This is a genomic window from Chromobacterium sp. LK1, assembly GCF_001043555.1.
GTDB classification, from domain to species: domain Bacteria; phylum Pseudomonadota; class Gammaproteobacteria; order Burkholderiales; family Chromobacteriaceae; genus Chromobacterium; species Chromobacterium aquaticum.
The window spans coordinates 53,287-100,351 of the sequence record NZ_LDUI01000041.1; the positions used below are offsets into that span (position 1 = coordinate 53,287).

The following is a 47,065-nucleotide window of genomic DNA, read 5'->3' on the forward strand; positions in this document are numbered from 1 at the left end:
CACAGGTAAATCAGCGCCGGGCTCCAGATGACGCCGTTGACGGCATTGACCAAATCTTCCATGACATTCTCCTTTGAGCGAAGCCAAGCTCACCGCGCTGACGCTGGGCGGCCCGGATAATTTTTATGTTCTTGCTCCGGAGCGGAGTTCCGGAGCCTCACCAAGATAAGGCCGAACATTGGAACCCTCCAGATAATTCATTTTAAAAAAACGCTCATTACAACAGGTTACCTAAAAACATTTGACCACAAGTGCAAACTGTGTAATTAAAAAAACGGCAAGCGCGCACGCTTGCCGTTTTTGCTCCGACGACCGAGATCGCCGCTTGGTCCTGCTTTAGCCGAAGAAGTCCTTCAGCTTGTCCATGAAGGACTTGGAGCGCGGATTGTGGGTGGCGACATCACCCTGGCTGATGGCGTCGAATTCGCGCAGCAGCTCTTTCTGACGCTCGGTCAGCTTGACCGGGGTTTCCACCACCACATGGCAATGCAGATCACCGTACTCGGTGCCGCGCACCGCCTTCACGCCCTTGCCGCGCAAACGATAAACACGACCGCTCTGGGTTTCAGCCGAAATCTTGACCTTGGCCATGCCATCCAGCGTCGGGATTTCCACCTCGCCGCCCAGCGCCGCGGTGGAGAAGGAGATCGGCATCTCGCAATGCAGATCCATGCCGTCGCGCTGGAATACCGTGTGCGGCTTGATGTGGGTGACCACGTACAGATCGCCGGACGGGCCGCCGTTCTGGCCCGGCTCGCCTTCGCCGGACAGGCGGATGCGGTCGCCTTCGTCCACGCCGGGCGGGATTTTCACGTTCAGCGTCTTGTTGGTCTTCTTCTGGCCCGCGCCGTGGCAGCTGGTGCAGGGATCGGAAATCTGCTTGCCGGTGCCGTGGCAGGTCGGGCAGGTCTGCTGGATGGAGAAGAAGCCCTGGCTCATGCGCACTTGGCCATGGCCGCCGCAGGTGGTGCAGGTCTTGGGCTGGGTGCCGGGCTTGGCGCCGCTGCCGTGGCAGACTTCGCATTCCTCGTGCGAGGGAATGCGGATTTGCTTCTCGCAGCCGCGCGCGGCCTCTTCCAGCGAGATTTCCATGTTGTAGCGCAGGTCCGCGCCGCGGTAGACGTTGGAACGCCCGCCGCCGCCACCGCCGCCGGAGCGGCCGCCGCCGAAGATGTCGCTGAAGATGTCGGCGAAATCGCCGAAGCCGCCAAAGCCCGCGCCGCCGCCGGCGCCGGCCTGCGGATCCACGCCGGCGTGGCCGAACTGGTCGTAAGCGCCGCGCTTCTGGCTATCGGACAGAATCTCGTAGGCTTCCTTGACCTCTTTGAACTTCTCTTCCGCTTCCTTGCTGTCCGGATTGCGGTCCGGGTGATACTTCATCGCCAGCTTGCGGTAAGCCTTTTTGATGTCGTCGTCGGAGGCGTCGCGATTGACGCCCAACACATCGTAGTAATCTTTCTTGGACATGTTCCTGTCTCTCTCAAAATTCAGTCGGCTCGGGGAGCAAGCCCCCTAGCGCGGCCGGCCACCATACGCCAATGACCGGTCCGGGCCGCGGAACACTCCGGCGGGCCCGGCCCGGTCATCAGGCGTCAAGACATCGGCTGGCGATTAAGCCTTGTCTTTCTTCACTTCTTCGAACTCGGCGTCGACGACATTGCCGTCTTCCTGCTTGCCGGCCTGAGCGTCCGCGCCGCCCTGCTGGGCGCCGGCTTCAGCCTGCTGAGCCTGGGCGTACATGATTTCGCCCAGTTTCTGGCTGGCCTTGGCCAGTTCTTCGGTCTTGGCTTCGATCGCGGCCTTGTCTTCGCTCTTGGCCACTTCCTCGGCCGCCTTCACCGCGTCTTCGATCTTGGCCTTTTCAGCGGCGTCGATCTTGTCGCCGTGCTCGGCCAGCGATTTCTTCACGCTGTGGATCAGGCCTTCCGCCTGATTGCGGGCGGTCACCAGCTCGTGCAGCTTCTTGTCTTCCTCGGCATTGGCCTCGGCGTCCTTCACCATTTGCTGGATCTCGGCTTCGGACAAGCCCGAGGAAGCCTGGATGGTGATATTGGCCTGCTTGCCGGAAGCCTTGTCCTTGGCCGACACGTGCAGAATGCCGTTGGCGTCGATATTGAATTCCACTTCGATCTGCGGAATGCCGCGCGGCGCAGGCGGGATGTCGCCCAGATTGAACTGGCCCAGGCTCTTGTTGGCGGAAGCCTTCTCGCGCTCACCCTGCAGCACGTGAATGGTCACCGCGGTCTGGTTATCGTCGGCGGTGGAGAACACCTGCGACGCCTTGGTCGGGATGGTGGTGTTCTTCTGGATCAGCTTGGTCATCACGCCGCCCAGGGTTTCAATGCCCAGCGACAGCGGGGTCACGTCCAAGAGCAGCACGTCCTTGCGGTCGCCGGACAGCACCGAACCCTGGATCGCGGCGCCAACGGCCACGGCTTCGTCCGGGTTCACGTCCTTGCGCGGCTCCTTGCCGAAGAACTCCTTAACTTTTTCCTGCACTTTCGGCATGCGGGTCTGGCCGCCGACCAGGATCACGTCGGAGATCTCGTTGACCGACAGGCCGGCATCCTTCAGCGCCACGCGGCACGGCTCGATGGAGCGCTCGACCAGATCTTCCACCAGGCTTTCGAACTTGGCGCGGGTAATCTTCATCGCCAAGTGTTTCGGGCCGGTCGCGTCCATGGTGATGTAAGGCAGGTTCACTTCGGTCTGGGTCGCGCTGGACAGCTCGATCTTGGCCTTTTCCGCCGCTTCCTTCAGACGCTGCAGCGCCATCACGTCGTTCTTCAGATCCACGCCCTGTTCGCGCTTGAACTCGGTCACGATGTAATCGATCACGCGCTGGTCGAAGTCTTCGCCGCCCAGGAAGGTGTCGCCGTTGGTCGACAGCACTTCGAACTGGTGCTCGCCGTCCACGTCGGCGATTTCAATGATGGACACGTCGAAGGTGCCGCCGCCCAGGTCGTATACCGCGATCTTGCGGTCGCCTTCCTGCTTGGACAGGCCGAAGGCCAGCGCCGCGGCGGTCGGCTCATTGATGATGCGCTTCACTTCCAGGCCGGCGATGCGGCCGGCGTCCTTGGTGGCCTGACGCTGGCTGTCGTTGAAGTAGGCCGGCACGGTGATCACCGCCTCGGTCACTTCTTCGCCCAGATAGTCTTCCGCGGCCTTCTTCATCTTGCGCAGCACTTCGGCGGACAGTTGCGGCGGAGCCAGTTCCTGGTCGCGTACCTTGACCCAGGCGTCGCCGTTCTTGGCCTTCAGGATTTCGAAAGGCATCAGGTCGATGTCCTTCTGCACTTCCTTGTCTTCGAAGCGTCGGCCGATCAGGCGCTTGGCGGCATAAATGGTGTTGCGCGGGTTGGTCACCGCCTGGCGTTTGGCCGGCGCGCCGACCAGGATCTCGCCATCATCCATGTAGGCGATGATGGACGGAGTGGTGCGAGCGCCTTCGGCGTTCTCGATCACTTTCGGGGTGCCACCCTCCACTACCGATACGCAGGAGTTGGTGGTGCCCAAGTCGATACCAATGATTTTACCCATGTCGAAGTTCCTTTATCTCAATTCGTTTCGGCGGCCATTTGCTTGATAGCAACCGCCTGTTGTCTCAATAGGTATTGGCTATGCCCATTATTTCAAGAGGAGCATGCCAGCCTTTTTTATGCTTTTGCCTTGGCAACCACGACCATCGCCGGACGCAGCACGCGGTCGGCGATCTGATAGCCCTTTTGCATCACGCGCACGATGGTATTGGGCTCGGCGTCGGATTCTTCCGCGCTCATCGCCTGATGCTGGTGCGGGTCCAGCTTGTCGCCTGCCTTGGGCGCGATGTCCTTGATCTGCGCCTTTTCGAAGGCGGACACCAACTGCTTCAGCGTCATGTCCACGCCCATCTTCAGGGTGTCGATCTGGCCGCTCTGGTCCAGCAGCGCCATTTCCAGATAGTCCTTCACCGACACCAACTCGCCGGCGAACTTGGTGATCGCGTATTTATGGGCGGAGGCCAGTTCCTCCTGCGCGCGGCGGCGCTGGTTTTCCTGGTCGGCGCGGGCGCGCAGCAGCGCGTCCTTCAGTTCCGCCACTTCCGCGTTCAGCGCGGCAAGCTGCTGCTCCGGGCTCAGTTCTTGCTCCACAGCCTGTTCCGCCACCGTCGCGTCGATATTGTCATTGTCCACGGCGTCAGCCGCGATGTTTTGGTTTTCCTGCATGGCGATTCCTCGGATTTGGATTCAGCGGTACGAATAGTCCCGACTCAAGGTAGGGGCTTCGTCGTGGAATTCAAGTCCTGAAAACGACTGAACGGCTTCAGAACGCCGCAAGCGGGCGCCAACACGCCAATGTGCGTTTGCGGACTTTTATTTTCAAAAAGCAAACGCTTGAGCGAGTCGCAATATTCGTTTTAGGAAAGTTGCTGTTAGCTTTTGAAAATCAACAATTTTCTTTGTGCTGCACTGCACACAAGCGTTTTTTTTTGTGCTAATAATTGAGCCACACCCGCAAGTGCTCCGCCCGAACAGCCCCTATCCGCAAGGCTGGCACGGCGGACATGCCGAGCCGGCCCCATGAGGGCCGACCGCAAGAAAATCCGGAAAACCGGATAGCCAGATCGCTTAATGAGGACGCCGGCGCCTGCCGGCGCGCACAGAAACGTATCGAGAAGGGTTTTAGCATGACGACTCGCGAACAACGCATTGCAGCCATCCAGAAAGACTGGAACGAGAATCCCCGCTGGAAAGGCATCAAGCGCGGCTACAGCGCCGCCGATGTGGAGCGCCTGCGCGGCTCGCTGCAGATTGAGTACTCGTTGGCGCGCAACGGCGCGGACAAGCTGTGGGGCCTGCTCCACAGCGAGCCGTACATCAACTGTCTGGGCGCGCTGACCGGCGGTCAGGCCATGCAGCAGGTCAAGGCCGGCGTCAAGGCCATCTATCTGTCCGGCTGGCAAGTGGCCGCCGACAACAATGAATACTCGGCGATGTATCCGGACCAGTCGCTGTACCCGGTGGACTCGGTGCCCAAGGTGGTAGAGCGCATCAACAACGCCTTCACCCGCGCCGACGAGATTCAGCATTCCAAGGGCGTGGCCCAGGGCGACGCCGGCTTCATCGACTACTTCGCCCCCATCGTGGCGGATGCCGAGGCCGGTTTCGGCGGCGTGCTGAACGCTTATGAGCTGATGAAGGCGATGATACGCGCCGGCGCCGGCGGCGTTCACTTCGAGGACCAGTTGGCCTCGGTGAAAAAATGCGGCCACATGGGCGGCAAGGTGCTGGTACCGACCCAGGAAGCAGTCCAGAAGCTGATCGCCGCGCGCCTGGCCGCCGACGTCTATGGCGTGCCTACCCTGGTGATCGCCCGCACCGATGCCGAAGCCGCCGATCTCTTGACCAGCGACTGCGACGAGCGCGACCGCCCCTTCCTGACCGGCGAGCGCACCGCCGAAGGCTTCTACAAGACCAAGAAGGGCCTGGAGCAGGCTATCAGCCGCGCCATCGCCTACGCCGACTACGCCGACCTGGTCTGGTGCGAAACCGGCACCCCGGATCTGGAGTTCGCGCGCAAGTTCGCCGATGCGGTGCATGCCAAGCATCCGGGCAAGCTGCTGGCCTACAACTGCTCGCCGTCCTTCAACTGGAAGAAGAACCTGGACGACGCCACCATCGCCAAATTCCAGCGCGAGCTGGGCGCGATGGGCTATAAGTACCAGTTCATCACCTTGGCCGGTATCCACAATATGTGGTACAACATGTACGACTTGGCACAAGATTATGTTGCCCGCGGCATGTCTGCCTATGTCGAGAAAGTACAGGAGCCGGAATTCGCCGCTCGCGAGCGCGGTTACACCTTCGTGTCCCACCAGCAGGAAGTGGGTACCGGCTACTTCGACGATGTCACCACCGTGATCCAGGGCGGGCAGTCCAGCGTCACCGCGCTGACCGGCTCCACCGAGGAAGAGCAATTCCATTGAGCCGCCGCTGATACAGGCGCGGACGCCCACGGTTTCGTGGGCGTCTTTCATTGCGCTGTCGGTGTCGATTATTTAATTCCGCTAAACAATCAATTCAGCTTACGGTGCTTTTTTCAATGCGGAAATTCATCAATACTACTATGCAGAAGCCCGCCAATCGCGGGCTTCGTTTATTTCACGCATTCGCGGAAGGCATCCCACCATGGCAAAAGTCGTCGTTGTTTATCACTCCGGTTACGGTCACACCCAGCAAGTGGCCCAGCATGTCGCCGCAGGCGCCGGCGCGCAGCTGCTGGCCATCGACGCCGAGGGCAACCTGCCCGCCGGCGCCTGGGATCTGCTGAACGACGCCGACGCCATCATCTTCGGCTCGCCCACCTATATGGGCAGCCCGAGCTGGCAATTCAAGAAATTCGCCGACGCCAGCTCCAAGGTCTGGTTCACCCGCGGCTGGCAGGACAAGGTGTTCGGCGGCTTCACCAATAGCGCCAGCCTGAACGGCGACAAGCAGGTTTCGCTGATCTACCTGCAAACCCTGGCTTCCCAGCACGGCGGCCTGTGGGTCAGCCTGGGCCTGCTGCCCAGCAACGCCAAGAACGCCAGCCGCGAGGACATCAACAATCTGGGCGGTTCGGTTGGCCTGCTGGTGCAATCGCCGTCCGACGCCAGCGTCGACGAAATCCCGCAAGGCGATCTGGACACCGCCAAGGCCTATGGCCAGCGTGTCGCCGGCATCGCCAGCAAGTTGCACGGCTAAAAGCTAATTTAGACAAGACAAAGGGGGCCATATGGCCCCCTTTTTCCTTGCCCGCGCGCGCGCTCAGCCGCGTGCGGCCAATTGATCCAGCAACTTCTGGTGAATGCCGCAGAAGCCGCCGTTGCTCATCACCAGCACATGGTCTCCGGGCCGGGCCGCGGCGGCCACAGCTTGCAGCAGCGCGTCGAAATCGTCGAAAGTCTGCGCGCGCTCGCCCAGCTCGGCCAAGGCCTCGCCGGGATCCCAGCCCAGATTGGCGGCGGAGCAGAACACCAGGTCGGCATCGGCCAGCGAGGCCGGCAGCGCCGCCTTCATCGTGCCCAGCTTCATGGTGTTGGAACGCGGCTCCAGCACCGCCAGGATGCGCTCGCCGCCCACCTTGTGCCGCAGGCCGGCCAGAGTGGTGGCGATGGCGGTGGGATGATGGGCGAAGTCGTCGTACACGGTGATGCCGGCCGCTACGCCGCGTACCTCCATCCGCCGCTTGACGTTCTGGAAGCGCGACAGCGCGTCGATGGCGCTGCTCACCGCCACGCCGACATGGCGGGCGGCGGCGATCGCCGCCAACGCGTTCAAGCGGTTGTGTTCGCCCATCAGCTCCCAGCACACCCGGCCCTGGATCTGGCCGTCGAGCAGCACGTCGAAATGGCCGTTGGCCTCCGCCGCGCCCAGTTGCCAGCCGGCATCCGCGCCGAAGCGCTCCACCGGCGTCCAGCAGCCGCGTTCCAATACCCGATCCAGGCTGGCCTCGCGGCCGTTGCTGACGATCAGGCCCTGGCCCGGCACCGTGCGCACCAGATGATGGAACTGGGTTTCTATCGCCGCCAGGTCGGCGAAGATGTCGGCGTGGTCGAACTCCAGATTGTTCAGCACTGCGGTGCGCGGGCGGTAATGGACGAACTTGGAGCGCTTGTCGAAGAAGGCGGTATCGTATTCGTCAGCCTCGATCACGAAGAAGGGGCTGACGCTGGCCGCGTCCTGGCGCGGCGCGCCCGGCAGCCGCGCCGACACGCCGAAGTTCTGCGGAATGCCACCGATCAGGAAACCCGGCGCCAGGCCGGCATCCTCCAGAATCCAGGCCAGCATCGAACTGGTGGTGGTCTTGCCGTGGGTGCCGGCCACCGCCAGTACCCACAGGTCCTGGAGCACGTTTTCCGCCAGCCACTGCGGGCCGGAGATATAAGGCAGCCCGCGATTGAGGATTTCCTCCATCAGCGGCTTGCCGCGCGTCACCACATTGCCCACCACGAAGATGTCCGCGCCGATGTCGGCCTGCTCCGCGCCGAAGCCCTGGATCAGCTCGATGCCCATGGCTTCCAACTGGGTGCTCATCGGCGGGTATACATTGGCGTCGCAGCCGGTGACCTTGTGACCGGCCTGTTTGGCGATAGCGGCGATGCCTCCCATGAAGGTGCCGCAGATGCCCAGGATATGGATGTGCATAATTCGGTTCAGCGTATTGAAAACGGCAAAACGGCAAGCATACCGGAAAGCGGCCGCCGCCGACATCCGGGCTCGCAAGCCGCTGCGCGGCCGGCCATGCCTGTCCTTCGGATCAGGATGCGCTGACAAAACATGACATTCGGCTTAACCGTCGAATGGATGGAACTAGGCTGAATTGGCCGACCCGCAACTATCCGTGGGCAAACCCGGCCATTCGGAGACCAAAATGACAATGCTCAACGCTCGCCTCGCTCCGCTGGGCCTCGCCGCGCTAGTGCTGGCGGCACCCGGCCACGGCGAAGATATTCCGCAGATAGACAACCCGCCGCGGCTCTTGGCGGCTCCAGCCGACCAGGCCGCCAAGACCAGGCTCGGCGCGCTCAACACCGCCGCCCTGCTCAACGCGCCGCTGGAGCTTGGCCAGCCCCAGGCTGCGCCGCGCGAAGTCACCTTCGATCTGGACATCCGCTATCGCTATGGCTGGATCCGCAACCCCTCGCTGGAACGACCCGGGCAGATCCATTACGACAAGGTCGTGCTACGCAGCTACCTGCCCGGCGTGCTCAGCTCGGCCGCGCCGCCAAGCTCCTCCCTTCCCAGCGCCACGCCCTTCATCGCCCCGCTGATCGAGGTCTATCCTGGGCAAACCGTGCGCATCGGCCTGAACAACAAGCTGGACCGCGACGTCGATGGCAAGCCCATCCGCGACCCCAGTTGCACCGACCAGGGCGGCAGCGCCAACCAGCCGCACTGTTTCAACGGCACCAATCTGCATACCCACGGGCTCTGGATCAATCCGGCCGGCAATAGCGACAATGTGCTGCTCTCCATCAATCCCGGCGTCAGCTTCCAGTACGAGTACAACATTCCGCCAGACCACCCCGCCGGCACGTTCTGGTATCACACCCACCGCCATGGCTCCACCGCGCTGCAGGTGTCCAGCGGCATGGCCGGCGCGCTGATCGTGCGCGGCACGCGGCAACCCACCCTGCAGCAGAACGGCGACATCGACACCCTGTTACAGCCCTATTCCGCGGCCGGCTTCCGCGAGCGGGTGCTGGTGTTTCAGCAGATCCAGTACGCCTGCCGCTTCAAGGCCGGACAATACAAGGACATGATCAAGACTTACGGCAATACCGCCACTCCGCCCAATGAGGAGGATCAGCGCTACCGCTGCGACGACGGCGACGTGGGCGGCATCGAAGGTACGACCAGTTCGGACCCAAGACCTGGCAAGAATCCGGCCGCTACACCAGCATCAACGGCGTGGTCTTGGGCAAGATGGTCCAAGCGCGGGCCGGCGACGTGGAACGCTGGAGAATGGTGCACGCCGGCGTGCGCGACACCATCAATCTGAAACTGCGCCGCCTCAGCGACAACGCGCCGCCGCTGGCCGGCCTGTTCGCCAGGCAGATGGACGATTACGTCACCCGCTATTGCCGCAGCGACACGGAGCTGGACCTGCCCTTGATCGCCGCCGACGGCCTGACCATGGGCAAGGTGCAAACCCGCAAGAGCGTGGTGTTCCAGCCCGGCTATCGCTGGGACGCGCTGGTGTCCTTCCCCAGCGCCGGCAAATACTGCCTGATCAACGACGTCAAGGTCAGCAGCACCATAGACCGCTCGGCGCCGTCGGCGCGCTTGCTGGGCGTGGTCGACGTTGCGCCCGGCCAAGCCTCGCGTCCGTTGCAAGAGGTGCTGATCGGCGCCGCCCGCGCGCACTTTCCGCCCGCTGTCGCCAACAAGGTCAGCGCGGAACTACGCAGCGGGATGAAGCTGAGCAGCTTTGTGCCACATCCGGACATAGACCCCAAGGAAGTGACCGGCACCCAGGCGCTGACGTTCAACATCGATGTGTCACAGCCCAAGTCGGCCTTCTTCCAGGTGGACGGCAAACCTTATGCCGGCGATCGCATAGACCGCACCCTGAAGCTGGGCGGCGTGGACGAGTGGACGCTGCGCTCCGACTTCGTCAGCCATCCCTACCATATCCACGTCAACCCGTTCCAGATCGTCAAGATAGTAGACCCCAAGGGCCGCGACATCAGCGCGGAAGGCGCGCCGGATTCAATGGACCCCGGCGACACCCAATACAGCGGCCTGAAAAACATCTGGAAAGATACTTTATGGGTGAAAAACATCGAAGCCAGCAATGACCCGAAGATTGCCGCGGCCGGCCGTTACACCATCACCATCCGCACCCGCTATGAGCGCTATATCGGCGACTTCGTGCTGCATTGCCATATCCTGGATCACGAAGATCAGGGCATGATGCAGAATATCCGCATCGCGCTGCCGGACGGCAGGGGCGGCACCGCCTTTGGCCATCACTGAACGGCCCGCCATGAAAAAAGCCCGCGACAGCGGGCTTTTTCACAGCGGACGAGCGGCTCAGAAGAAGATCAGCGTCATCAGCACGAACAAGGGCAGCAGGATGGCGCAGGACCAGCCCAGATAGCCGAAGAAGCTCGGCATCTTCACATGGCGGTGCTCGGCGATGGCCTTGACCATGAAGTTGGGCGCGTTACCGATATAGGTATTGGCGCCCATGAACACCGCGCCCATGGAGATCGCCAGCAAGGTGTCCGCCATCGGGCCCATCAGCACCTGGGCGTCGCCGTGAGCCAGGTTGAAGAACACCAGATAGGTGGGCGCATTGTCCAGGAAGCTGGACAGGATGCCGGTCATCCAGAAATACATCGTGTTGACCGGCTGGCCATTGGCGTCGGACACCATGTGCACCAGGTTGGCCAGATGGCCGTCGGCGCCGGCGCGCAGGATGGCGATCACCGGACCGATGGTGATGAAGATGCCGGCGAACAACTTGCCCACTTCCAGGATGGGATCCCAGTTGAACTCATTGCCAGCGCGCACCTGCTTGGGGGTGATCCACAGCGAGGCGAAGGCCAAGGCCAGCAGCGCCAGGTCGCGCACGATATTCTGCAGCTCCACATGGGTGCCCATGATGTCGAACACCACGCCCGGTTTCCAGATGCCGGACATCAGCACCGCGGCGATGATGCCGGCCAGCAGGAACAGATTGCGCTTACCGTGCAGCTTGATCGGCTTGTCCTTGGAACGGTCGATTTCCGGCAGCGTACCCGTCTGCGCTTCCTTCTTGAAGAAATAGCTGTCCAGCGCGTAGAAGATGGCCAGCAGCGCCAGCGACAGCACCAGCACCGGCAGCACCATATGCTGCACCGTCCAGCCGAAGCTGACGCCCTTGAGGAAGCCGAGGAACAACGGCGGATCGCCCAACGGGGTCAGGCCGCCGCCGATATTGGCCACCAGGAAGATGAAGAACACCACCACGTGCACATTGTGCTTGCGCTTTTCATTGGCGCGCAGCAGGGGGCGGATCAGCAGCATCGCCGCGCCGGTGGTGCCCATGATGGAGGCCAGCGCAGTGCCTATCGCCAGAATGGCGGTGTTGAGCTTGGGCGAGCCGTGCAAGGAGCCCCATACCAGAATGCCGCCGGACACGGTGTACAAGGAGAACAGCAGCACGATGAAGGGTATGTATTCGGCGAACAGCGCGTGGACGATCAGCGCCGTCGAAGTGCCCAGGCCGTAAGCCACGGCGAAGGGCGCCAGGAACAGCACGGTCCACACCGCGGTGATCTTGCCGAAATGATGGTGCCAGATGCCCGGCGCGAAAATCGGAAACAAGGCAATGGACAGCAGAATGCCGGCGAACGGCAAGCCCCAGGCCAAGCTCAGCGTGGCGCCGTCCAGCTCGGCGGCTTGCGCCAATGCCGGCAGCAAGGCCAGGGCTGCGGCGCTAAAGAGTGTTTTGGTCATCTATCTTCCCGAGGGCATGACGCCCATTGATAAAAGCGCCATCGCCTGTGCCAAGACAGCCTTGGACAGGCTCTATGCAAAGAATGGATTCCGGCGATATTGTTGAAGCGCAACGGCGGCCGGATGCCGTTGCGCTGACGCTCCGCATCCCGCCAAGGCCGGATCACGGCACTGACAGCGCCAGCGCGCCCGTATGGGCCTGGTTCGATCAGAACAGTTACAAAGCGTTACATCGTCCCATAACTCGGGCTGCCCGGACAAGGAAAACCGGTATCGAAAGCAGGCGTTTTTGCGCGATTGCCACGCTAATTAAGCGTTTAATGAAACAAGGCCGGCGGCGTGACGCCACCGGCCTTGTCAGCAGAGCCGAACGCCTCAGCGCTGGATGAACTCGATCTTGTAGCCATCCGGGTCTTCGACGAAGGCGATCACCGTGGTGCCGTGCTTCATCGGGCCGGCTTCGCGGCTGACCTTGCCGCCCTTGGCGCGCACCATGTCACAGGCGGCGTAGGCGTCCGGCACCTCGATGGCGATATGGCCGTAGCCGTTGCCCAGCTCATAGGACTCGGTGTCCCAGTTGTGGGTCAACTCCAGCACCGTCTGTTCTTCTTCGGCGCCATAGCCGACGAAGGCCAGGGTGAAGCGGCCGTCCGGGTAATCCTGGCGGCGCAGCAACTTCATATCGAGCACTTCCTGGTAAAACGCCAGCGAGCGCTCCAGATTGCCCACTCGCAGCATGGTGTGCAGTAAACGCATCATCACTCTCCTTAATTCATCAATCAAAATGGAACAGCTCGGCGCCGTGCTGCTTCAGCCAGCGCCGCGCCGTCTGCCAATCCGGGTACAGGCGCGCGGTTTCCGCCCAGAACGCCGGCGAATGGTTCATGTGTTCCAGGTGAGCCAGCTCGTGGGCGATCACGTAGTCCAGCACCGCCGGCGGCGCTTGCAGCAAGCGCCAATTCAGGCGAATCACCCCGGCCGCGGTGCAACTGCCCCAGCGCGTGCGCGCCGACGATAGCTGCAGCCCGCTGGGCTGGCGGCGGCAAGCGCGCGCCAGTTCCGCCAGCCGCGATGGAAAGCGCAAGGTGGCTTCGCGCTGGAAAAATCGGCATACCGCCTGTTTCAGTCCCGCCGCGTCGCCCTCGGCGATACCGGTAACAAGCAACCCCTCCGGCAACAGCCGGGCGCTGCGGCGCGCGCCGGCCGTCAGCACGATGGGCATGGCCTCGCCCTGCCAGCGCAGCTGACTGAGATCGGCCGCCTGCTGCCGCGCCAGCTTTTGCCGCGCCACATGGCCGGCGATCCAGTCGCGGCGTTCGAACAAGACCTCGCGCAGCCGGGCGGCGCTGACCGCCGGATGCGCGACCAGCTCCACCCTGCCCGCGCTGACCCGTATGCCCACGCTCTTGCGCGGACGCCGGGTCAGCACCACGTCCACCTCGCCGTCAGGCAGCGGCAGACGCAGCCAGACGCTTGCGCTTTTCATCCGCGTCCGCGAACGGGCCGACGCCGCCGATCTCGCGCTGACGCGCCTCGATCCACTGCTCGGCATCCTTCATCATCGCCTCCGGCCCCAGCGCCTCATCTGGCACGATGGGCTTGCCCACCACCACGGTGATCTCGCCGGGGTATTTCAGGAAGGCGTTGCGCGGCCAGAACTCGCCGGCGTTGTGCGCCACCGGCACCAGCGGCATGTCGAACTGCTTGGCCATGCGCGCCGCGCCCAGCTTGTACTTGCCCACCACGCCCGGCTTGGTGCGGGTGCCTTCCGGGAAGACCGTGATCCAGAAACGGTGGCGCTTGCGCTCCAGCCCCTGCTCCAGCAGGCGCTGGTTAGCGTTGGCGCGGTCGGAACGGTTGATGATGATGGGGTTCATCAGCACCAGGCCCCAGCCGAACACCGGAATCCAGGTCAGCTCGCGCTTGGCCACATACACCTGCCACGGAAATATCTTCTGCAAGGCCAGCGTTTCCCAGCCGGACTGGTGCTTGGAGCAGATCACCGAGGGCTGATCCGGAATATTCTCCGCGCCCAGCACCTTGTATTTCAGGCCGATCACATGCTCCAGCATCCACAGCAGGCTCTGCGCCCAACTGACGCCGAACACATGGCGCGCGCGGCGCGGCAGCGGCGCGGACAGCAGCAGCAGGAAGAAGAACAGCGGCGTGATCACGATCAGCACCAGCCAGTACAACAGGTTACGAAGCCATAAACTCAGCATGCTTGGGACAATATCCTTATCAAAAATCAGCGCTCGCGCGAATCGATCAAATATTCCGCGGCATCGTACAAATCGTTGAACACCAGGGTGCCGGCCGGCAGCTCGCCGTCGGCCAGCGTCTTGGCGCCCTTGCCGGTCTTGACCAGGATGGGCAGGCCACCCACCGCCGCCACCGATTCCAGATCGCGGCGGCTGTCGCCGATCAGCGGCAAGCCATCCAGCTTCACATTGAAGCGCTCGGCGATCTCCAGCACCATGCCCGGCAGCGGCTTGCGGCAATCGCAGCCGGCGCTGGGGCCGTGCGGACAGAACAGCACCGCGTCGATGCGCCCGCCGGCCTGCCCCACCAGCCGGTGCATCTTCTCGTGCATGGCGTTGAGCGCCTGCACATCGAACAGGCCGCGGCCGATGCCGGATTGATTGGTGGCCACCACCACGCGCCAGCCGGACTGGGTCAGATTGGCGATCGCCTCCAGGCTATGCTCGATCGGCACCCATTCCGCCGGCGATTTGACGAAATCGTCGCGGTCCTGATTGATCACGCCATCGCGGTCGAGAATGACTAGTTTCACGGTTTTTCCCCGTCTGGAACATGCCGGGGCGGCCTGAGCCGCCCCGTGGGATTACTCCGCCAGCAGCGAAATGTCGGCCACGCGGTTGAACAAGCCGGCCAGCCGCGCCAGCAGGGCGATGCGGTTGTTGCGCACCGCGGCGTCGTCCGCCATCACCATCACACCGTCGAAGAAAGCGTCCACCGGCGCGCGCAGCGAGGCCAGCTGGGTCAACGCGGCGGCGAAATCGCGGGCGGCGAACTTATCGTCCACCTGCGGCGCCAACTGCTCGACGGCGGCGAACAGCGCCTGCTCGGCCGCTTCGCTCAGCAGCGCCGGATTCACCGCGCCCACTTCGCCTTCGGCCTTTTTCAGGATGTTCTTCACCCGCTTGTTGGCGGCGGCCAGCGCGGCCGCTTCCGGCAGCGCCTTGAAAGCGGCGACGGCGGACAACACCGCGCGTACTTCCGCCAGCCGGCTGGGCGAGAGCGCCAGCACCGCGTCGATCTCGTCGCCCTTGTAATCGGCGGCGAGGAAGTTCTTCAGGCGGTCCATCATGAAGCCGAACACCTCGTCGGCCACGGCGGCGGACAGCTTGCCGGCCGGGAAGGCGGCGGCGACGATGTTCAGCAGCGCCTTCAGGTCCAGGTCCGCGTCCAGCGCCATGCGCACCACGCCCAGCGCGGCGCGGCGCAAGGCGAACGGATCCTTGTCGCCGGTGGGGATCAGGCCGATGCCCCAGATGCCGACGATGGTTTCCAGCTTGTCCGCCAACGCCACCGCGGTGGCGATCTTGCCTTCCGGCAGCGTGTCGCCGGCGAAGCGCGGGTGGTAATGGCCTTCGATGGCGGCGGCCACTTCGGCGTGCTCGCCGTCGAGCTGGGCGTAGTACATGCCCATCACGCCCTGCAGCTCGGGGAATTCGCCCACCATGTCGGACACCAGATCGGCCTTGGCCAGGTAGGCGGCGCGGGCGGCCAGCGCGGCGTCGGCGCCCAGCTCATGGGCGATGGCGCCGGCGATGCTCTGCAGGCGCTCGACGCGCTCCAGCTGCGAACCGATCTTATTGTGGTAGACCACATTGGCCAGACGCGGCAAGCGGCTGTCCAGCCGCGCCTTCTGGTCTTGCTCGAAGAAGAACTTGGCGTCGGACAGGCGCGCGCGCAGCACGCGCTCATTGCCGCCGACGATGAAGGACGGGTCCGCGGTTTCCAGGTTGGACACCAGCAGGAAGCGGTTCATCAGCTTGCCGGACGCGTCCAGCAGCGGGAAATACTTCTGGTTCTGCTGCATGGTCAGGATCAGACACTCCTGCGGCACGCGCAGGAACTCGGCCTCGAAGCCGGCCTCCAGCACCACCGGCCATTCCACCAGGCCGGTCACCTCGTCGAACAAGGCCTCCGGCGCGGCGATGGTGGCGTTCAGGCGGGCGGCGGCCTCGGCCAGCTTGTGGCGGATCAGTTCGCGGCGAGCGTCGAAACTGGCCACCACCTTGCCGGATTCATGCAGGGTGCGGGCATAGGCGTCGGCATTGGCCACCGTCACCTCGCCATGGGACAGGAAACGATGACCGCGGGTGCTCTGGCCGCTGTGCAGGCCCAGCACCTCGCCCGGCACCACCGCGTCGCCGTGCAACATGATCAGGCCGTGCACCGGGCGTACGAACTGCACATCCAGGCTGCCCCAGCGCATCAGCTTGGGCGCCGGCAGCTTTTTCAGCGCCAGCGCTACCACGTCGGCCAGCACCGCGGCCAGCGGCTGGCCCTGCTTGACGCTCTCGTAGGCGTACACGTCCTGCTTGCCGTCGCTCATGGTGGACAGCGCGGACACGTCCACGCCGCAGGAGCGGGCGAAACCGGCCAGCGCCGGCGTCGGCTGGCCATCCTTCATGCCGGCGGCCACCGCCGGGCCCTTGCGGGTGACCTTTTGGTCCGGCTGCAAGGCGACCACATTGGCCAGCTGCACCGCCAGGCGGCGCGGCGAGGCGTAGACCGTTGCTTCGGCGTCGGCCGGCGCGAACTGCATTTTCTTCAATTCGTCGCCTATGGTCTGGGCAAAACTGGCGGCCAGCTTTTCCAGCGCTTTGGGCGGCAGCTCCTCGGTGAGCAGCTCAATCAGCAATGTCTGGTTCATATTCACTCTAAAACTTAACGCTTGGCGGCCCCGGCGGCTTCGCAGATCACCTTCATCATGGCGTCGGCGACCGATCCCTGATACACGGGCTGCCATTTCCAGGCGTGGCGCGGCACTGGAAACATGGTTGAGAACAGGTGCTTGTTGTTGCGATCAAAGTAGTCGGAACTGACAAACACATACTGGTACTTGCCGCAGTCGGCGTAACCTACGCTGCGGCGGATATTGAATTTCAGCTTATAGCTTTTCTCGTACTGGACCTTGTCGAACCGTTCCTGGTTGACGAAGTGCACCAGCCCGTCCTGCCCCAGCCACAGCGAATTGCCGTCTATCGCCAGCTGCAGCGCCTTGCCGTCCTGATACGCCACCCAGTCGGCGGCGGGCTCGGCCAGCGCCGGCAGCGCCAGCGCGGCGCAAAAGCAGGCGAAACAGGCTTTCATGCGCATTCCTTCAGCGAAAGACGACAAGGGGGCGGCGGCCACGATCAGGCCTGCCGGCACATCGGGAAGCCCAGCGCTTCGCGGGCGTCGTAATACGCCTGCGCCACGCCGCGGGACAAGGTGCGGATGCGGCCGATATAGGTGGCGCGCTCGGTCACCGAGATCGCGCCGCGCGCGTCCAGCAGGTTGAAAGTGTGACCGGCCTTGAGAATCATCTCGTAGGCCGGCAGCGGCAAGCTGGCTTCCAGCAACGACTTGGCCTCGGCCTCGTAGTCGTTGAACTGGCGGAACAGCAGCTCGACATTGCTGTGCTCGAACGCGTACTTGGACTGTTCCACTTCATTCTGGAAGAACACATTGCCGTAAGTGACCGGCTGGCCGTCCGGCAGATGGGTCCAGATCAAATCGTAGACGTTTTCCACGCCCTGCAGATACATCGCCAGCCGTTCCAGGCCGTAAGTGATCTCGCCCAGCACCGGCTTGCAGTCCAGACCGCCCACTTGCTGGAAATAGGTGAACTGGGTCACTTCCATGCCGTTCAGCCACACTTCCCAGCCCAGGCCCCAGGCGCCCAGCGTCGGGTTTTCCCAGTCGTCCTCGACAAAGCGGATGTCCTGCACCGTCGGGTCCAGGCCCAGCTCCTGCAGCGAGCCCAGGTACAGCTCCTGGATGTTGGACGGAGACGGCTTCAACACCACCTGGAATTGATGATGCTGGAACAGACGATTGGGGTTTTCGCCGTAACGGCCGTCCTTGGGACGACGCGACGGCTGCACATAGGCCGCGTTCCACGGCTCCGGCCCCAACGCCCGCAGGAAGGTGGCGGTGTGCGAGGTCCCCGCGCCCACTTCGGTGTCGTAAGGCTGCAGCAAGGCGCAGCCCTGGCGGTTCCAATAGTGCTGGAGCGTGAGGATGATTTCCTGGAAGGTAAGCATAGACGTGGTGAGCAAAGTGAAAAGTCAAAGGCCGATTCTACCGCCTAGCGCCCCCCGCGCAAAGCCAAGCCGTTGGCGGCAAATCAAAAAGGCCGGCGAAACCGGCCTGTATCTCCCCTTCCCGCCCGCGGCCCATCGCCGCCGCGACGTCAGCCGACGGATGCGCCGCGCGCCAAGGCCTGCTCCGCCAGCCTATCCGCCAACGCCCGCCCCTTGGCCAGGCAGTCCGGCAGCGACACCCCGTCCAGCCAGTTGGCGCAGGCGTGCAGACCACGCGCGCTCGCGGCGGCGGCCAGCGGCCGCAAGGCCGCCATCGCCGCCGTGCCCTGCGGCAAGGCCTGTGGCCAGCGCACGACGCGCTGGCTCAGCGGCGCGCCCCGCAGGCCGAACAGCCGCGCCAGTTCCAGGTTCAAGCGCTGCAACAGCGCCGGGTCCGGCAAGGCGGCCAGTTCCGCCTGGCGGCTGCCGCCGATGAAGCTGGTCACCAGCCGCGCGCCCGGCGCCGCCGTGTGTGGATACGTCCGGCTGGACATCAGATGTCCCAGGGCCAAAGCGCCTTCCGCCGCGGGATGCAGCGCGCCGAAGCCCGCCAGCGGTCGATGCAAATCCTCGTCCGCCGCCATGGTCGCCACCACGGTCAGCGGCGCGTAGCGCACCGCCGCGCAAGCGCGCGCCCATTCCGGCTCGCAGACGCTCAGCAAGGACGCCGCCTGCGGCGCCGGCAGCGCCAGTACCACCGCGCGGGCCGGCAGCGGCCCTTGCGGCGTCAGCACCCGCCAGCCGTCATCGACGCGCTCCAGGCCCTGCGCCGGACACTCCAGCCTCACGTCCAGATCGCGCGCCAGCCGCTGGGCCAGGCTGGACAGCCCCCCCGGCAAGGTGCACATCCGCTTGCACCGCGCGTCGCCGCGCCGCCAGCGCCGCCACATGCCCAACGCCATCGAACCGGCCTCGCGCTCCGCCGCCGCCAGTCCGGGCAGGCATTCCGCCATCAGCAATGTCTCCGGATCGCCGGCGAACACGCCGCCGACAAAGGGATCCACCGCCTTGGCCAGCACCTCCTCGCCCAGCCGGCGCCGGAAAAAATCCGCCACTGTTTCCGCCTCCGCCGCTGTGGAACGGCGCCAGGGCTCGCTCAGCAAGCGCCACTTGGCGCCCCAACTGAAGTAGGAACCGGCCAGCAGCGCGGCCGGGTTGGCGGGCAAGGCCCGGTATTGGCCGTGCAGCAACACATAGCGGCGTTGCGGGCCAGGCGCCGGCGTCAACGGCGTCAGGCCCAGCTCCAGCAGCCACTGCCATAGCGCCTCGTCCGCCAGCAAGGTGTTCGGCCCCGCCTCCATCAGCCCCGGTTCCAGATCCAGGCTCAGCACCTTGCCGCCGACGCGCGCGGACGCCTCCAACACCACCGCCTCCACGCCGCGCCGCCGCAGCTGCCAGGCACAGGACAGGCCGGACACCCCGGCGCCGATCACCACAATCATTTCATCACTCCCGCTTGAATAGGCCAGGGCCGCCCGTGGCGGCCCTGGATGGCGGCCAGTATGCCAAGCGCGGCTTTCCCCTCTGTTGACCAGGCGCAAGCCGGTCCGCTCCCGCCAAAAATTAATATATTACATAACAATTGACCACAATCTGTATAGACATTTAGAGTCGAGGTCCCACCGCCCGCGCCGGAAACTGCCCCGGTTTAGCCGGCACACAGGAGAACGCTGATGAATTCCCCGCCTCAAGCCAGCCTGATCGAAACCCGGGCAATAGACTTCATCCCGGAGAACGAACGCCACGGCCGCCTGCTCAGTCAATTCACCTTATGGTTCAGCGCCAATATGCAGATCACCGCCATCATCACCGGCGCGCTGGCGGTGGTGCTGGGCGGCGATATGTTCTGGTCCTTGATCGGCCTGCTGCTGGGCCAGGTGCTGGGCGGCGCGGTGATGGCGCTGCATGGCGCGCAGGGGCCACGGCTGGGACTGCCGCAGATGATTTCCAGCCGCGTGCAGTTCGGCGTGCTGGGCGCCACCCTGCCGCTGGCGCTGGTCTGTGTGCTCTATATCGGTTTCAACACCACCGGCACCATTCTGTCCGGCCAGGCCATCGCCCAGCTGACCGGCCTCAGCCCAAGCGCCGGCATCCTGATCTTTTCCGCCGTGATCGCGCTGTTCGCGGCATGCGGCTACCGGATGATCCACCTGCTGGGCCGCGCCGCCACCGTGCTCGGCCTGATCGCCTTCGCCTATCTGTTCGCGCGCCTGCTCAGCGTCAACGACATCACGCCGCTGCTGCGCAATCACCGCTTCGCCTGGGACAGCTTCCTGCTGGCGGTGTCGCTGTCCGCCTCCTGGCAGATCGCCTTCGGTCCCTACGTCGCCGACTACTCGCGCTACCTGCCCAGCGGCGTATCGCCGCTGCGCACCTTTCTATGCGTGGGCGGCGGCTCGGTATTGGGCGCGCAGATCGCGATGACGCTGGGCGTGTTCGCCGCCGCGCTGGCCGGCCCGCGCTTCGTCGGCCAGGAAGTGGCCTACATCGTCGGCTTGGGCGCCAGCGGCGCAATGGCCAGCTTCCTGTTCTTCAGCATCGCCTTTGGCAAGATCACCGTGTCCACGCTGAACGCCTACGGCAGCTTCATGTGCCTGGCCACCATGCTCAGCGGCTTCCAGCGCGAAGCGAAGATAGGCCGCCGCCAGCGCCTGGTGTTCGTGCTGGCCATCGTCGGCTTGTCCGCCGCGATCGCGCTGGCGGCGCAGCACGATTTCCTGCTGCATTTCAAATCCTTCATCCTGTTCCTGCTGACCTTCTTCACCCCGTGGAGCGCCATCAATCTGGTGGACTACTACTGGGTCAACCAGGAACAGTACGACCTTGCCGCCCTGAGCGATCCCGACGGCCGTTATGGACGCTGGAACCGGGTCGGCATCGCCAGCTATCTGTTTGGCCTGCTGGCGCAGCTGCCCTTCATCTCCACCCGTTTTTACAGCGGTCCGCTGCTGCCCTATCTGGGGCAGGTGGACATTTCCTGGCTGGTGGGACTGATCGCGCCCGGCGCGCTGTATTTCTGCCTAGCGCGCCGGCGCGTTCAACGCCCGCCCACGCGGGTCTCGCCGGCCAAGGGTTGACCGTCGTCGTCCAGCAGCAGGAAGCGCGCTGTCGCCGCGCCGTCCTCGCAATGGAAAGACGCTGGCAAGGGCAGGCTCAGGGCCGCCAGCGGCGGCGCCATGTCCGCCGCCAACGCCAGCGCGGGCAAGCCGGCGCAGCGCAGTTCCAAGGCACGGAAGCTGGCGAAATAAGGGCTGGGATTGTCTATGCGCAACTGCGCGCCGCTGGGCTCCCGCGTGACGGCGAAGCGCAGCCACCGCGGCAAGTCCTCGAGCGCAGCACGGAGTCCGGCTGGCCGCATCAGAACCTTCATCTGGGTACGCAGCGTGACTGTCAGCGTCCGGGCCGCCGCCGGCAAATCCATGCGCGCCGGCGGGATTTCATACAGATTCAGCCAGAACAGCGACTCTCGGTCCACGGGCAATGGGGTGCCGGTCGCGATCAAGCGCAGACTGATCTGCCCATCCGGGTTCAGACGAAAGATGGGCGGCATCGGCATCACCGCCGCCTCCGCGCCCAGCGTATCCGGTCCGGAGTCCAGCCGCCCATCATCCACCCAAGCCTGCACCAGCACCGGATAGCGATTCAGATTGATCAATTGCAGCGACTGCTCGGCGCTGCCGCCGGCGAACACCACCCGCGTGGACTCCGCCATCAGGCCAGCCCAACTGCTGCCGCACAGCAGGCACAGCAAACCGCGCAAGCCCCAGCGCCAGGCCTTATTGCACACGGATCACCACCTGCGCCGTCGCGTTCAAGCCTCCGGCCTTGACCCTCTTGCCCGGCAAACGGGTCAGCACCGCCTGCATCCGCGCCTGATAGCGGGTCCAGCCATCCTGGCTGCCCAGTTCGGCGGTGTCTTGCAGTACCGGATACCAGCCGGCATCGCCGCCCCCCCCGGTGAGCAGCACGTCGCTAAGCAGATTCAGCACTTGGCCGCCTGGCCTCCGCAACGCCACGCCCACCCCTGTCGCCACCGCCGGGTTGACGCCGTAACCGTCGGACAGCAGGTGGCTGACCCCGCCGCCACTCGTGCCCAGGCCTTCTGTCAACGCCGCCTGGTAATTTGCCGGCTGCACCAGCAGCCCCATCGCCGTCTGCCCCTGTGCCGTGCCGCTTTGAAAACCGCTCAGGCCGGCATTGGCCGGCGCGCCGGTCTGGCACTGCAGGCGGATGTCCACCGGCAGCGTGCGTTGCCCGCCCTGCTCCAACTCGGCCACCGAGATCGCCGGAAACGCCACCACTGGCGTCACCGTCTCCACGCGGCAGCTGGCGCTGCGGCGCACCTTCACCACCTGATACGGATTGATCGCGCCGGGCCAATCCCAAAACCAGCCGCTGAAGTTTTGATTATGGTCGGCGCCCTCGCTCAACCACGGCGAGCCGCCGCCGCCCTGAAACGCGCTATAGGCGATGGGTTGGGCATACATCCAGTTCTGGCCGGCCGGCCCGTCCTGCCAGCCTATGTCTCCCGACCCCTTGGACTGGCTGTATTTGAAAAACTCCACCTTGTAGTTGCTGAAGTGCTTGGCCTTGATCAGATACCAGCCGCGCTCATCGCGATCATTGGCCATATCCAGCACCAGCGGCCGCCGTTTCCAATAGCGCGACGCGTACTCGCCGGTATTCAGATTGGTCACCCGCACCATCAGGCCGCGCTGTACCGTGCGATACGCCTGCGGCAGACCGATGGCGCTGCCCTCCTCGTCCTTGCCGGCCCAATCGTTGTCGCCATTGGTCGAATAGTATTCATAAAAAGTCTCCGGCTTTTCTTCCGGCGAGCAGCGAAACAGCACCTGCTCCGGCGCATAGCCGCCGGTATGGCCGGAACCCAAGTCATAGATGCTCAGCACCTTGCTGGCCAATAAAGTGCCGTCCGGCTGGAACGCCTCGTTATTGATATTGATGGTCATCGCCAGCGCCCCCTGGCCGGCAGTATCCGTCGCACCGTCCCAAATCCTGACCTCGCCCCTGCCGGGTTCGACATAGTCCACCGCATTGATATCGGTCGTCGGCGAAGAGCGCGACACGCGATAACAGGCGCCCTGCGCCGACATGCTGGACAAGGCCCCCACCAGCAGCATCGCAGCGCCCAAGGCATCGGATTGATATTTCATCTTGCTCCTCATGGATTGGGCAGCGGCGCGCACGCCGCCTCCAGACGGACGATGGACCGGCTACCCGTCTCGTCCGCCAGCGTGTACGGCAATACGCATTGACTATCCGCGTCATCGCCCCATTTCACTCGCAAGCTGGCCTTGCGCGCGCCGACCCGCGCATAAGCCTGCCCCCCCTGGCCCACCATGCCGATATTGGCGCCGTCTTCCGCGTACACCATTGCGCCCATCGGCAAGGCCGAGCCATCGGCCAGCCATCCCTTGATCAACACTGCCTGGCCGCTGCGGGTGGCGAACTTCAGCCGCACCGCCGCTCCGGCGTACGGCGCGGTGCGCTGTTGGTCTCCCAGTAGCTCCACGCCTGCCGCCAGGCCCTTGCTGTCCAGCGCCACCTCGTTGTAGCGGTAAGGCGTCAGCGCCGGAATCAGCGCATAACCGGCGCGGTCCACCGTCGCGCCCAAGCCATTGCGCACCACCGCGCCGCTGGCGCCGGGCGCTTCCACCAGGCCGAAGGTTTCACTCAGGTACGGCCCCAAAGTCACGCCGCCGCGATGCAGCGCCAGCGCGCCGCGCGCGCTGACGCCGACCTGCGAAAAATCACGCCCCCGTGAATAGCTGCCGCCCAGCGTCACCGGCGCAAAGCGCTTCTGCGCATTAGCGCTCAAGCTGCCAGAACCGTCGGGGACAGCGCGCGCCACATTGACGCCATAACTGAGTGTCTGCGCCTCATCGGCGCTGCCGCTCAGCGACAATTGCTGATTGCCCTCGCCGCCGCTGCGGCTGCTGGACGCCGCCAGCATGGGCGCACGCCGCGCGGTGCCCAACGGCATGGACAGATTGAACGACACGGTATTGCCGACCCGCCCGCTGTCCAGCATCGGCAGGGCGCGGCCCATTTGGCCGACGCGCTGGCGCGAGACCGACACCCCGTAGCCGACAGAACCGATCTGATGCTGATAGCTCAGCTGCAACTGGCCGTCCCGCTGCTTGCCGCTGTAGTAATCGCTGATCGACGCGGACAGCGCCAGGCTACCGTAGCCACCCAGCCGCTGATTGACGCTGGCGGTGAACTGATTGCGCTGCTGGAAACTGCTGGAATGCCAGCTCTCGCCGCGCCGGAACGCCTGGCGCGCGCCCACCGCGTCGACCAGATCGCGGTAGCCGCGGGTGGAGTAACGGTAACCGGCCAAGGTGATGGCCGTGGAGGTTGGCTGGAGGGTATGGCTATACGACAAGGCCGCGCGCCAGCCCATAAGTGGCCCGCCGTCGCTGTCGCGCGAGCGGGAATACGTGGCGTCCGCGCCCAGCGCACCAAAGCGCGATCCCCACACCACGCCGCCCAGCGCCGCGGCGTAGCCCGACGCCAGCCTCGCGCCCATATTGGCGGTCAGCGCATTGCTGAAGCCGCGCTGATAAGCGAGATCGGCGAACAGCGGCTTGTCGTCCAACGTGTTGCGCAATTGGCCCAAGGTCAGGTTGTAGCGCGCCTGGCCCGGCCGTATCGATGTCGGCACCGCCGCGAACGGCACGGTGAATCGTTTCACCTGCCCGTCCGCCTCGGTGATCTCCACCTCCAAGTCGCCTTGATAGCTGGTGGGGAACAGATCGTCGATCACGAAGGGACCGGGCGCGACCACGGTCTGATAAACCTCCTGCTGGCCCTGGCGCACCACCACCCGCGCATTGCTGTCAGCCACGCCGCGCACCACCGGCGCATAGCCGCGCAAACCATCCGGTAGCATCCGCTCGTCGCTGCGCAATTGCAGGCCGCGAAAACCGACGCCGCTCAACAGGCCGCCGCCGCTGGAACCGTCGCCCAGCGTCAGCTCGCTGCGCCAGCCGGGCAGCGCGCGCTGCGCATAGCTGCGAATATTATTCCAGCGCCCGCCACCGGTGCCGCCGCTGTAATTGGACTGCTGGCGCAAACGCCACAACCCCAGATTCACCCCGGCATCGGCGGCCAGATAATGGTAGTTGCTGCTGACATCGCCGCTGCTGACACGGTAGCCATTGACGTCGTAATTGACGAAGGCAATGACCGCGCCGGCGTCCAGATCCTCCTCCGCCACCTGGCCGCGTGGCGTTCGCCGCATCGCCGCCTGCGGCAAGGACAGATCCAGCCGCAGCCGCGACAGATCGAACACACTGCCGGCGCCGGGAATACGCAAGGCCAATGGTCGGCACGCTGCGCCGTCCTCCTCATCCGGCACCAGGCTCTCCGGTCGCATCCCGGCCCTGAGCAGCCAGTCCCGATCCAGGCAGGCATGGACCGGATGCTCGCCGCTACGGCGGAAGCTCACGGTCTTGCGGGAATAAAATGCGCCATTGACGAAAACGTCCACCAAGTATTCGCCTGGATCCACCTGATCCGGCTGATTGAAACGCTCAAGCCCATTCGCCAGTGGGCTGCCCAGCAGCAAGCGGCTGTCGAAACGATAAACGGGCAAGGCCGGCATGTCCGCTGCCTGTCCGCCGGCCCAAGCCGGGCCGGCGGACAGGCAGGCGGCCAATGTCGGGCGCAGAACGAGCGGCCATTTGAAGCCAGCGCCGGCGGCATCACTCCGCCAGCACGGCGGCAGACTCCACCTCATTCACCCCACCGTAGTCATTGATATGCCTAAAGCGCACCGACAGCGGCGCCCGGGGCTGCGTCAGCTCCGGCAGCGGCCAGCTGGCGCGGGAGAACGGCGTCAACATCTCGGCTTTGAAGGCATGCGCCTTGCCGTTGCTGATCAGTTGACCGCCGCTCAGCGTCAGGAAATAACCGCTGCGGTTATCGGCGCTCAAACGCCAGCCCCGGCCCTGGCGCTGCACGGAGAAGCCCAATTGGCAGGGCGCCTGTTCCACGCGGCCGGCTATCGTCGACGGGCGGTAGAACAGCTTGAGCCGGTTGCGCAGCATCACCAGCATCTGGTTCTGCCCGGAGAAAGCCTGATTGATAGACGGGATCTGCAGCAGATTGAAGTAGTAGACCGACTCTCGGTCCTGCGGCAGCGGACTGCCGTCGAACACCAAGCGCACGGTCTGACCGGCCTTGGCTTCAATGCGGAACACCGCCGGCATCACGGCGAAGGGCGCGACGGCCTGCTCCGGCGTGGAGTTCTCATCGCCGGAGTCCACCCAGACTTGCACCACGCTGGGGCTGGCGTCCTGGTTGTTCAGCTGAACACTGCTCTCATGAGCCTGCCCGGGGTAGATGATGCGGGTATTGTTCAGCACCACGCTGCCCCAGGCCAACTGACCGGCGAACAACAACAGCCATGCCGCCCAACAGGCGACCGCAGTGGCGCGTTTACTGGTAGGAAACCGCATACTGCACGCTGCCCAATACCGTTCCGGCGCTGGCGGCGTCTTCGGCATAGTAGCGCACGGCAAAATCATACGCGGCCGTGGTCTGGCCTTTCTTCAACACCAGGCCCGGCGCCTTGTAGCCACCAGTCAGATTGAACGGGCTTCCCGGCGACGCCGGGTCCAGCAATTGCAAGGCCACCTTGCCGGCGGTGCCGGCATTGCCGATATTGCCCGTGGCCGTCAAGCGGTTAGCGACGAAGACGGCGCTGATCGGGGTATCGGCGGAGGCATCCGCGGTACATCCGCTCAAGCGGATGGTGAAATCGGTCTGCCCGGCCACGGCGCCATTCTTGTCCAAGCTGCTCGCCGGCACCGTGGGCAGTAATACCACCGGGCTGGCGGTATTCCCGTTGATGTCCACCGAGCAGGTTTGAGTGGACACCTCCCCCTGGAAATTGATGGTATTGCCGGCCTGCGCTAGAACCGGAGCGCATAAGCCCGCCACAATAAGGATTCTTTTCATAAAACCCCTCACTAATTATTTTGGGACAATGCCAGCACCGGCCCGCAGCGTATTTCCATGAACCGAGGTCATGGCATGCCGATTTTATTTTTCGCCGCCCGGCCAAAAAATAGGATAATTCCTAAAAATGGCATGGCATTAAGATACAAAACGCATACCCTAACGCAGGCCTTGGTTACAACTATCTTCTATGTCATTTAGGATTTAATTTTAAAATTAATATTTCCCAAATAAAATCTTTCATTGCTAATAAATATAAATTCATCTCTCGCTATCGTTTTCTGATTCCAAACCTGTCCCGTGCCTCCACAAGCGCCCGCCGCCTTGACCCGCGCGCCGCCAGCGGCGACCATCGCCGCAAGCCTATATCCGTGTCGATAGCTTAATAGACGGCAGGCGGATGGCGGGGAGGCGCTTTTGCGCCTACCGGGTGCCTGTGACCGGTCTGCTAACTCTGCCCTCCGCCTGCCTTGCCCCTGTCGTCATCAACGGCAGGCATCGTCGCAAACCCATGCCCGCGCCGACGGCTCATCCACGGCGACCGGATGGCGGGGAGGCGCATACGCGCCTACCGGTGTGTCTGTGCGGCCGGTCTGCTACCCCTGTCATCCGTCCGCCATCCCCTATTGCAAGCGCCACGACCACACCCCCTTCACGCCGCGACGCCGTTTGCCTTGACCCTGCCGCTGCCATCGGCAACAATCGCCGCGTGCCGCCTGATTCTGCGGCATGTGGGTTTGACAGCTCATTAGCCATAGCCTCGCCATAGTCCCGCCCTACCAAGGCAGGCGCTGGCGGGGAGGCGCTCATGCGCCTACCGGAGCTATGGCCGGTCTGTCAACCCTGTCATCCGCCTGCCGTATCCGTTTGACAGCGCGCGGCAGGCCTTGCCATAGGAGCCTTCCGATGACGCATCAACCCAGCCGGCGCTACCGCGCCTTAGTGTCCCCCTCACTTCCACTCAAGCTCGTACTCAAGCAATTACGCCGCATGCCCGGCCTCACTTCCGGACGCCTGCACCTGCTGGAACGCCAGTTGCACATCCGCGAGCGCCATCTGCGCGCGGCGCTGAACGATCTGCACAAAGCCCATGACAGCCTGCGCGCGGTGCGGGCGCTGCTGCGCCAGGCCGGTGCCCAACCCTGCCCCTGCGATGTGCTGCACATCACCCTGGAACCGGCGCAGCATTGGCTGCAAAGCGGCCTGAGCGCGCTGGCGACGCGGCATTAAGGAGACGACGATGAAAACGGCTATCCCTATCCCCGGCCGCCATGCGCTGCGGCAATTGGAGCAGGCCTTGCACGCGCTAACGGTGGATCAGAGCGCCGAAGCGCCGCTGGCGCAGGCGCAACAGGCGCGCCGGCAATTGGAGCAGGCGCTGATCGACCACTTGGTGGTGTTGCGCGAGGCCGAGCAGGCCTTGAGTTGCGTGCTGACGCTATTGCTGCGGCATGACGAAGACGGCTTCGCCGGCAAACAGCTGCGCGTGTTGCTGGAACCATTTCAGCAGCAGATGGAAGTGGCCTTGCACGGGCTGGAGGGCTTGCGCTGAGGCCTGAATGAATACCGCCCCGGGGCCTGGACGGCCTCGGGACGGCGGAGACGGAGGCGGCCGCTCAAGCCGCCACCGTCAAGGGCTTACTTGCCTTTGCACTGGGTGTGCATTTCGGCGGAGCCAAGCACGCGCCAAGTACCCCATTGGCCATCAGAACCCGGTTCCTTACCCTGAGTCCACCAGCCATTCATCCATTCCTTACCGTTGTGGCTGACCTTGGTGCATTCCTTGTCATAGATCTTCTTGGCATCCCAAGCCCCTTCCACCGGCGGCGTGCCGCCGTTGTCATTGGCCTTGACCGTCAGCACATGGGTGGCATTCTTGCTGCCCAGCGCATTGCTGGCGGTGGCCTTGAAGGTGTACACGGTGTTCTTGCTCACCTTGGGCGCCGCGAAGTTGAGGGTGGCGGTATTCAATGCCAGGCCATCGATCTTGGGCGACACCGTCCACAGATAGCTCAGATTGGTGCCGGCGGCAGCGCTGGCACGCAAGCTCACGGCTTCGCCCGCCTTGGCTTCGGTCTTGCCGCTGATGCTCACCACGCCCGGCGCGATGTCGTCCACCGGCGGCTTGCCGCCTTCGTCGTGCTGGTCAATCGCGAAGCTCACTTGCTTGTTGCGGCCGAATACCTGGTTTTCGGTGGCGCTGAATTGCGGTGTGATGTCCGAGCCGATCAGCTTGCCCACCTTGACCACGCTGGAACTTTGGTTAGTCTTGCTTGCCAAGGCGTGCATCCATTGCTCCGGCTTTTCCTGGCCGGCCTTCACCACGATGCTGTGCTTTTCCAGGTCGCCGCCACGCACTTTGTCAAACACGCGCAGAGTCATCGTCACGCCGGTCTTGACCTGGCCGCCTTCAAGCGCGCCGCTGGCTTTCCATTCGATATTGTTGGCCACCACGTCCACGTCGGAGCAGGCGTAGAAGGCTTCCGCATTGTCGCTGGGATCACGCTGCCAAACGCTGTACACCACGCGCTTGCCGGTCAGATGCGCCGGAATTTTCACATCCAGCTTGGTGATGCTGTTGTTGGGCGGAAGCGGCAGCGGACCGCTATTACCAATCTCTTCCAGGTCGTCCCAGCGCAGGCCCTTCTTCGGGTCATAGCTGTCCTTGCTGATATAGGTCTTGAAGTAGCTGGAGAAATGACCAGCGGTTTGCTTGTATTCGAATACCGCATTGCCCTGGGCATCCGGGGTCACCGTGGTCACGCGCCCCTTAAAATCAGCCGCGTCCAGCGCTTTCCAGTCTTCCTTGCCTCCGGCGCACAGCAAACCGTCCTTGACGTAGTCTTTGTGGTTGCTCTTCACGCCGCCCTGCACATTGGACATCCAGCTGCTGCTTTGCGATGCGATCTTGCCGCAGCTGGGATAAGTCGGGTTGTTCCACGGGGTGTCGAAGGTAGCGCAGGCGTATTCGCGGCTGGGCGGGTTCACCATGGAGCCATGGGCGGAAGCAGTGGCCGGGGCAAGCACCATCAGGGAAGCGGCGATCTGGCTCAGGGCCAATACCGGCAGCACGATTTTGCCGGTTTTGCGAGATGCGGTCATAGTTCTAAAAACCTCGGTCTAAGGATTAAGTTGCCGCTCATTCCCAAGCCGCAGCGGCTGGTGAACGACTTGCCCGCATTGTTCCAAACCCTGGCCAGACGCCCAATCAATCTCAAAAGAAGCTAAACAGCGCCCGGGAAAGCGCCTTCCTCATCCTCTTCGTCCTGCTGAAGGCAAGCTGGGTGCCTCAGCCTTGGCGCTTGCAATTGGAATTCACTGCCCATCCCGCTCCGGGATTTAACCTCGACACGGCCGCCATGCGCTTGCAGCACGGCCTTGACGAAGGGCAGCCCCAGGCCGACGCCGTCGCGACGCTGTTCGTCCACTTGATAAAACAGCTCGAACAGCCGCGGCAGCGCATGTTCGGGAATGCCTATGCCTTGGTCTATCACACAGATGCCGGCCAACTCGCCCCAGCACGCCAGCCGCACCGTGACCTCGCTGTCCGGCGGCGAGTATTTGATGGCGTTGTCCAGCACATTGACCACCGCGCGCAGCAGCATGTCGTAATGGCCGTTCACCCACAGCGGCTCCGCCGCGTCCGGGCCATGCACGGCGATGCGCTGTTGCCCGGCGCCGGCGCGGATCTGGTCGACGGCCTCTTCAGCCAGGTCCCGCAGCGACACCGGCAGGAAATGTGCCGGATTCAGATGCTCGGCGCGCGACAGCTGCATGAAATCCTGGGCCACGCGCAGGCTGTAATGGACTTGCCGGCGCAGTTCATCGAGGAATTGATCTTGCCGCGGGCCGTCGCCGCCGCCGCGCTGCTCTATCAGCAGCAGGATGGCGGTGAGCGGATTGCGCAGGTCGTGCACCATTTGCCGCAGCGCATGGCGGTCGCTGGACGCTGTCTCCTTGACGCTGGGCAGATCGACCAGGCTGATCAGATTGCTGGCGCGGCCGGCGCACAGCTCCGGGCAGGGGGTGACCAGCAGCATGTGCTCGCCCGGTCCGGCGCGCACATGCTCGATGCTGATGCCACCGCTGCGCTGCGCCTTGGCACGCGCGCCCGCGGTCAGCGCCAGCATCCAGTCCTCGGCCCGCCGCTGTTCACCGTGCTCGCCGAGCAACTTGCGCCCGGCCTGATTGCTGAGCACGATCTTGCCGTCCTGCTCGAAGAAAATGGGGTAAGGCAGCAGATTGAGCACGCTGGCGTAGGAGTCTTGCCAGGCGCGCATTTGCCGCATCAGGCGCTCGATTTCGTCGGCGCCGGTCTCCACGCCGCCGCGCAGCGGCAAGGCCATGCCGGCTTCGCGCAGGCTCAACTGCATGGATGCGCTTTCCTGCCGCAGCAGCGCATGGGTCTTGGCCTGCCAGCGCCAGGCGCAACCGGCGTAAATCAGCAAGCCGCCAATCAAGGGCGAGCTGACCGGCACCCAGGTATGGGCGTACAACAGCAGCAGGATGGACGCCAGCAAGCAGGTGCCCAGCCACAACCAGGCGCGGCCGTGCATGCGCGCCGGCGGCGACAGCAGGCAAACCAGCAGCAGCCCAAGCATGATGGCCAGATTGATCAGCAGCTTGTACGGGGCGGCCACCATGGACACCGGGCCGTACTCCATCAGGGTCTGGATTTGCAGCGCGATGATCTGGCTGCGAGTATAGCCTTCGGCCGCCATTGGTTTGTGACTGGCGCGCAGGCTCTTGAACGGGTCCATCGCCAGGTGGCCGACGACGACGATCTTGTTTTCGAACGCGGACGGCGGCACGGCGCCGTTCAGCACCGCCAGCATCGAGTACTGCTGCAGGCGGTGCTGGGCCGGCAGCACCAGCAGCCAGCCGTCTTCCTGCGGCGAGCAGCGCTGCCATAGTGCAGCCAGGCACCAGACTTGGCGCGCCGGCAGCTCATAGTCGGCCACCCGCAACGCTTCCAGCACGATGTTCGGCAACAGTGCCTTGCCGCGTGGAGCATAGGGCAGGATGCCGGTGGCCACATTGCCATCGCCGATCAGCAGTTCGCGCTGGCCGACACCGGCGGCGGCGGCGGCGATCCGCGCGGGCGCGTCGCCACCGACATAGGCAGGCGCCGCCACCACCACGCGCCCATGGCGCTTGATCGCGTCCAGCAGTTGTTGCAGATGCCTGTTCGCGGTCAGATTAAGGCCGAGTACCACGCTATCGGCCTGCCGCAGTTGCTCCAGCAATGCCGCGTAGCTGGCATTGGCGCGCACGCCCTTCTGCCCCAGCGCGTCCAGCGTCGCCTGGTCGATATTGACCAGCACCACATCGTGCTGGTTGTCTTCGGCTTGCTGGTTGGCCAGCAATTCGAAATACAGCCGGTCCAACGAGCGGAACAAGGCGTCTTGATTGGGCACGGCGAACACCGCCACCAGCAGCGCGAAACCGATGAAGAACAGCGCGTCTTGCGTGCGCCAGCGGCGGAAAAGCAGGCACGACAGCCTCATTGCCGCGTCATGCTCCGAGAGGAAGCTCCGGTCGACGCCGGTCCGCACGGCCGAATCCGCATTAGACCCGCTCCAGGCGGTAGCCGTAGTTATATACGGTGGAGATCACGATGCCGTTGCGCGGCCGCAAGCCCAGCGCCGAGCGCAGATTGCTGACATAGGTGGCCAGGCTGGCGTCGTATTTGCGGTCCGCCAGCCCCCAGATGCGCAGGCTGAGAAAGTCCTTGGTCAGGATGCGGCCCAGATTGCGGAACAGCAGCGTGGCCAGCGCGAACTCACGCGCCGGCAGCATCACTTTTTCACCGTTGAAGCTGACGCTGCGCGCCTCCGGACTGAAGCGGTAGCCGCCGGCCTCGAACTCCGCGTCCGGCTCGCCCAGCCGCTGCTGCTTGCGGAACTGAGCGGCCAGGCGCGCCAGCAATTCACGCTCGCGAATCGGCTTTTGCAGATAGTCGTCGGCGCCACGCTCCAAGGCCTGCACAATGTCCTCTTCGTCGTCGCGCTGGGTCACCATCAGGATGGGCAGGCCCGACGGCAACTTGGCGCGCGCCCATTTGAGCACGTCTATGCCGCTGCGGCCGGGAACCTCCCAGTCCAGCAGCATCGCATTGCAGTTCTGTTCCTGGAAACGGGCGACGAAATGGTCGCCATTGCCGCAGGCGATGGCTTGATGGCCATGCTGTTCCAGCAGCTCGACGAAGCGGGCCACTTGCAGCGGACAGTCTTCTAAAATTGCAACAATCATCGTATTCGGGTGCCTTGAGGGCGGCCTTACGCGGCCGGGATCCTGGCCAGGCCGGTCCCCTTATGCCGCCTGCCCTTTGACGGCTAAGTGCCGCCGGACAACCGCCGTGAGTCGAAAACGAGGACGATTTTTCCGTAACGATGCGCGTGGGGATATAGGATGAGTCCTATTTATTCCATGAAAATGTTCAGTTTTAGTAGCAATTTGGTTTAAATCAAAAAATTATAAATATCATTGACATAAATGATGAATGCCGTCCCGTCAGCGCGTGCTTCCCGCCAGAAAAACCCACTCCTGATAACTGGCCTTGTCGGCGAAATCGCCCAGTTCGGCGGCAAAGCCGCGCCGCTTCAGCGGACTGCCCTCCACCAAGCTGAACACGCCGACGATGCCGCCATCGGTCCCCTTGACCAGGCCCCATTCCGGCTTGCCGCTCATCGGGTCGGCATACAGCCGGCGCAGATGGCGGCGGGTGAAGGACACTCTATCGTCCTTGAGCAGGACCTCCAGGGTCTTGGGATAGGCCGGCGCTGTGCCGCTGCGGTGATAGGATTCGATCGCGCGCTGCAATTGCAGGCCGATATGCAGCAGCTGCGCCTCTTTCTCGCGCTGCAGCTGGCGGGCCCAGGCGCCGGCCGCCGCGCTGAGGGCGACGCCGATGGCCAATACCAGCATCAGCACGCCCAGATAAGCCAGCCCGCGCTGCTTACCAGCTGCCATAGTCACTGCCGTCCAGGCCGGCGCCCTTGGCGCCGCTGCTGACTTCGCCGATGCCGCCGTCTTCCGCCGGCCGGGTTTGCCAGCCGTCGCGCTGGCCCAAGATAGGGTCCAGCGGCAATTCGCGCAGGTAGCGGTTGCTCACCAGGTCCTGCAAGGCGGAAGGATTGGCGCCGTGGTCGGCGCGGTAATCGTCCATGGCCTGGCGCAGCGCCGCCAGATTGTGGCGCAGCACGGTTTCGCGCGCGCGGTCGTTGTTCTTGAAATAACTGGGGCTGACCAAGGCCATCAGCGCGCCGATGATGCTCATCACCACCAATAGTTCGATCAGGGTGAAGCCGCGCGCCGGCCTACCATTGTTGATAGGGAATGCCATTGATGCCCTTTCCGCCGCTCTTGGAACGGATGTCATAGACGTCGCGACCGGCGGAAAACGCCTCCACCGAGCTGTCGTAACTGCGCGTGTCCCAACTCTCGGCCGGGTTTTGCCCCTCGCAGCGCTCGCACATCGGGTCCGCCGGTAGCCGGCGCAGGAAGTAAAGCTTGCCGCCATTGGGATCGCTGCTATCCACCACCCCCTCGACCAGGCTGGCGAGGCTGGGCGGATAGCCGCTCTGCTCCGGCGACACCGTGATTTTCTTGTCCGTCACCGCCTGCCGATAGGCGTCGATGGCGTCGCGGATCTGCCGCAGGCTGTGCCGCAGTTCGCTCTCCTGCGCGCGCCGCCTGGCCAGATCGGCCAGCGGCAGGCTGGCGCTGAGCAGCAGCGCCAGCAGGGTCAGCGCGGCCATCAGTTCGATCAGGGTGAAGCCGGATTGAGACTTCATATCCACCTCAGGGCGCGGCCAGCGGGCTGTCCAGCGCCGGCGCGGCGGATTTGGCTGCTGGCTTGGAGGGGGGCTTGGGCGCGGCGGTGGTCAGCGGCTCCACGCCGAGACGGCTCTCGGTGCCTGAGACGAAGTAGCTGTCGGCGGCGGCCGGCAGTTCCAGCGCCCGCTCGATGCGCGGGGTCAGCAGCAGGATGATTTCGGTGTTTTCGTCGCTGCGCTTCTGGCCGCCGAACAGGCTGCCCAGCCAACCCAGCGTGCTGAGGCCGGGCAGGCCGTTGCTGCTGCGGTCTTGCTGCTGCTTGATCAGGCCAGCCAGCACCTGGGTTTCGCCGTCGCGGGCGGTCATCACGGTTTCGGCGTTGCGGGTGCTCATCGGATAGACAATGCCGCCGCCGGCGGTCTTGACCTCGCCCTTGAGATTGCTGACCTCCATGCTGACCTTGACGCTGACTTCATCGCTGAGGCTGATCCGCGGCTCCACTTGCAGGATCAGGCCGACATCCTGGTAGTTGACCGATTCCGTCACCACGCCGTTGGCATTGGTGGTGGTGACCACCGGTACTTTTTCGCCTATCTTGATGCTGGCTTTTTCCATATTGCGCACCCGTATCTTGGGATTGGCCAGCACCTTGGTCTTGCCCTTCTTTTGCAGCAGATTGACCGCCATCCCCAGGTCGCTGCGGCTGCTGACGCCGATGCGATCGCTGTTCAGATGCAGCAGATCGCCCACCGTCACCTTGTCCGCGCCGTCCTTGCCCAACACCGAAAATCGCAGATCCGGCGGATAGTCGATGCCGACGTCGAGCACATCATTGGTGTTCACTTCCAGCACTTGCACATCCATGGTCACTTCGGACTGGGCGATGTCCAAGCTGGCCACCAGGCGCTCGATCACCGCGATGACCTCCGGCGTGTCGCGCACGATCACCGCATTGGCGCGCTCGTCCAGATGCACGTTCTTGGGCGCGCTGATCTGGCGCATCGCCGCCAGCACATGGCTGGCATTGGCCTGGGCCAGGTAGAAGGTGCGGGTGACCAGTTCCTGGTATTCCCTGGTTTTTTCCGCGCGCGCCGGATAGATCAGCATGCTGTTCTGGCTCAGCACTTTCTTGTCCAGCTGATGGGTGCGCAGCAGCAGGTTGATGGCGTCTTCCGCGGTGGTGTCGCTGGCGATGATGCTGGCCGGGGTGGCGATGGCCACTTCCGGGTCGAACACGAAGTCGATGCCGGCCAGCCGCGAGATCGCGTCGAAGATGCTGGCGATGGGCTGGACCTTGAAATTCAGCGTCACCGGCTGGCGCAGCGCGTCGGCCAGGCGCGGGCGCAGCGTGGTGCGCGCGGCGTCCTGGTGTTGCAATTCCTCGCGCAGCGCTTCCGCCTGCCGATAGCCCGGCTGTTCCTGCAGAATGCGCTTGACCCGCTCCTCGGCCTCGCGCGGTCGTTGCTGCCCCATGGCGGCGGCTTCGTCCAGCTCCGGCTTCAGCCGCAAACGGCGTTGCAGCTGACGCTGCAACTGCCGCGCGCGCATATGATCCGGCACCAGCGCCAGCAAGCGGCTCACTTCCTCCAGCGCGGCCGCGTCGTCGCCGGCCTCCATCTTGGCCTTGGCCGCTTGCAGCGTTTCCTCCGCCAATACCGTGCTCTTGCCGACCACGCTCTTGCGCCGTTCCACATCGCCGGGCTGTTGGCGCAGCGCGGTCTCCGCGACGCGCAATTGTTCTTCCGCGCTGGCGGGCGGCTTGGAGCCGAACATCTTTTTGACTGGCCCGGGCAACGCGCATCCTCCCAGCATCAAGCTGAGTGACACCGCCAGCAGCGTGGGTTTGCAGTGCTTCATTTCATCATCGCCAGATAAATCGCGGCGTCGGGCCGCGGACCGTTGCCGGGTTCCGCCGCGCCGTCGCCGCCGTTTCAGTTAACCAATCGGGATAGTGTTATCGCGTGTTCCCGCCCTTCGGCGTCGAGCAGCACCACGCGGTCCCGCTCCAAGGCCTTGAACAGGTAATGCCCCAGCTTCGCGCCCGGCCGCAGCGCCTTGGGCAGCTTGCAGGCCGCGCACAGCAGATAGCTGTCGCTCTGCCCTTGCAGCACCAGCACCCGCTGTCCCTGCTGACGCCATTCGCCCAGCGCGGTGAACGGCTCCGGGGCCGCCTCCGGCATCGGCACCGGCAAAGGAGTGGCCAGCGCGGGGTTCGGCAGCGCTTGGCCCTGCGTCGAAGCAGCCTGCAGTTGCAGCGACTCCCAGGGCTGGCCGGGAAACAAGTCCACGATCTCCTCCGCCCGCAACGGCGCCGCGCAAGCCAGCGCAAACGCCAGAAGCGAGCCGTAGCACCGCCGCCTCATTGCCCCGCTCCCAACATGCTGAGCCGCATCCGTATGCTCAGCATCACATTGGTGGTTTGCGCGCGTTCCAGCGTCAGCGTCTCCAGGCGCAGCAAGGGCTGTGCCTTCAGCGCGACCAGCGCCGCCATCAGTTCCGGATAGCGCCCGGCGGCGCTGAGTTCTACGCTGACGCGGCGCAGTTTGCCGCCGGCCTCCGGCTCGTCGCGGTAGGCGGCGTCGAACACGATCAGCCCGGCCTGGCTCAGTTGCGCCAGCAAGGCCTGCTTGCGCGGGTTCATGTCCTCGCTCAACTGCGCCCGCAGTTGCTGCGCGCGGGCGGTCGGCTCCGCCGCCGGCAAGGCGCGCGGCGGCGCGCTGAGCCGCTGGCGCCGCTGCTGCAAGTCCTGCTGCTGCGGCCACTGCGCCAGCGCGCCGTAGCCCAACAACAGACCACAGGCCGCCAGCGCCAACTGTCCGCCACGGCCCAAGTGGCACGCCAGCACTTGCCGCTGCCAGCGCAAGCGGCTGCCCCAATGCCGCCACTGCCCGGATTCCGGCTGAACGCGAACCTGCCGCGTGCGCCGCCAGGCCGTGATCAAGGCCGCGGTGACGGTTCGCCAGCGCGCTCTCATCGCAATGTCACCTGTATCGTGGCCAGCGCCGCTCGCCGCGGATCGTCCGCCTTGATGCCCTGCCGCAGCAAGGTGGCCTGGCCGGGACCGCGGTTCAAGGCGCTGAGGAACTGAAAGATCGCGCCGGGATCGGCGGCGCTCAATTCCAGCCGCGCCTGCCGGCCCGCGCCTTCGAGATGCAGCGTCAGCATGCCCAGCCGCGGCGTCCAGGCCTGCTCTATCCCCCGCAGCAGCGCCGGACGCAGCCGACGTCCATCGTCGCCCTGGGCCAGCAGCAGCGCTTCCAGCTTGCGTTCTTCCGGCGTGCGGGCCTGCAAGCGGCGCTGCTCGCGCTCGCGCAGTTGGCGCTGCCGTTCCCGACCCTGCTCCAATACCGTGATCTCCGCTTCCTGCCGTTGCAACTGCCACTGCCGCCAGCCGATGACGGCCAGCAGCGCCAGCAAGACGACGGCGGCGAGGCCGGCCAGCGGCGCGCGCGGTTCCGGCCGGCTGAAGTCCAGCCCGCGGCAATTCAAACCGCGCATGGCAAACGCTCCAGCAAGGGATGGGGGAAGCCGAGCCAGCGCGCCTGAGCGGCCATCGGCTGTTGCGCCGGCCCCAGTGTCGCGGCCCAGCAATAGGCGCCGCCAGGCTCGCGGCCGCATAGCGCTTCCGCCGCCGCCACGCCGTCGATCGCGCTCTGCCCCGGCGCCAGCGCCAGGGTCAGCAATTGCTCCCAGTCGCGCTCGCCGCGCCACAGGCAGGTGACGGCGCCGGCCTCGGCCACCACCAGCGCGCGCCGGTCCTGCGCCAGCGCGCGCTGATAGCGTTGCAGGCTGGACGACAGCAAGTCGCGGCAGCCGGCCAGCCGCCAGCCCGCCGCGCGCACCGCGCCGGCAATCTCACCAAGCAAGGCGGCGTCGGCGGCGCAAGCCAGCCGCGCGGCGCCGTGACGCGGTGGCGTCAGCCTCAGCGCCAGTTCGCCGCCGATGCCGCGCTCGCGCATCAGGCCCAGCGCATAGGCGCGCCACTGCGCTTGCCGCCCGGCCAGACCGTCCTGCCACGGCAGCAGTTGGCTATGCGCCCATGGATAGCCGAGCAGCACATGCACGCGGTTGCGCCAAGCCGGGCGCGCGCGCGCGGCGCCGCCCAGCAGCATGGCCAGCGCCTGCGCCGGCTTGCCGTGGTGGCGGCAGCGCCAGCGCTTGCCTTCACTTGCGACATCCGGCAGCAGGATCGCCTCTTCGGCCTCGATCAGCACGGTTCTTTCATTCCATGGCCACGGCACGGCTGACCTCCTGGTAAGTGGTGAGTCCACGCGCCACCGCCTCATCGGCGGCGGCGCGCATCGATTGATAATCTGCGCACTGCGCCAGCGCCTGTTGACGCTTTTGCGGCGAGCGCTCCAGCAGCGCGCCCTTCATGCTGCTGTCCAGCCGCAGCACTTCCGCCAGCGCGATGCGGCCGTGAAAGCCGCTGCCGCGGCAGACCTCGCAAGCGGCTCCGCCACAGGCCGCGCACAGACGACGCACCAAGCGCTGCGACACCACGCCGTTGAGCGCCTCCAGAAAGGAGGCCGGTTCCACGCCCATGTAGAGGAAGCGGTCGATCACGCTGAAGGCGTCGTTGGCGTGCACCGAGGACAGCACGCGGTGGCCGGTCAGCGCCGACTGCACCGCGATGGCGGCGGTTTCCGCGTCGCGGATCTCCCCCACCAGAATGGTGTCCGGGTCGTGACGCAGGATGGAGCGCAGGCCGCGGGCAAAGCTCAGGCCCTTCTTTTCATTCACCGGAATCTGCAGAATGCCGGCCATTTCGTACTCCACCGGGTCTTCGATGGTGATGATCTTTTCCTCGCCGGTATTGATCTCCGCCAGCGTGCCGTACAAGGTGGTGGACTTGCCGCTGCCGGTGGGACCGGTGATCAGGGTCAGGCCATAGGGCAGTTGCGCCAGCGCACGGATGCGGCGCGCGGTTTCGCCGGGAAAGCCCAGGGTGTCCAGGTTGAGGCTGTCGCCGCGCTGGGATTTGTCCAGCAGCCGCAACACCGCGTTTTCGCCATGAGCGCCCGGCATGATGGAGACGCGGAAATCCACTTCGCGGCCTTGCAGCGCCACTTTGAAGCGGCCATCCTGCGGCACGCGCTTTTCCGCGATGTCCAGGCTGGACAGCACTTTCAGCCGCGACATCGCCTGGCTGGCCACCAATTGCCCCGGCACCTGCCGGATGGACTGCATCACGCCGTCGATGCGGTAGCGGATATGCAGACCAGCGACGCTGGACTCCAGGTGGATGTCGCTGGCGCGGCTTTGCAGGCCGTCGTACAAGGTCATGTTGACCAGGCGGATCACCGGGCTTTCATCCTTGGCCAGGCTGCTCAGCGAGATCGACTCCACCGCCTTGGCCAGGCTGTCCTCGGCCAGGTCCACCGCAGCGCCGTCCATCACCCGCTCGTTGGCCTCCGCCTGTTTCAGCCAGGCGTCGACGACGCCGGGCAGGCAGATGGCGAAGCGGTGGCCGGCGCCGAGCAAGCAGTTTTGCAGCCGCAACCGCGCGTCCAGATGCAAGGGCTCGGCCATGGCCAGATAGAGCCGCCCCTGCCATTCCAGCGGCGCCACGCGACAGGACAGGGCCTCGGCCAACGGCAGCAGGTCGAAACGCGGCGCCGCCTCGCGCAGTTGGCCACCGCTCAGCGCGCTCAGCCCCAGCAGCCTGGCCGCCAGCGGCAGGCTGTCCGGTTCGCGCTCCAGTTGCCGGTCCAGCAGTTCGGCCAGCGAGAGGTCTTGCTCGCCGCTCTCGCGCCGCCATTGCCAGGCGGTGGGTACGGCGACATCCAGTAATTGTTCCATCGGTATTCCTCAGCCCATGCCGCCGGCCAGTTCGAAAATCGGCATGTACAACAGGGTGACGATCAGGCCGACCAGGCCGCCGACCGCCAACATCAAAATCGGTTCGAACACTTTGCTGAACACTTCTATCGCCTGGTCCAGCGTGCCATCGTGAAAGTGGGCGATGCGCTCGCACATCCCGCCCAGGTCTCCGCTCTGCTCGCCCACGCGCAGCAGCCGCTCGGCCACCGCCGTGGTCAGGCCATGGCGCGCCAGCGTCGCCGCTACCGGCTTGCCGGCGCGCAGCTCTTCCAGCGCGCGGCTCAGCCGCTGCCCATGCGCCGCCGGCAGCAGCCGCCCGGACAGCTCGAAGGCCTGCAGCGCCGGCGTGCCGCCGTCGATCAGCAAGCCGGCGCTGCGGTAGAAGCGCGCCAGCACGAACAATTGGGCGACATCGCGCAGCTTGGGCAGCGTCCACAACCGCGCCAGCAGCGCGCGACGGACCCGGCTCGCGCGCAGCGTCGCCGCCACCGCGAGCAGGCCTCCGGCCAGGCCCGCGCCCAACAAGCCGCCGTGGCTCTGCACCAGCCGCGCCCACCACAGCATGGCGGCCGCGGTGGCCGGCAGTTCGCGCAGCGATTCGAACACCACGGCGAAGCGGGGGATCACGAAGAACAGCATGAACAGCAGGATGCCGCCGCCCACGCTCAGCACCACCGCCGGATAGACCAGCGCGCCGGTCACCCGCTTGCGCAGCGTGGCGACGCGTTGTTCGTAGTACTGGTAGCGCTTCAACGCCGCCGGCAATTGGCCGCTGCCTTCCGACGAGGCCACGGTGGCCACCAGCAGCTCCGGGAACACCGCCGGCTGCGCCTGCATCGCCCGCGACAACGGCTGCCCCTGGTATAGGGTCTGCAGCAATTGTTCCAACACCCCTTGCAGCGGCCTATTGCCCTGCCCGGCCTTGTCGCGCAGCGCTTCCAGCGCCTCGATCAGCACCAGGCCGGCCTCCAGCAGCGCCGACAGCTCCTGCAACAGCAGGCCGAGCGCCGCGCCGTTCAGGCGCAGCCCGTCGCGCCGGGCGCCGGCAACGCGCGCCACTTCCAGCAGCATGCCCTCGTCCGCGCCCACTTGGGCCCGCGCGGCCGCTTCGCTGTCCGCCTGCACCAGGCGCAGCCGCACCGCCCCCTGCCGCAACGTGCTGATCCGGTATTCAGCCATCTCGGCGACGTTCCGCGCGCAGTTGCAAGTATTCGCGCCACACCTTGTCCACATAGCGCTGGCGCGCCGTCTCGCGCGCCGCCGCGCCGCCGGCGTTGTAAGCGCCCACCGCGCGCCAGGTATAGCCATAGCGCAGGATGAAGCCGGACAGTATCGACGCGCCCACCTGTATGCTCAGGCAGGGATCGTCCAGCAGCCGTTGGCGCGTGATGCCGCGCTGGCTCAAGGCCGGTAGATGCTGGCTGTTGATTTGCATCAGGCCGATATCGTGGCTGCCGTTCTTGTTGTAATTGATCGCGCGCGGGTTCAACGAGGACTCCACCTTGGCGATCGAATACAGCAGCAGCGGATCCACCTGATGGCGCGCGCCGGCGGCGCGCCAGCAGTTGACCTCGGCCTGCGCGCCGCCCGACAGCGCGGCAAGCGCCGCCAGCAGCAGCGCCTTACAGCGCGTGCACCAGTTCACCCTTGCCTCCCGCTCGCCCTTCCTCGCCCAGGGACAGGATTTCCGCCTCGGCCTCGCGGCCCGGCACTTGCAATTGATACGGCCGGCCCCAGGCATCCAGCGGCACATCCTGCGCCAGATAAGGGCCATGCCAGCCGGCCACGCCCGGCGGCGCTTTCACCAGCGCGTCCAGACCCTGTTCCGAACTGGGATAGCTGCCGACATCCAGCCGGTATTGCACCAGCGCATCGCCCAGGGTTCTCATCTGCGCCTGGGTGGCCTTAACCTTGGCCTTGTCCACTTGGGAAAACAGCTTGGGACCGACATAGCCGGCCAATAAGGCAATAATCAGCAGCACCACCAATAATTCCAGCAGCGTGAATCCGCCTTGCCTAGCTCGTCGCCATTGAGCGCTGATCATCGTCATAAAATTACTCTTCCAGAAATAAGGCCACGCTTCAGGGCGGGCGCTTGAGAATATCGGTCCGGTCCGCGCCAGGACGCGCCATCCGCTTACCGCTTTCGGCAGGGAAGCGCTCCGCTGCCGCGGCAAAGCCAAGCTTGATCAAGGACCTGGGCTTTTCTCTGCCCGGCCATGCTCACACAGCCGTTCAGCCATTCTCAATATTTCTAAAAGGAATCTAAATTCGGGAAACTCAGGACAATGAGATAATAATTTAAAATTAACTGAATAGAAGATTCATATAAAAACTAGCCAGATATAAACATGGGATTGACTGGATTTAGAATGACTTAAGAAAGCTGGCCTCCTGGCCATGCAAGCGTTTGAATGGCGCTTTTTAAATCCAGCCCCGCCGCGGAGGATATGTCCAACGCGGCCGGGCTTCATTGGAGAAGCGTCATGCACCCTTCCGCCCCGGCGTCCCGCAGCCAAGGCTACCCGCGTCTGCAAATTCTGTTTCACTGGCTGAGCGTGCTGCTGATGGCCAGCCTGGCGCTGGCCGGTGGGCTACGCGACCTTCTGGTCAGTCACACCGCCATCGACATGCGCAGCGTGATGGTCGTGCACATCGGCTGTGGCATGGCCCTGCTCTCGCTCACGCTATTGCGCGCCGCCACGCGGCTGGCCGGTCCGGCGCTGCCGCCGCTGGCTGGCAGCAGCCGCGCGCAGCGCGCTTGCGCCCACGCCGCTCATCTGGCGATCTACGGCTTCATCCTGGGTTCATGCTTTTTGGGCTGGATCATCGTCAACGCCAAGGGCCTGAGAATCCCGGTGCCCTTGCTCGGCATCTACTTTCCGCGCCTGGTCGAGGCAGATCCGGCTCTGGTCGTCAGCGCGGTGCGGCTGCACGAATGGCTGGGCTGGATCTTCTATGGCCTGCTCGCCGTCCACGTCTCCGCCGCCATTTGGCACCATGCCGTGCTGAAGGACGACACGCTGCGGCGCATGAGCTGGCGGCGGCCGGCTTCGGTTCCGACTCCTGCCGTGGCCGACTGCCACCGCTGTTCGCAGGATACCGAAGCGCAGAATCAAGAGTTGCCGCCCACGGATCGGCTGGCCTCCTAGAGCTTGTTCAAAGTCTCGCGAGCGTGATCCGGCGCTGGGCGAGAACCGACCGATCAGCCAGGCCGTCCAAGGAGCGGGGAATGGCACAATCGCCATAGCTTTCCCCCGCTCTCACCAGGAGATTCTGCCCATGTCGCGTACTCTACTCACCCTGCTGTGCTGTCTGCCCGCGCTGGCGCTGGCCCAAACCGTGGAACTGTCCTTTGTCGACGCCAAGGGCGATGCTGGCCCCGCCGGCAGCGTCCAGATAGAAGACACGCCCTATGGCGCCTTGCTGACGCCCAATCTGGCAAAGCTGCCGCCGGGCGTGCATGGCTTCCACGTGCATGAGAAGGCGTCCTGCGCGCCATCCGTCGGCGCCAATGGGGCCATCACGCCAGCCGGCGCCGCCGGCGGCCACTGGGACCCGGACAAGACCGGCGCGCACGCCGGCCCCTATGGCCAAGGCCATAAGGGCGACCTGCCGGCGCTATACGTGGGCGCCGACGGCAAGGCGACCTACCCGGTGCTGGCGCCACGGCTGAAGGCCGCCGACTTCGCTGGCCATGCGCTGATGGTGCATGCCGGCGGCGACAATCACAGCGACCATCCGCTGCCGCTGGGCGGCGGCGGCGCGCGCGTGGCTTGCGGCGTGGTCAAATAAACCCGCCCGCGACAAACCGGACCGGCGCGATTGACAGCGCCGGTTTTTTTATCGACGATGACAGAATTCAAACGACCGTTTTAACGCGATGAAACCACCCGCCTGGCTGTTCCGATTTCTGCTCAATCTATGGCCGCCCTTCCTGGGTGCCGGCATCCGCGTCAAGCGGCTGGCAGCCGACTTCAGCGACATCGAGGTGCAGTTGAAACTGAGCTTCGGCAATCGCAACTACGTCGGCACCCATTTCGGCGGCAGCCTGTACGCGATGACCGATCCCTTCTTCATGCTGATGCTGATGCATCAGTTGGGGCGGGACTACTATGTGTGGGACAAAAGCGGCAGCATCGACTATCTGAAACCGGGACGCGGCACGGTGCGCGCGCATTTCCGGCTGACGCCGGAAACGCTGGACGAAGTCAGACGCCACACCGCGCACGGCGACAAGTATTTGCCTCAGCTACTGGTGGACGTGGTGGATCAGCAGGGCGAGGTGGTGGCCCGGGTGCACAAGACGCTCTACGTCAAGCGCAAGAAAAGATGAGGCGGCGCGCCGCCCCCGTGGTTCAGCGCGCGGAGAACGGCAGCAGATAGCGCTTGCCGTCCAGGCTCAGCGTCGCCAGCCAGTCACGGCTGCCGCTGACGCACAGCGGCAGCGTCACCGTCGCCTTCCAATCGGCGCCGTCGCGCACGAAGGTGTAGCGATTGAAACCCATGTCCATGTCGGCCATATTGAACTCCACCTGCGGCGTCTCGCGCGCGACGACGCCTTGCAGGCGGATTTCGAACGGCTTGCCGTGCACCGGCGCCGACACGAAACGCCAAGCGCCGCCGCCGGGCAGCGCGCAGGACAGTTGGCCGGCGCCGCAAGCCAAGGGCTGCGGCTTGACCGGCTGCCGCTGGCCATACCAGTAATAAATCAGACCGAACTTGACGCCAGCCAGCAGTAGCAAGGCACCGCCCAGCGCCAGCCATTTCCGTTGCTTGGCCGTCATCGCCATGCCCCCCGCATCAACGCCACCCCATGCGCGCCGTGACAACGGGCGGCGTCCAAATCCTCCAAACTCATGCCGCCCAAGGCGTACACTGGCGTCGGCGCGCCGGCGGCCAGGCAGGCCCGGAACCCATCCCATCCCAGCGCCGCCGCGCCGGGATGGCTGGCGGTGGCGGCGACATGGCCGAGCAAGGCGTAATCCAGGCCCAGTTCGCCTATACGCGCCACTTGCGCCGCGTCATGCGCCGAAGCGCCAACCCAGGCAAAGTCCGGGCGTTCGTTCAACGAGGCCAGTCGCGCGGCGTTCAGATGCACGCCATCCACCGGCCACTCCGCCGCCCAGACCGGGTCGGCGTTGAGCAGCAGCTTGCCACCGCGGCCATGGACGATGGCAGCCGCCTTGGCGACGAAATCAGCGAGCTCGGCGCGCGCCATCTGTGGTTCGCGCACCTGCACCATGCCCCAGGCCGGCCCCTGTTCCAGCCGACGCAACTGCGCATCGACGCCGATTTCATGCGCGCAAGTGATCGCATAAGCCGCCGGCAATTCCAGCGATTTGAGAATGGGTCCGTTGGCCGGCAGCATGGGCTGCACCGTGCAAGCGCCCGGCGTCTGCCAGGCGAAGCTTTGGCCTTCCCGCGATTGAGGCTCGCCGCGCCAGGACCAGACACGGAAGAAATGCAGCCGCACCGAGGCGTGTTCATAATGGTGGACCTTAGTCAGCCACGGCGTCGCGGCCAGCATTTCAATGCCCATTTCCTCGTGCAGCTCGCGCGCCAGCGCCTGCTCGCCGCTTTCGCCCGGCTCCACCTTGCCGCCGGGGAACTCCCAGTAACCGGCATAGGGCTTGCCTTCCGGCCGGCTGCCCAGCATGAAACTGCCATCCGGCCGCATCAGCGCGCCGGCCACTACCTCGATGATCTTGCTATCGCTCATTGCTTGGTCTTGCCCGGTGAATATCGTTCCGGCTCTCGACGGCCGGCAGCGCATTCTACCGCAAGCGCCCCCCGGCAATAAGGGCGCCGCGGCGCCCTTATTGACTCAAATAACTGTATTAGAGCCTGTTTACGATCTCGCGAGCTAAGGCGAGCCTTTGAACAGGCTCTTAGAGCCTGTTCAAAGTCTCGCGAGCAAGAGCGAGACAAGGCGAAAACGAGCGAAAAAGCGGAATGTACAGGTGGTACATGAGCACTGGGCGTGGTTTCAACGCCCATGTCTATCCATCCCGCCGACGCGCAGCAGACTTTGAACAGGCTCTTAAGGCGTCGGCGGTCGCCGTTGCGCCCAGGGCTGGGCCTGTTCCAGCTGGCGCGCCAGCCGCAGCAGCGTCAGCTCATCGCCGCAACGGGCGACGAATTGCACGCCTATCGGCAGGCCGGCGGCGTTCCAGTGCAGCGGCA

Annotated in this window: 46 protein-coding genes (1 of these 46 cut by a window edge); 10 read left to right on the forward strand and 36 right to left on the reverse strand. The window is 64.7% G+C overall.

Annotated features, from left to right (window positions below; all coding sequences use genetic code 11):
- The 4 genes from VI26_RS18270 to grpE form a co-directional block, all read right to left on the reverse strand.
- Window positions 1–62 carry the beginning of a sodium:alanine symporter family protein gene (locus tag VI26_RS18270; protein WP_048411179.1) on the reverse strand. The gene continues 1,438 nt to the left of window position 1, outside the view, so 62 of the gene's 1,500 nt are visible here — the first part of the coding sequence; its start codon is at window positions 60–62; its stop codon lies off the left edge, out of view.
- Window positions 63–336: 274 nt separating this feature from the next.
- Window positions 337–1,467, reverse strand: a complete 1,131-nt coding sequence (gene dnaJ, locus VI26_RS18275) for a molecular chaperone DnaJ (protein ID WP_048411180.1) — start codon at window positions 1,465–1,467, stop codon at window positions 337–339.
- Between the two features lie 144 nt (window positions 1,468–1,611).
- A complete protein-coding gene (gene dnaK / locus VI26_RS18280; protein WP_048411181.1) occupies window positions 1,612–3,543 on the reverse strand; it encodes a molecular chaperone DnaK in 1,932 nt (643 codons plus the stop codon).
- Window positions 3,544–3,659: 116 nt separating this feature from the next.
- On the reverse strand, window positions 3,660–4,208 hold the full coding sequence (gene grpE / locus VI26_RS18285; protein ID WP_048411182.1) for a nucleotide exchange factor GrpE: 549 nt from the start codon (window positions 4,206–4,208) through the stop codon (window positions 3,660–3,662).
- A 461-nt stretch (window positions 4,209–4,669) separates the two neighbouring features.
- Between grpE and aceA the strand changes: the two genes are divergently transcribed.
- Window positions 4,670–5,968, forward strand: a complete 1,299-nt coding sequence (aceA, locus tag VI26_RS18290; RefSeq protein WP_048411183.1) for an isocitrate lyase — start codon at window positions 4,670–4,672, stop codon at window positions 5,966–5,968.
- 202 nt (window positions 5,969–6,170) lie between these two features.
- The gene (locus tag VI26_RS18295) at window positions 6,171–6,725 is read left to right on the forward strand and encodes a flavodoxin family protein (RefSeq protein ID WP_048411184.1); all 555 of its coding nucleotides are present in this window, start codon (window positions 6,171–6,173) and stop codon (window positions 6,723–6,725) included.
- A 63-nt stretch (window positions 6,726–6,788) separates the two neighbouring features.
- Here VI26_RS18295 and mpl read toward each other — a convergent pair whose 3' ends face one another.
- Window positions 6,789–8,168, reverse strand: coding sequence for a UDP-N-acetylmuramate:L-alanyl-gamma-D-glutamyl-meso-diaminopimelate ligase (gene mpl / locus VI26_RS18300; protein ID WP_048411185.1), 1,380 nt, complete (start codon window positions 8,166–8,168; stop codon window positions 6,789–6,791).
- A gap of 226 nt (window positions 8,169–8,394) precedes the next feature.
- On the opposite strand from mpl, the gene VI26_RS24855 reads away from it, so the two are divergent.
- Both VI26_RS24855 and VI26_RS24860 read left to right on the forward strand, forming a co-directional pair.
- The gene (locus VI26_RS24855) at window positions 8,395–9,525 is read left to right on the forward strand and encodes a multicopper oxidase domain-containing protein (protein ID WP_197081530.1); all 1,131 of its coding nucleotides are present in this window, start codon (window positions 8,395–8,397) and stop codon (window positions 9,523–9,525) included.
- A complete protein-coding gene (locus VI26_RS24860) occupies window positions 9,474–10,502 on the forward strand; it encodes a multicopper oxidase domain-containing protein (protein ID WP_197081531.1) in 1,029 nt (342 codons plus the stop codon). Before VI26_RS24855 ends, VI26_RS24860 begins: the two co-directional genes overlap by 52 nt.
- Window positions 10,503–10,559: 57 nt before the next feature.
- Here VI26_RS24860 and VI26_RS18310 read toward each other — a convergent pair whose 3' ends face one another.
- The 9 genes from VI26_RS18310 to hemG all read right to left on the reverse strand — a co-directional run bounded on the left by VI26_RS18310 (window position 10,560) and on the right by hemG (window position 19,731).
- Window positions 10,560–11,969 carry a sodium:proton antiporter gene (locus VI26_RS18310; protein ID WP_048411186.1) on the reverse strand — a complete coding sequence of 470 codons (1,410 nt, stop codon included), beginning with the start codon at window positions 11,967–11,969 and terminating at the stop codon, window positions 10,560–10,562.
- Between the two features lie 375 nt (window positions 11,970–12,344).
- Window positions 12,345–12,725, reverse strand: a complete 381-nt coding sequence (gene gloA / locus VI26_RS18315) for a lactoylglutathione lyase (protein WP_048411226.1) — start codon at window positions 12,723–12,725, stop codon at window positions 12,345–12,347.
- A 19-nt stretch (window positions 12,726–12,744) separates the two neighbouring features.
- Entirely contained in the window at window positions 12,745–13,455 is a 711-nt protein-coding gene (locus VI26_RS18320) for a M48 family metallopeptidase (RefSeq protein WP_231581051.1), read from the reverse strand.
- Window positions 13,415–14,191 (reverse strand): 1-acyl-sn-glycerol-3-phosphate acyltransferase, encoded by a 777-nt coding sequence (locus VI26_RS18325; protein ID WP_048411187.1) that lies wholly within the window; start codon window positions 14,189–14,191, stop codon window positions 13,415–13,417. The genes VI26_RS18320 and VI26_RS18325 overlap by 41 nt, the downstream gene beginning before the upstream one ends.
- A gap of 26 nt (window positions 14,192–14,217) precedes the next feature.
- Entirely contained in the window at window positions 14,218–14,763 is a 546-nt protein-coding gene (gmhB, locus tag VI26_RS18330; protein WP_048411188.1) for a D-glycero-beta-D-manno-heptose 1,7-bisphosphate 7-phosphatase, read from the reverse strand.
- A gap of 51 nt (window positions 14,764–14,814) precedes the next feature.
- Window positions 14,815–16,875, reverse strand: a complete 2,061-nt coding sequence (glyS, locus tag VI26_RS18335) for a glycine--tRNA ligase subunit beta (RefSeq protein ID WP_048411189.1) — start codon at window positions 16,873–16,875, stop codon at window positions 14,815–14,817.
- A gap of 14 nt (window positions 16,876–16,889) precedes the next feature.
- On the reverse strand, window positions 16,890–17,315 hold the full coding sequence (locus VI26_RS18340; RefSeq protein ID WP_048411190.1) for a surface-adhesin E family protein: 426 nt from the start codon (window positions 17,313–17,315) through the stop codon (window positions 16,890–16,892).
- Between the two features lie 44 nt (window positions 17,316–17,359).
- The gene (glyQ, locus tag VI26_RS18345) at window positions 17,360–18,250 is read right to left on the reverse strand and encodes a glycine--tRNA ligase subunit alpha (RefSeq protein WP_156183952.1); all 891 of its coding nucleotides are present in this window, start codon (window positions 18,248–18,250) and stop codon (window positions 17,360–17,362) included.
- Between the two features lie 149 nt (window positions 18,251–18,399).
- A complete protein-coding gene (gene hemG, locus VI26_RS18350) occupies window positions 18,400–19,731 on the reverse strand; it encodes a protoporphyrinogen oxidase (RefSeq protein WP_082151149.1) in 1,332 nt (443 codons plus the stop codon).
- Window positions 19,732–19,962: 231 nt separating this feature from the next.
- Between hemG and VI26_RS18355 the strand changes: the two genes are divergently transcribed.
- Window positions 19,963–21,366, forward strand: a complete 1,404-nt coding sequence (locus VI26_RS18355; RefSeq protein ID WP_048411193.1) for a cytosine permease — start codon at window positions 19,963–19,965, stop codon at window positions 21,364–21,366.
- Here the strand turns inward: VI26_RS18355 and VI26_RS18360 are convergent.
- The 5 genes from VI26_RS18360 to VI26_RS18380 are packed head-to-tail and all read right to left on the reverse strand — an operon-like array spanning window position 21,327 to window position 27,277.
- Complete coding sequence (locus VI26_RS18360; protein WP_053074504.1) at window positions 21,327–22,076, reverse strand: molecular chaperone; 750 nt, start codon at window positions 22,074–22,076, stop codon at window positions 21,327–21,329. The two genes, VI26_RS18355 and VI26_RS18360, sit on opposite strands and share 40 nt — an antisense overlap.
- Window positions 22,066–23,463 carry a fimbrial protein gene (locus VI26_RS18365; protein ID WP_197081532.1) on the reverse strand — a complete coding sequence of 466 codons (1,398 nt, stop codon included), beginning with the start codon at window positions 23,461–23,463 and terminating at the stop codon, window positions 22,066–22,068. Before VI26_RS18365 ends, VI26_RS18360 begins: the two co-directional genes overlap by 11 nt.
- Before the next feature lie 8 nt (window positions 23,464–23,471).
- Window positions 23,472–26,054: a fimbria/pilus outer membrane usher protein gene (locus VI26_RS18370; RefSeq protein ID WP_156183953.1), complete on the reverse strand. Its 2,583-nt coding sequence runs from the start codon at window positions 26,052–26,054 to the stop codon at window positions 23,472–23,474.
- The gene (locus VI26_RS18375) at window positions 26,020–26,775 is read right to left on the reverse strand and encodes a molecular chaperone (RefSeq protein ID WP_082151150.1); all 756 of its coding nucleotides are present in this window, start codon (window positions 26,773–26,775) and stop codon (window positions 26,020–26,022) included. The genes VI26_RS18370 and VI26_RS18375 overlap by 35 nt, the downstream gene beginning before the upstream one ends.
- A complete protein-coding gene (locus VI26_RS18380) occupies window positions 26,756–27,277 on the reverse strand; it encodes a fimbrial protein (protein WP_048411195.1) in 522 nt (173 codons plus the stop codon). Before VI26_RS18380 ends, VI26_RS18375 begins: the two co-directional genes overlap by 20 nt.
- A gap of 906 nt (window positions 27,278–28,183) precedes the next feature.
- On the opposite strand from VI26_RS18380, the gene VI26_RS18385 reads away from it, so the two are divergent.
- Together VI26_RS18385 and VI26_RS18390 are read left to right on the forward strand one after the other, a co-directional pair.
- A complete protein-coding gene (locus VI26_RS18385) occupies window positions 28,184–28,507 on the forward strand; it encodes a hypothetical protein (RefSeq protein WP_156183955.1) in 324 nt (107 codons plus the stop codon).
- 10 nt (window positions 28,508–28,517) lie between these two features.
- Window positions 28,518–28,829, forward strand: coding sequence for a DUF1484 family protein (locus tag VI26_RS18390; RefSeq protein WP_048411197.1), 312 nt, complete (start codon window positions 28,518–28,520; stop codon window positions 28,827–28,829).
- Window positions 28,830–28,915: 86 nt separating this feature from the next.
- Here the strand turns inward: VI26_RS18390 and VI26_RS18395 are convergent, their stop codons facing one another.
- From VI26_RS18395 to gspG, 15 genes are all read right to left on the reverse strand, one after another.
- Entirely contained in the window at window positions 28,916–30,379 is a 1,464-nt protein-coding gene (locus tag VI26_RS18395; protein ID WP_048411198.1) for a lytic polysaccharide monooxygenase, read from the reverse strand.
- A gap of 122 nt (window positions 30,380–30,501) precedes the next feature.
- A complete protein-coding gene (locus VI26_RS18400; RefSeq protein WP_048411199.1) occupies window positions 30,502–32,784 on the reverse strand; it encodes an ATP-binding protein in 2,283 nt (760 codons plus the stop codon).
- A 61-nt stretch (window positions 32,785–32,845) separates the two neighbouring features.
- Window positions 32,846–33,529 carry a response regulator transcription factor gene (locus VI26_RS18405; RefSeq protein ID WP_048411200.1) on the reverse strand — a complete coding sequence of 228 codons (684 nt, stop codon included), beginning with the start codon at window positions 33,527–33,529 and terminating at the stop codon, window positions 32,846–32,848.
- A gap of 261 nt (window positions 33,530–33,790) precedes the next feature.
- Entirely contained in the window at window positions 33,791–34,249 is a 459-nt protein-coding gene (locus VI26_RS18410) for a type II secretion system protein (RefSeq protein WP_048411201.1), read from the reverse strand.
- Window positions 34,236–34,622, reverse strand: coding sequence for a type II secretion system protein (locus VI26_RS18415; RefSeq protein WP_048411202.1), 387 nt, complete (start codon window positions 34,620–34,622; stop codon window positions 34,236–34,238). The genes VI26_RS18410 and VI26_RS18415 overlap by 14 nt, the downstream gene beginning before the upstream one ends.
- On the reverse strand, window positions 34,597–35,073 hold the full coding sequence (locus tag VI26_RS18420; RefSeq protein WP_048411203.1) for a type II secretion system protein: 477 nt from the start codon (window positions 35,071–35,073) through the stop codon (window positions 34,597–34,599). Before VI26_RS18420 ends, VI26_RS18415 begins: the two co-directional genes overlap by 26 nt.
- A 7-nt stretch (window positions 35,074–35,080) precedes the next feature.
- Entirely contained in the window at window positions 35,081–36,913 is a 1,833-nt protein-coding gene (locus tag VI26_RS18425) for a secretin N-terminal domain-containing protein (protein ID WP_053074506.1), read from the reverse strand.
- A gap of 74 nt (window positions 36,914–36,987) precedes the next feature.
- Window positions 36,988–37,344 carry a hypothetical protein gene (locus VI26_RS18430; RefSeq protein ID WP_156183956.1) on the reverse strand — a complete coding sequence of 119 codons (357 nt, stop codon included), beginning with the start codon at window positions 37,342–37,344 and terminating at the stop codon, window positions 36,988–36,990.
- A 71-nt stretch (window positions 37,345–37,415) separates the two neighbouring features.
- Complete coding sequence (locus VI26_RS18435; protein ID WP_156183957.1) at window positions 37,416–38,030, reverse strand: GspMb/PilO family protein; 615 nt, start codon at window positions 38,028–38,030, stop codon at window positions 37,416–37,418.
- Window positions 38,027–38,554 (reverse strand): hypothetical protein, encoded by a 528-nt coding sequence (locus VI26_RS18440; RefSeq protein ID WP_048411205.1) that lies wholly within the window; start codon window positions 38,552–38,554, stop codon window positions 38,027–38,029. Before VI26_RS18440 ends, VI26_RS18435 begins: the two co-directional genes overlap by 4 nt.
- Window positions 38,542–39,297 carry a hypothetical protein gene (locus tag VI26_RS18445; protein ID WP_156183958.1) on the reverse strand — a complete coding sequence of 252 codons (756 nt, stop codon included), beginning with the start codon at window positions 39,295–39,297 and terminating at the stop codon, window positions 38,542–38,544. The genes VI26_RS18440 and VI26_RS18445 overlap by 13 nt, the downstream gene beginning before the upstream one ends.
- Window positions 39,278–40,858, reverse strand: coding sequence for a GspE/PulE family protein (locus tag VI26_RS18450; protein WP_048411207.1), 1,581 nt, complete (start codon window positions 40,856–40,858; stop codon window positions 39,278–39,280). Before VI26_RS18450 ends, VI26_RS18445 begins: the two co-directional genes overlap by 20 nt.
- Before the next feature lie 9 nt (window positions 40,859–40,867).
- Entirely contained in the window at window positions 40,868–42,058 is a 1,191-nt protein-coding gene (locus VI26_RS18455) for a type II secretion system F family protein (protein WP_048411208.1), read from the reverse strand.
- Entirely contained in the window at window positions 42,051–42,524 is a 474-nt protein-coding gene (locus VI26_RS18460) for a lytic transglycosylase domain-containing protein (protein ID WP_231581052.1), read from the reverse strand. Before VI26_RS18460 ends, VI26_RS18455 begins: the two co-directional genes overlap by 8 nt.
- The gene (gspG, locus tag VI26_RS18465; protein ID WP_048411209.1) at window positions 42,502–42,930 is read right to left on the reverse strand and encodes a type II secretion system major pseudopilin GspG; all 429 of its coding nucleotides are present in this window, start codon (window positions 42,928–42,930) and stop codon (window positions 42,502–42,504) included. The genes VI26_RS18460 and gspG overlap by 23 nt, the downstream gene beginning before the upstream one ends.
- A 435-nt stretch (window positions 42,931–43,365) precedes the next feature.
- Here gspG and VI26_RS23385 point away from each other — a divergent pair, with 435 nt between their 5' ends.
- The 3 genes from VI26_RS23385 to VI26_RS18480 all read left to right on the forward strand — a co-directional run bounded on the left by VI26_RS23385 (window position 43,366) and on the right by VI26_RS18480 (window position 45,215).
- Window positions 43,366–44,031, forward strand: a complete 666-nt coding sequence (locus tag VI26_RS23385; protein WP_053074508.1) for a cytochrome b — start codon at window positions 43,366–43,368, stop codon at window positions 44,029–44,031.
- A 130-nt stretch (window positions 44,032–44,161) separates the two neighbouring features.
- Window positions 44,162–44,674: a superoxide dismutase family protein gene (sodC, locus tag VI26_RS18475; RefSeq protein ID WP_048411210.1), complete on the forward strand. Its 513-nt coding sequence runs from the start codon at window positions 44,162–44,164 to the stop codon at window positions 44,672–44,674.
- Between the two features lie 88 nt (window positions 44,675–44,762).
- Entirely contained in the window at window positions 44,763–45,215 is a 453-nt protein-coding gene (locus VI26_RS18480) for a DUF4442 domain-containing protein (protein WP_048411211.1), read from the forward strand.
- Window positions 45,216–45,237: 22 nt separating this feature from the next.
- On the opposite strand, the gene VI26_RS18485 is transcribed toward VI26_RS18480, so the two are convergent.
- Window positions 45,238–45,666, reverse strand: coding sequence for a hypothetical protein (locus VI26_RS18485; RefSeq protein ID WP_048411235.1), 429 nt, complete (start codon window positions 45,664–45,666; stop codon window positions 45,238–45,240).
- Complete coding sequence (locus tag VI26_RS18490; protein ID WP_048411212.1) at window positions 45,663–46,601, reverse strand: Nudix family hydrolase; 939 nt, start codon at window positions 46,599–46,601, stop codon at window positions 45,663–45,665. Before VI26_RS18490 ends, VI26_RS18485 begins: the two co-directional genes overlap by 4 nt.
- Window positions 46,602–47,065 lie beyond the last annotated feature (464 nt).

Excerpts from the sequence above, each read along its gene's own strand:
- dnaJ (WP_048411180.1), bottom strand. The coding sequence starts at position 1,467 with ATGTCCAAGAAAGATTACTACGATGTGTTGGGCGTCAATCGCGACGCC.
- dnaK (WP_048411181.1), bottom strand. The coding sequence starts at position 3,543 with ATGGGTAAAATCATTGGTATCGACTTGGGCACCACCAACTCCTGCGTA.
- grpE (WP_048411182.1), bottom strand. The coding sequence starts at position 4,208 with ATGCAGGAAAACCAAAACATCGCGGCTGACGCCGTGGACAATGACAAT.
- aceA (WP_048411183.1), top strand. The coding sequence starts at position 4,670 with ATGACGACTCGCGAACAACGCATTGCAGCCATCCAGAAAGACTGGAAC.
- VI26_RS18295 (WP_048411184.1), top strand. The coding sequence starts at position 6,171 with ATGGCAAAAGTCGTCGTTGTTTATCACTCCGGTTACGGTCACACCCAG.
- mpl (WP_048411185.1), bottom strand. The coding sequence starts at position 8,168 with ATGCACATCCATATCCTGGGCATCTGCGGCACCTTCATGGGAGGCATC.
- VI26_RS24855 (WP_197081530.1), top strand. The coding sequence starts at position 8,395 with ATGACAATGCTCAACGCTCGCCTCGCTCCGCTGGGCCTCGCCGCGCTA.
- VI26_RS18310 (WP_048411186.1), bottom strand. The coding sequence starts at position 11,969 with ATGACCAAAACACTCTTTAGCGCCGCAGCCCTGGCCTTGCTGCCGGCA.
- gloA (WP_048411226.1), bottom strand. The coding sequence starts at position 12,725 with ATGCGTTTACTGCACACCATGCTGCGAGTGGGCAATCTGGAGCGCTCG.
- VI26_RS18320 (WP_231581051.1), bottom strand. The coding sequence starts at position 13,455 with ATGAAAAGCGCAAGCGTCTGGCTGCGTCTGCCGCTGCCTGACGGCGAG.
- VI26_RS18325 (WP_048411187.1), bottom strand. The coding sequence starts at position 14,191 with ATGCTGAGTTTATGGCTTCGTAACCTGTTGTACTGGCTGGTGCTGATC.
- glyS (WP_048411189.1), bottom strand. The coding sequence starts at position 16,875 with ATGAACCAGACATTGCTGATTGAGCTGCTCACCGAGGAGCTGCCGCCC.
- VI26_RS18340 (WP_048411190.1), bottom strand. The coding sequence starts at position 17,315 with ATGAAAGCCTGTTTCGCCTGCTTTTGCGCCGCGCTGGCGCTGCCGGCG.
- glyQ (WP_156183952.1), bottom strand. The coding sequence starts at position 18,250 with ATGCTTACCTTCCAGGAAATCATCCTCACGCTCCAGCACTATTGGAAC.
- hemG (WP_082151149.1), bottom strand. The coding sequence starts at position 19,731 with ATGATTGTGGTGATCGGCGCCGGGGTGTCCGGCCTGTCCTGTGCCTGG.
- VI26_RS18355 (WP_048411193.1), top strand. The coding sequence starts at position 19,963 with ATGAATTCCCCGCCTCAAGCCAGCCTGATCGAAACCCGGGCAATAGAC.
- VI26_RS18365 (WP_197081532.1), bottom strand. The coding sequence starts at position 23,463 with ATGAAATATCAATCCGATGCCTTGGGCGCTGCGATGCTGCTGGTGGGG.
- VI26_RS18370 (WP_156183953.1), bottom strand. The coding sequence starts at position 26,054 with ATGAGGTGGAGTCTGCCGCCGTGCTGGCGGAGTGATGCCGCCGGCGCT.
- VI26_RS18375 (WP_082151150.1), bottom strand. The coding sequence starts at position 26,775 with ATGCGGTTTCCTACCAGTAAACGCGCCACTGCGGTCGCCTGTTGGGCG.
- VI26_RS18380 (WP_048411195.1), bottom strand. The coding sequence starts at position 27,277 with ATGAAAAGAATCCTTATTGTGGCGGGCTTATGCGCTCCGGTTCTAGCG.
- VI26_RS18385 (WP_156183955.1), top strand. The coding sequence starts at position 28,184 with ATGACGCATCAACCCAGCCGGCGCTACCGCGCCTTAGTGTCCCCCTCA.
- VI26_RS18390 (WP_048411197.1), top strand. The coding sequence starts at position 28,518 with ATGAAAACGGCTATCCCTATCCCCGGCCGCCATGCGCTGCGGCAATTG.
- VI26_RS18395 (WP_048411198.1), bottom strand. The coding sequence starts at position 30,379 with ATGACCGCATCTCGCAAAACCGGCAAAATCGTGCTGCCGGTATTGGCC.
- VI26_RS18400 (WP_048411199.1), bottom strand. The coding sequence starts at position 32,784 with ATGAGGCTGTCGTGCCTGCTTTTCCGCCGCTGGCGCACGCAAGACGCG.
- VI26_RS18405 (WP_048411200.1), bottom strand. The coding sequence starts at position 33,529 with ATGATTGTTGCAATTTTAGAAGACTGTCCGCTGCAAGTGGCCCGCTTC.
- VI26_RS18410 (WP_048411201.1), bottom strand. The coding sequence starts at position 34,249 with ATGGCAGCTGGTAAGCAGCGCGGGCTGGCTTATCTGGGCGTGCTGATG.
- VI26_RS18415 (WP_048411202.1), bottom strand. The coding sequence starts at position 34,622 with ATGGCATTCCCTATCAACAATGGTAGGCCGGCGCGCGGCTTCACCCTG.
- VI26_RS18420 (WP_048411203.1), bottom strand. The coding sequence starts at position 35,073 with ATGAAGTCTCAATCCGGCTTCACCCTGATCGAACTGATGGCCGCGCTG.
- VI26_RS18425 (WP_053074506.1), bottom strand. The coding sequence starts at position 36,913 with ATGAAGCACTGCAAACCCACGCTGCTGGCGGTGTCACTCAGCTTGATG.
- VI26_RS18435 (WP_156183957.1), bottom strand. The coding sequence starts at position 38,030 with ATGAGAGCGCGCTGGCGAACCGTCACCGCGGCCTTGATCACGGCCTGG.
- VI26_RS18440 (WP_048411205.1), bottom strand. The coding sequence starts at position 38,554 with ATGCGCGGTTTGAATTGCCGCGGGCTGGACTTCAGCCGGCCGGAACCG.
- VI26_RS18450 (WP_048411207.1), bottom strand. The coding sequence starts at position 40,858 with ATGGAACAATTACTGGATGTCGCCGTACCCACCGCCTGGCAATGGCGG.
- VI26_RS18455 (WP_048411208.1), bottom strand. The coding sequence starts at position 42,058 with ATGGCTGAATACCGGATCAGCACGTTGCGGCAGGGGGCGGTGCGGCTG.
- gspG (WP_048411209.1), bottom strand. The coding sequence starts at position 42,930 with ATGACGATGATCAGCGCTCAATGGCGACGAGCTAGGCAAGGCGGATTC.
- VI26_RS23385 (WP_053074508.1), top strand. The coding sequence starts at position 43,366 with ATGCACCCTTCCGCCCCGGCGTCCCGCAGCCAAGGCTACCCGCGTCTG.
- sodC (WP_048411210.1), top strand. The coding sequence starts at position 44,162 with ATGTCGCGTACTCTACTCACCCTGCTGTGCTGTCTGCCCGCGCTGGCG.
- VI26_RS18480 (WP_048411211.1), top strand. The coding sequence starts at position 44,763 with ATGAAACCACCCGCCTGGCTGTTCCGATTTCTGCTCAATCTATGGCCG.
- VI26_RS18485 (WP_048411235.1), bottom strand. The coding sequence starts at position 45,666 with ATGACGGCCAAGCAACGGAAATGGCTGGCGCTGGGCGGTGCCTTGCTA.
- VI26_RS18490 (WP_048411212.1), bottom strand. The coding sequence starts at position 46,601 with ATGAGCGATAGCAAGATCATCGAGGTAGTGGCCGGCGCGCTGATGCGG.